Origin of the sequence: Blautia sp. Marseille-P3201T, from assembly GCF_900120295.1 — a bacterium.
Taxonomy (GTDB): domain Bacteria; phylum Bacillota; class Clostridia; order Lachnospirales; family Lachnospiraceae; genus Blautia.
In genome coordinates, this window is the sequence record NZ_LT635464.1 from 1 (window position 1) to 53919 (window position 53919).

Consider the following 53919-nt stretch of genomic DNA (forward strand, 5'->3'; position numbering starts at 1 on the left):
GATGAAGACGGACTATCTTCTTCTTGAATTCTGGTTCATAGTATTGACTCATCTGTAACATACCTCGTTTCCTCCTAAGATTATATCTTATTAGGTCGAGATGTTACAACTATGTTATATCACAACATGGATTTGAAAAAATGGATATCCATGCTCCAGGGAGTCGAGAAATGTGGATGGGACTTATTGGAGCGGCATTGGGTGGTTGGTTTACTATGGCGGGTGTTCTTGTGACCATATATAAGCAAGAAGAGGAAAATAAAGAAGATAAACGCTTAGAATTTATGCCAGTGTTGAAATTTTGTATTATTGATATGCATAACATGGATGAAGAGGAACCAATGTTTGATGCAACGTTATCGCGTTTAAATGGTGAACTATTTACATCGGGATTTGAGTTTATTGAACAAAAGAAGTGTAAAATGATTGAAATTTCTATTCTAAATAATGTATGCGTATTTGATTTTACTATAGAAGGTTGCCTTATAAATGGTAAAGAGATGAAAAAAGGGATTTTTTTCAATCCAGATTTGAGAAGATTGGTAGAGGATGAAAAGTATAGATTGATTTTTGATAATGGTGATTATACAAATACGAATGAGTTTTGTTTAATTCGGTTTTCTTATAAAGATATTTTTGGACATCAATATTATCAAGACTTGCCATTAGTGTATTTTGAAGTAAATAGTAATACTGAACATTGTTTAGAAATAAGAGATGTAAAAGCACCAATACTTGTGAGTGGAAATGAGAGGTCATTGGAACAAGTAGCGAAAGAGTATTGTGATTATGGAATATTGTTTTGACGGATATGCCTTTGAAAGAGGTACAGAAACTATTAACATTCAGATCGAGGATCTGGTGTGAAACGAGCCAAATTTCATAGTAGTGAAGTTTTATGCGTGATTTCAACTGTAAAGAAGCAAAGGACATAATTTCTATTGCATTTGGAAATATCAAGTGCTAAAATTAAAAATTGATTATAGGAACTTGTGTTATTAGTTTAATAGAAAGGACAAGAGATGAAGAAAAAGAGAATACCAGGAATCATAGCTGTGTTGTTAGAGATAATCATATCCGCTGTATTTATGATATTTTTATTTTCAACGAAGATGATCCCAAATAAGTTATTTTTACTGATTGGTGTAGGAATACTTGTACTTACGCTTATTGTATATTTACTTACAATGAATTTTAAGAAAAAGGTTCGTTTTGTAATTGGCGTTGTGGTGATTGTGCTGACGACAATCTGTTATATCGTTGGTGGCAGTTACTTGAAGAAGGGTATCGATACATTATCTGATATTACAAAACCAGCAGTGGAGAAATCTGGAATTGCAGTATATGTTCGTGAGTCAGACAAAGCAGAAACGTTGGAAGATACAAAGGGATATACATACGGTGTATTAGAGGTATTAGATAGAGAGAATACAGATACAGCTATGGAACAGATGAGTGAAGTTGTTGGAAATATTGAGACAAAAAACTATACAGATGTATCTGCGTTAGTAGATGGTTTGGAAAAAGATCAAGAAGTTGATGCTATTATTCTGAACACAGGATTTATGAGCTTGCTTGAGAGTCGAGAAGATTATGAAACTGTGAAGGCTCAGATGAAGCAGATTCATGTGGAAGAAATTGAGAAAAAGGTAGACTCTGTGGAGGAACCAGTGGCAAGCTCAGAAATTCCAAAAACATTTTCTGTTTATATTAGTGGAATTGATTCTCGTGAAGGTCTTGTAGCAAATAGTCGTAGTGATGTTAACATCGTGGCTACAGTGAATACAGAAACACATCAAGTGTTGTTAGTTTCTACTCCACGAGATTATTTTGTACCATTGTCAATTTCTAATGGGGTTCCTGATAAGTTGACACATGCGGGAATTTATGGAATTGATGTCAGCAAAGATACATTGGCAATGTTGTATCAGACAGATATTGATTACTACTTCCGTGTGAATTTTGGAGGATTTGAAAAAATTATTGATTCACTTGGTGGTATTACAATCGTATCAGACTATACCTTTGATTCACAGAATGTAGATGGATATTCATATGTAAAGGGTGAAAATCAGGTAAATGGCGCACAGGCACTGGCATTTGCTCGTGAAAGATATGCGTTTTCAGAAGGTGACAGACAGCGTGGCAAGAACCAGTTACATGTTATCGAAGGGGTAATTAACAAAGCCATGAGCCCAGCTCTTTTAAAGAATTATTCACAGACCATGGAAAGTCTTGTAGGAAGTTTCGAGACAAATGTTCCATACGATGTCATTGCCGGTCTTATACGCCAGCAGTTAAGTGATGGCGGAGACTGGTCTGTAGAAAGCTACAGTGTAGATGGCAGTGGTGCAACGAAAGTGCCATATTCAATGAGTATGGCGGCCTATGTTATGATTCCAGATATGAATACAGTGAATACAGCTATTGAGAAGATGAATCAAGTAAAAGAAGGTATTACAGAAGAATAAAAGTAAGTGCTGAGCAGGTTTATTTACGAACCAGGCAACTCCGGGAAAGCAGTTTATGGTTTCGATTGGAGAGGCCTGGTTGGTATTTTATAGTAATGATTAGATTAACATGAAAATAAAATGTGTATAAGGAAGAGTAAAGATGGCAAGACCAAGAAAAAAACCAGACTACAATGCAAAGATAATTATGGATGATTTTTTAAAGGACATAGTAGAGTATTATGAGGAGTCGCCGGAGGTGTCTCTTCGTGATGTGGCAGCGGAGTTTGATATTACTTTGTTGAAAGCGAGGAAGCTATTGATAACAGCCGGAGTGTATTCTACAGATGCTTCTGTTCAAATTCAGGAGTTAAAAGAGCAGGGAAAGACAATAACGGAGATTGTGGATAAGATGGGACTGAGCAGAGCTTCTGTACATTCGTATCTTCCATATAAAAAAGGAATTTATAATGCCAGGGAACTAAGTCTTGACGCGGAGCGTTCAAGAAGATATAGACAGAGAAAATTAGCTGTTATTAGATTAAGGGAGGCTCCATCTAATCTGGAATTATTATGGGATGCTATAGAAGCTTTTACAGACTATCCTTTTCGGACAGAACACAAGGGTTTGAAGTTTAAATATCAGGTAAAGGGAAATGAAATTTTTATAGATCGGAAAAAGAAGTCTGTTACCAGATCTACAGTGGTGCTGGCATATCAGAAGATGAGAGAAGCAGAGGAAATCAGAAAAGCGAAAGATTTAGGTACTTTTGGGGCATCTTACTTGTATCCGATTTTTATACGCTTAGGTGTGTTAGGGGGATAATTTGCAAATTTCCGGATATACTTTAGGAAATAGAGTGATGGAGGTATTGAAAAAGAATGATTTCATATATTATCACATTCTTTGTCGGAATATATTTTGGAGTAGCTTTTATGTGTTTGTTTCAAATCAATAAAAAATTTAGTGGGAATTCTTCTAATACTAGCAGTACATTAATGGAAGGAAAAACGGAGATGTTATCTATAATTGATGCACGGAAAATATTAGCAAAGCGTGTAAATGAACTGTGTAAAGAAAGAGAGCTTACATATGAAGAATTATCAGCTAAGTCTGATGTACCTCTTGAGGTAGTATTACAAATTGTAGATGGTTCTATAAAAAGTCCAGGTATATTTATAATTGATAAAATTTGCAGAGGACTGGATATTTCATTAAGGAGCTTCTTTGATACAGAAGAATTTAGAAATATTATGATGTGAGTTGAATATGTGATAAATGAGCACTTTGCAGATTTGTTCAATACAATCATATTTCGTGGAGAGCAGGTAATCAAGCTGGAGGATTTGAAAGAGGAGTATGTTGGTAAGATACAAGAAGGAAAAAATACTTCTTGCTTCTTTCCATAAAAGGTGCTATGATACCATTATGTTCATAAAAATAAAAAGGAGAGAGAACATGAACATACAAGAATATGATTTGATGAACTGCATGATGGAACAGGAATATGTGAACCAGAGAATTCTATCAGAGATAACAGGATATTCTTTGGGTAAGGTTAACAGTTCCTTGAAGAAACTGACAGAACTTGGTTATTTAGATGAAAAGATGCAGTGTACCCCAAAGGTATATGAGGAATTAGAAGAAAAGAAGCCGGAAAATGCAATTATTCTTGCAGCGGGATTTGGAATGAGAATGGTACCGATTAATGTGGAAGTTCCAAAGGGAATTTTGGAGATTAAGGGAGAGCCGCTGATTGAAAGACTGATTAAGCAATTACACGAGGCTGGGATTTTTAGAATTGATATTGTTGTAGGGTTTATGAAGGAGCAGTATGAGTATTTAATTGATAAATATGATGTGAATTTGGTGTATAACAAAGATTATATGACAAAGAATAATCTTTTTTCTCTGAAAAAGGTTATGGATAAAATCGGGAATACTTATATTTTGCCTTGTGATTTGTGGTGTTTTGAAAATCCTTTTTCCAGTAAGGAATGGTATTCCTGGTATATGCTAAGCGACAGAGAGGTTGAGGAAAGTAATGTAAGAATTAACCGCAAAAAAGAGATTGTCGAGACGAAGAAAGAGGAACCGGGAAATCAGATGTTTGGTATTTCTTATATTTTGAAGAAAGATGCGGAGATTTTAAAAGAAAATATTCTGCGTCTTTCAAAAGAAAGAGAATATTCCTATGCATTCTGGGAAGAAGCGGCAATGAAGGATGGCAAAATGATTTTGAAGCCTCGTGAGGTTTCTCAAAATCTGGTATATGAAATTAATACTTTGGAAGAATTGAGAGAATTAGACGAAGACTCTAATCAGTTGAATTCTGATATTATTTCCCTGATTTCTGATGTGCTTTCCTGTGATACAAAGGAAATTGTAGAGATAAAGGCTTTGAAAAAGGGCATGACAAACCGTTCCTTTGAATTTAGCTGTCGGGGAGAACGCTATATTATGCGTGTTCCGGGAGAGGGAACAGATAAGATGATTAACCGTAAGAATGAATACAATGTCTATCAGGCATTGGAAGGGCAGAATATTTGTGATCCGGTTTGTTATATGTCTCCTGAAACGGGATATAAAATTACAAGATTTTTAGATAATGCCAGAGTATGCGATCCTTATGCAGAAGAAGATGTACAACAGTGTATGAAAAAACTTCGCAAGTTCCATGAATGCAGACTTCAGGTAGACCATGAATTTGATATATTTGGACAGATAGAATACTATGAAGCCCTGCGAAATGGTGCAAAATCCATGTATCGCGATTATGAAGAAACAAAAAGAAAAGTATATGAGTTAAAGACATATATTGATAAAGCTCCTAAAGATATTGCTCTTACACACATTGATGCAGTTCCGGATAATTTCCTGTTTACCGGTGATGAAATTCGTTTGATTGACTGGGAATATGCAGGGATGCAGGATGTGCATGTGGATATTGCCATGTTTGCAATTTATGCTATGTATGACAGAGAACAGGTAGAAAAGCTGATTGACTATTATTTTGACGGTGCTTGTGACAGAGGGGTTAGGATAAAGATTTATGCCTACATTGCTGTGTGTGGATTTTTGTGGAGCAACTGGTGTGAATACAAGAGTATCTGTGGTGTGGAATTTGGCGAGTATTCTTTAAAACAGTATCGATATGCCAAGGATTATTATAAGATCGTAAAAGAAGAACTTAGCAGGGAAGGAAATGGAAAAAATGTATAAAGTAAAGCGTGCAATTATTATGGCAGCAGGGATTGGAAAGAGGATGCAGCCGGTGACATTAGAAACACCTAAGCCTCTTGTAAGAGTAAATGGAGTGCGAATGATTGATACAGTTATTCAGGGACTTCTGGAAAATGAAATTTCGGAAATTTATGTAGTTGTGGGATATTTAAAAGAGAAATTTGCGGTTTTAGAGCAAGATTATCCACAGGTGAAGCTGATTGAAAATCCTTATTACGATATTTATAATAATATTTCTTCTCTGTATGCGGCAAGAGATTATCTGGAAGATGCGATTATTCTGGATGGAGACCAGATTATTTATAATTCGTCTATTCTGGCACCGGAATTTGAGCGTTCCGGCTATAATGCAGTCTGGACAGATAAGGAAACAGACGAATGGCTGATGACTGTGGAGAATGGAATTGTGAAATCCTGCAGCAGAACCGGAGGAAAAGCAGGCTGGCAGCTTTTCAGCATTTCCCGTTGGAATGCAGAAGACGGAAGGAAGCTGAAAAAGCATCTGGAAGAAGAGTTTGAAGAAAAAGAAAATCGCCAGATATACTGGGATGATGTTGCCATGTTCTGTCATCCGCAGGAATATCAGTTGGGAATTCGAAAAATGCAGGCAGGTGACATCATAGAGGTAGATAATCTGTCAGAGCTTGTTCAATTAGACAGTAGTTATGCGAAATATTTAGGAGGAAACGCAGATGAAGAAAGATAGTAAAAAACAAATTGACTGGATGATTACTCTGGTTCCTCTTGGGATTGTAGTAGCTTTAAGTGTGTTGTTTTTTCTCATGCCAGAACAGTCTAATGCGGTATTGAGTCAAATTCGTTTTTTCTTTGGTGATACATTTGGCACTTATTATTTAATTATTGGTCTTGGCGTATTCTTACTTTCCATTTATATAGCAATGTCTAAGTATGGTGATATTGTACTGGGAGGTCAGGATGAGAAGCCGAAATATTCCTTTTTTGCATGGGGAAGCATGATGTTTACCTGTGGACTTGCAGCAGATATTTTGTTCTATTCTTTTTCTGAATGGGTGATGTATGCATCTGATCCCCACATTGCAGAACTGGGAAGTATGCAGGAGTGGGCAGGAGTGTTCCCGATGTTCCACTGGAGCTTTATTCCATGGGGATTTTACCTTGTTTTGGCAGCGGCATTTGGGTTTATGCTCCACGTAAGGAAAAGAGACCGTCAGAAATATTCGGAAGCATGTCGCCCTTTATTGGGTAAACATACAGACGGATTTGCAGGGAAAATTATTGATTTATTGGCTGTATTTGCTCTTCTGGCAGGAACAGCAACGACTTTCAGTGTTGCAACTCCTTTAATGGCAGAAGTAGTAAGCGAATTGTTTCATGTTGAAATCAGTCGTACCGTAATTACCATTATTATTCTGTTGTTGACCTGCCTTGTTTATACTTATTCTCTTTTACATGGATTTAAGGGAATTAGTTTTCTGGCGAAAGCATGTATTTATCTGTTTTTCGGTTTGCTGCTGTTTGTCCTTTTATTTGGTGGGGAAACAAAATATATTATTGAATCAGGATTTGCTTCTTTCGGAAAGATGATTGGAGAATTTGTGGAGCTGTCTACATTTACAGACCCTCAAAGAACCACTTCTTTCCCACAAAATTGGACCATATATTACTGGGCATATTGGATGGTATGGTGTGTTGCAGCTCCATTTTTTATCGGAAGTATTTCCAGAGGAAGAACCATTCGCCAGACGATTTTGGGAGGATATGGATTTGGAGTTGGCTCTACACTGGTGAGCTTCGTGATTTTAGGGAATTATTCCATGGGATTGCAGACATCAGGGGCAGCAGACTTTGTTGCACAGTATCAGGCTGACGGAGATGTATATGGAATGATTATTTCTGTAATTAAAACACTTCCATGTGCACCGCTGATTTTAGTATTATTGTTAGTTACTATGATTGCATTTTATGCGACTTCTTTTGACTCTATAGCGCTGACAGCTTCCTGCTATAGCTATAGAAAGCTGGGAGAAAATGAAAATCCAAGCAGGATGATACAGTTAATGTGGTGTATTTTATTAATTGTACTTCCTATCGGACTGGTATTTTCGGAAAGTTCCATGAGTAATCTTCAGTCTGTAAGTATTGTAGCGGCATTTCCTATAGGAATTGTAATTGTAATGATTGCAGCTAGTTTTATAAAAGATGCGGGAAAATATTTGAAAGAGAATAAGAGAGAGAAATAGAAAGTATATAAGGAGATAATCCCTTCACTTTGTAAAAAAGTGAGGGGATTTTTTTCGCTTATATGAAATTTTGTGTTGTAAAAATAAAAAATGTATTGACTATATGTATACAAGTTGTATAATATAAATATACAAACGGAAGCAATAAAGAAAAGGGGGAATAAATGATGGCTATTTTGCTGGAGGAAGATTATGAATATCCGCTTCCGAATTTAATTGCGGTTAAGCAAATTTTTGACGATCTGGAAATAAAAGATGTAGAAAACAGTACAAAAGCTGAGTTGAGAAAAGAAGAAATTGTCCAAAAGATACATCCGGGGGATATGGTTGCTATTGCTGTTGGAAGCAGAGGAATTCAGAACTTAAAAGAGATCGTTAGGATTTTGATACAAATGGTGAAGAGCCGTGGGGCGAGTCCTTATATTGTGTCTGCAATGGGAAGTCATGGTGGTGGAAAAGAAGATGGACAAAGAGCAGTGCTTGCGGGATATGGTATTACACAAGAAAGCATGGGAGTTCCGGTAATCACGACTACGGATGTAGAAGAGGCAGGCGAATTACCAGGTGGACAGAAGGTATATTTTGATCGTGCTGCTGCAAAAGCGGATGCAATTATTGTGGTAAATCGGATTAAATTACATACGGATTTTACAGGAGAACTTCAGAGCGGGCTCTGCAAAATGTTAGTAATTGGATTGGGAAATCAAAAAGGTTGTTCTTCTATACATGAGGAAGATCCGGAAAATTTTGCAGAAATTATAGAGGGAGCAGCTAAACTGATTTTGGATAAATATCCGGTAATTTTTGGCTTGGGTATTATAGAAAATGCATATGACAGAACTTTTCATGTGGAAGCGGTTCCTTCTGAAAATCTTATTGAGCGTGAGAAAGAGCTGGTGAAGGTTGCAAAAGGTAAAATGCCAAGACTTATGGTGCCGGATATTGATGTTCTGATTGTAGACGAAATAGGAAAGAATATTTCCGGAGCTGGATATGATCCTAATATATTAGGACGCAGTTCTGTTTTAAAAGAATATTCTCTACCTATACCTAATATTAAGAAAATGGTCTTGCTAAACCTTACCCACGAATCTCATGGAAATGGTATAGGTATGGGGTTATTTGATGTGATTACAAAAGAAGTGTTTAAACAATTGGATTATGAGGCAATGTACGCAAACGCACTTGCCTGTAAGTGTATAGAAGATGCGAAAATTCCTATGATTGCAGTTGACAAAGAGGAGGCCGTCAGAGCTGCCATAAGATGTATAAGAGGTGCAGACAAAGAAAACTTAAAAATTGTAGAAATTAAAAACACGCTTTCGCTGGATAAAATATGGGTTTCAAAAAGAGTACTGGAAGATATTCGGAATAACCCCAAAATAGAAATTGAAGAGGAGGAAATAAAATTATGAAATTGACACAGGAACAGAAAGATATGTTGGATGGAAAATATGGAAAAGGAACAGCATATGCCATGAAAATTCAAGTGGCGATTGGAGAATCTTTTGACGCAGAAAGAATGGTTCCAATTACTCGGGCACATGTAGCACTTTCTAACCAGGAGGCTGATTTATGGTTTTGTGAAAAGTTGTTAAGTGAGGGAGCAAAGTGCAGAGTAACACCAACAGTAAATCCGGGATTTTGTTTGGATTTTTTTAAAAAAAGAGACATGGTAGCTCCGGAATACGCGGATTTAATGCAAAGAACACACAATGCTTATAAGGCCATAGGAGCTCAGCTTACTTATAATTGTACCCCGTATATTGATACAAATGTTCCTAATTTTAAAGAAGTTATTGCTTTTTCTGAATCCAGCGCAACTCCATATGCGAATGCTGTTTGGGGAGCAAGAACAAACCGAGAGGGAGCAAATAGTGCTCTTTGTGCGGCAATTACAGGATATGTGCCGGAATATGGTCTGTTGTTAGATGAAAACAGGAAAGGCGATATTTTGGTAGAAGTTCAGGCAGATGTAAAGACAGCGTATGATTATCATATTATTGGAATGCTTGGAAAGAAAATAGGAGAGGGAATTCCGGTATTTACAGGCTTTCCTAAAGAGACTATTACGAAAGAAGCTTTAAGAAACTTAGGGGCGCAGTTAAATACATCCGGTGCATATGGCATGTACCATATTTTAGGGGTTACTCCGGAAGCACCTGATTTGGAGACCGCTTTTGGAGGAAAAGAACCAAAGAGAAAAGTAGTTCTTACGAATAAAGATAAAGAAGATATTTTGAAAGAAATTTCAGAAGAAGGAAACAGAAAAATTGATTTTGCAATGTTTGGATGTCCTCACTTTACATTAGAAGAAGTAAAATATATTGCTTCAAAAATAGAAGGAAAAAAACTCGAAAAGGAGATGTGGATTTTAGTTTCCAGCCATGTGAAAGAAATGGCTGTTCGTATGGGATTAGATGAAATTATCAGTAATGCGGGAGGATTTGTTATCCCAGACACATGTCCAGACCAGCCTTGTTGGAGACATTTAGAAGGTAAAATTGGAATTACAGAGTCACCAAAATGTGCTTATTATCCGCAGAGAAGAGGAATTCATTTTGTTATTAGAGATTTAGATACTTGTATAGAAGCTGCATTAACAGGGGAGGTAAAATAAATGGGAAAAAAATTTAAATGTCATAAAATATCAGAAGGGTGTATAGAAGCTCAGGCAATTGTATCAAAAGATAATATTATGTTTTATTTAGTAAATCCAGAGACAGGAGTAATTATAGAAAAAGCGCATGATTTAGAAGGAAAGAGTATTGCGAATAAGGTTTTGATTTTCCCGGGAGGAAAGGGAAGCTCAGTGGTACAGGCAGATGGATTATATCAGCTTAAAATGAGAAAAAACATGCCGGCTGCTATGGTAATAGAATATCCGGAAACAGTGTTGGTTTCCAGTGCAATTATCATGGAAGTTCCCATGGTGGATAAAGTGGATCCGGAGTTTTATAAAGAAGTAAAGAACGGAGATATAATTCGCATTGATGCTAATAATCAGGTAATAGAAATATTATAATTCTGTTTGAAAGTCTGTTGGAGGAGGAATGCAGATGAGTCTGAAGAAAATTGGGATTGTAGGATTTGCAGTAATTATAATGTTGACGACTACAGGATGTGGAAGAAATCTGGGTAGCAAAGGAAGCAATGGAAAAGATGTTGTTACTATTAATATAGGGCATGTAGAGGCAGAAGACAGATCTACACATCGGGCATTGGTAGAGCATTTTAAAAAACCGGTTGAAGAAAAGTCAAAGGGATCTATTTCCGTACAAATATATGCAAATAGTGTATTGGGAGGCGATTCGGAGTTGACAGAATCTGTTGCAATGGGAACTTTGGAGGCAGCGCTTCCGTCAACTTCTGTGTTAGTTAGTTACTCAGATGACTTTGGAATTATGGATATGCCGTATTTGTTTAATAGTCCGGAAAAAGCTTTTGAGGCCATGGATGGGGATTTAGGTGATTATTTTAATGAAAAATTAGAAAAAGTAGGAATTCATGGATTAGGATATTCTTATAACGGACTTAGGAGTATGACTAATAGTTCGCATCCAATTGAAACACCGGAAGATTTAAAAGGGCTTAAAATGCGAGTTATGGAAAACGAGGTATTTATAGATTTTTTTGAAACTTTAGGTGCCAGTGCAACGCCGATGAGTTTTAATGAACTTTTTACCGGATTGCAGCAACATACCGTAGATGGACAGGAAAATCCACCGTCCTTAATTTATGCAAGTAAATTTCAGGAGGTACAAAAATACCTTAGTCTCACAGAACACGTGAATAACTTTCTGGGATTTATTATGAATAAAGATTTTTACGACAGCTTGACAAAAGAACAGCAGGAAATCGTTCAGGATGCGGCACAGGAATTTGTGGATTATCAAAGGAAAATGGAATTGGAGGATACAGAGGAATATGTCAAGAAACTAGAAGAAGAAGGAATGCAGGTTAATAAATTGACAGATGAACAAAAAATAAAGTTTAGACAGGAACTGGAACCTATGTATGAAAAGTACGAAGAAAAGTTTGGAGAAGAAATTTTTGAAACTTTGGAAAAATATCAATGACAGGAGGGAGTAAATTGAAAGATAAAGGATTTCTTGGAAAAATAGTGTATGGATATAATCATTTAGAAGAATATCTGCTAGTTGGAAGTTTGGTTTTTAGTGTCCTCCTGGTATTTTTGCAAGTAGTAATGCGTACTGTTTTTAAAAATTCGCTTTCCTGGTCGGAAGAATTAGCCAGATATCTCTTTATTTGGCAGACCTGGCTGGGAGTAAGTATTGCTTTTAAAGAGGATGAACATATTAAAGTTACTTTAATTTACAGCATTATTAAAAACAAAAGGGGTCAGGCAATCATTGATTTTTTAGCAGATAGTATATGGTTTTTGTTTTCATTCTTTTTAATTTTTAATGGTGCAAAATTAGTTTCTTCTATTGTATCTAGAAATGTGACTTCTTCAGGACTTGGACTTCCTATGGCATTTGTATATGTGGTCTTTCCTATATCATCAGCCTTGGTTTGTATCCGACTAATTCCTAAACTGAAGGAAAAAATGAATTTAATTATGAATAAAGAGGCTGGAGGTGATGATTTATGAGTGCCGTAGTATTATTTGGAACTTTTCTTATATTATTATTGTTAAGTGTACCTATTGGCTATGCTATAGGAATATCCAGTCTGGCAGGTATTTATTTCTTTTCAGATATTCCGTTGGAAATTATTGCACAAAAAGTCATTACTGGTATAGACTCTTTTCCGCTTCTGGCAATTCCTTTCTTTATGCTGGCAGGAAATTTAATGAGTGGTGGAGGAATTGCAAAACGACTTGTAAACTTTTTCGATTCGCTGATTGGACATGTGACGGGAGGACTGGGCATTGTAACAGTTGTGGTATGTATGTTTTTTGCTGCTATTTCGGGTTCAGCAGTAGCAACAGTATCCGCTGTCGGTGCATTTATGATCCCTGAAATGGTGGAACACGGATATGATAAGAAGTTTAGCGCTGCATTAACTGCAGCAGCGGGAACAATTGGGGTGGTAATACCGCCGAGTATTCCGTTTGTTATTTATGGCGTTGTTTCTGGCACATCAATTACAGATTTATTTACAGCAGGATTTCTTCCTGGTATTATGATGGGCTTGGCATTAATTGTAGTGTGTTATTTGGTTTCTAAGAAAAATGGTTATAGAGGAAAAGGAAGTCGTTCTTCCTGGAAGGAAATTGGAAAAGCTTTTAAGGATGCTATATGGGCTATTTTATCCCCGGTGATTATTTTAGGTGGGATTTATTCAGGCTTTTTTACTCCTACTGAAGCGGCGGTGGTTTCTGTAGTATATTCTTTTATAATAGGAACATTTGTTTATAAAGAACTGAATTTTAAAGGAGCATATAAAGCCTTTAAAGATGCTGTTGTGGTAAATGGTTCTACGACGTTTATGGTAGGATTTTCAACAGTGTTTGCGGCATTCCTTACCATTGCACAAATTCCTAATATGATTGCAGAAGGAATTACAGGATTAACCAGTAATAAATTCTTGATTTTGCTGATAATTAATTTGTTATTGTTAGTTATTGGAATGTTTGTGGATAATATTCCGGCTACTATTATTTTAACTCCGATTTTATTACCGATATGTACCTCATTTGGTATGAGTCCGGTAACCTTTGGTATTATGTTAACAATGAATTTAGCGATAGGTTTCTGTTCACCGCCATATGGCATTAACTTATTTGTGGCCAGTTCCATATCGAAAGTTTCTATAGAGGATTTGACAAAAAATATAATAAAACCTTTAATTGGACTTTTGATTGTTTTATTGTTAATTACTTACATACCATATTTTACGACCCTCTTTATTTAATATTTATAGAAGTGAATAAATTATTCACTGAGAAAAGGAGGCTGCCGCTTTAAATATTCAGGAAATGTTATGCACTTAATGCGACAGCCCTTTTTTCTTAATATATGTTTGTTTAAATTCATTTCTTTAGTTGCCACTGTAGGATGGTTTGTATTATACTTAAAGTATTATATTAATTGAGGTAATTGAAGTGAAGGAATTTAAAAATTTGAAATTAAAAACTAAGAAAAAAAGCCTCACGGATGTGGCATTTGAAGAAATTAAAGAATTGATTTTAAATGAAGAAATTGAACCAGGGGAAATCGTCAGTGAAAATCAGTTGGCTGAATATCTGAATATGAGTCGTACTCCTATAAGAGAGGCAATTCGTCGGTTAGAAGCAGATGGAATTTTGATATCAAGGCAGGGATATGGGACAATTGTTAAGATGCTTACTTTGAAGGATATCGAAGATGTTTTTGAAGTAAGAGAAGCAATGGAATTAATTGCATCTGAAACAGCAATTTATAATATTTCAGATCAGGAGATACAGGAAGTTAAAGATAATTTTTTAAATTTATTGGAGCGACATCATAGAGGTGAGATAATAGAAAAAGAAGAATTTACAGCTATTGATGGGCAAATTCATGATTTGATTGTAAAGAAATCTGACAATGAATATGTTAAGATGCTTATGGAAAGAATTGATTTCAATGTGGGAAGATATAGAGCCATGTCTTATAAGGTTTCTTTGGATTTAGAAGAGAGTACAAAGCAGCATTTGAAATTATTGAAGTACATGGAGGAACGAAATGTAGAAGTGTTTAAGGAGCATTTGAAAGAGCATCTTTATTGGTCTTTGAATATTATTAAAGAACATGCAAGGTTATAAAGAAAAAATAATAAGAAGAGTAAGAAGACGAAAGTGATGGATGCTTTCGTCTTTTTCTATGAATAAGTTATTCATCGTAAATATTATAAGAAAAAACGGATAAAAAAGAAGGTTTTTTTGTAAGGTATGGAAAAAATGAGAAAATACGCAAGAAAATATTAAAAAATGGAAAGAAATCTGTTATAATTAGACGAAAATGCAAAAAAAGAAAACGATTGTGCAAAAACAGGAGGTATAAAATATGTGTGGAATTGTGGGATATGTGGGAAAAGAAAATGCGGCATCTATTTTGATAGAGGGGCTTTCCAAGCTGGAGTATAGAGGATATGATTCTGCGGGTATTGCAGTGCTGGATAATAGCCGCGACAAAAAAGAAATTGAAATCATCAAGGCGAAAGGTCGTTTACAGGCGCTTCGTGAGATGACAGATAATGGAAAAGCGGTAAAAGGGTATTGTGGAATTGGTCATACCCGCTGGGCTACGCATGGTGAACCATCAGTGATTAATGCGCACCCTCATGTATCAAAGGATAAAAAAATTGCAGTAGTACATAATGGGATTATTGAAAATTACAAGGAGATAAAGGAATATTTGCAGAAAAAGGGTTATGAATTTGTGTCAGAAACAGACACAGAAGTAATTGCTCATCTTTTGGATTATTATTATAAAGGGAATTGCTTGGAGGCAATTACAAAGGTATTAGGAAGAGTGAGAGGTTCCTATGCCCTGGGTATTCTTTTTCAGGAAAATCCGGAAGTTATGTATGCGGTGAGAAAGGATAGTCCTTTAATCGTTGGAAAATCTTCTCAGGGAAATTTTATTGCATCTGATGTTCCTGCGATTTTAAAATATACAAAGACAGTATGTTATATTGATGACAGAGAAATTGCTGAAATTAAGGCAGATGGTATTCGGTTTTATGATATTGACCAGGAAGAACTGCAGAAAGAGTTCAAAACCGTGGAGTGGGATGCAAAGGCGGCGGAAAAAGAGGGATTTGAGCATTTTATGTTGAAGGAAATCTATGAGCAGCCAAAAGCGGTGGCGGATACCATCAGTCCCAGAATTAAGAATGGAAAAATTGTAATTGATGAATTGGAGATGACAGATGAGGATATTAAGAAAGTCAGTCGTATTCAGATGGTAGCCTGTGGTTCTGCATATCATGTATGTGTATGTGCAAAATATGTGTTGGAAAAGCTGGCAAAAATACCGGTAGACGTGGATCTGGCATCAGAGTTTCGATACAGGAACCCTCTTATGACAGAGAATACATTGGTGATTGTGGTGAGTCAGTCAGGTGAAACGGCAGATTCGCTGGCAGCTTTAAGGGAGTCTAAGAAAAAGGGCTATAAAGTGCTGGGGATTGTAAATGTAGTAGGAAGTTCTATTGCACGAGAAGCGGACAGTGTTTTTTATACATGGGCAGGACCGGAAATTTCTGTGGCCACTACAAAAGCGTACAGTACTCAGCTGGCAGCAGTTTATCTCATTGGATTACTTTTTGGAAAAGTAAGGGGCACGATTAAGGATAAAGAGTATAAAGAATATATTCATGAACTGGGAAGACTGCCTGAGAAAATTCAGAAAATTTTAGATGAAAAAGAGAGGATACAGTGGCTGGCTAATAAGTATTCGCATACAAAAGATGTGTTCTTTATTGGAAGAGGTCTGGACTATGCAATTTCTTTAGAAGGTTCTTTGAAGCTAAAAGAAATATCTTATATTCATTCGGAAGCTTATGCGGCAGGGGAATTAAAACATGGCACGATTTCTCTTATTGAAGAAGGAGTTCTGGTAGTTGGCGCAGCGACACAACCAGATTTATTTGAGAAAGAAGTCAGCAATTTAGTTGAAGTACGAAGCCGTGGCGCGTGTGTATTAGGGCTGACGTCTTATGGGAATTATTCCATAGAAGATATTGCAGATTTTACTGTGTATGTGCCTAAAACACAGGATGTTTTTACTACCAGTCTGGCTGTTGTTCCACTGCAGTTGCTGGCATATTATATTTCAGTTGCTAAGGGCTTGGATGTTGATAAACCAAGAAATCTTGCAAAGAGTGTTACGGTAGAATAGAGATGGAAAGTGTACTATCAAATAAGGCAGTAGTGTTATATATGGTAGTAATTGGAAAATAATAAGTAGTACACTGATAGTACCAAAAATGGAGGTACTATTTATGATTCGTTCACGAAAGATATTGGCAGATCGTATTAATAATCTGTGTAAGGAACAAGGGATAACCTATTATGCATTATCCTATAAATCTGCAGTTCCCCTTACTACGTTGCTGCACATTGTAAATGGCTCAACAAAAAATCCGGGAATATTTACTATTCATAAACTTTGTGAGGGGTTTGACATTTCATTAAGAGACTTTTTTGATACAGAGGAATTTAGTGAAATGAGAGGAGACTTTGAAGAAGAAACGCAGATTTAACCAATGGAGGATAAGGATGCCAGAAATAAACAAGAACAACTTTTCCAAGTTTTGCAGGACAAAGGAGGAGTGGCTGAAACAAGAGTTAAGAAAGCAAATATTAGAAGGGGAGTTTATGAGCGAGTCTAAATTCCCAATTATATATGCTTCTGATGTTATTTCCCAATGCAATTCAGAAAAAGCAGATTTAAGTATGAAGGAAAGTATAAAAGGAGTCATTCAGGGGATTTTTTGCTCTCCGGTAGCGGAAGTGAGCGTTGCAGGTATAACTGCGCTTATGGAAAAGCATATAAAGGAATTTGATAATTTGGAACGGCAAGAGGAGAAAACTTTAAAAGGATATGCAATAGCTGTGGATTCTTTTGCTTTCGTACGCATAGATTATCGGATATGGGCTTACAGGCACGAGGAACGTTATGCTTTTGCAGTTGCGGGAGTAAGAGGTGTTTTGAATGTCAGGAGAACAGACTGGAATGAGTTTCTGAATGCTTATACGGAGATTTTGAGACTGGGATTTCCGGAAGATATTTCACAGGAAGAAAAACAGAAGCAAATGATAAAATACGTGGAAAAAGCACAGAGGTTATTTAAGCTTTTTAAAGGAGAGCTGGCAATATGAAATTTCTAAGCTCCCGTTGACGAATATTAATATAATGGTATAATGTTACTAAATATTATTCGTGAAAGGAGAACGAGAAGCTTTTGTGCTTCACACGAAAGAGAATGAAAAGTTTATTGATTTTAGGAGCAGGCGGCTTTGGTCAGATGATTCAGGAAACAGCCAGACTTTTGGGATATGCAAAGGTGGTATTTTTGGACGATGCAGCTAAATGCGACAATGTAGTAGGAAAATGCTGTGATTATCAGGCACTTTTGGGAGAGTATGATACTGCGGTTGCAGCTCTTGGAGATAATGGCATGCGTCTTTATTGGACAGAGAAACTTATGGAAGCAGGATATAAGGTACCGGCAATTATTCATCCGTCAGCAGTAGTCAGCCCCAGCGCGCAGATTGGAAGCGGAAGCTTTATTATGCAGCGTGCAGTTGTCAACACGCATACTGTAATTGAGCATGGTGTTCTTGTAAACAGCGGCGCTGTGGTAGACCACGACTCTCATGTTGCAAAGGGAGCTCATATTGGATTGGGCAGTGTTGTAAAAGCCAATTGTAATATTGATGTTAAGCGTAAGGTAGAAGCCGGGGAAGTTGTATTTTCCACAAGAAGGAAGATTGATGGTGTTACAAGCAGAAATCTGGAAGATGCGTTGTATGCTTTTGGATTTGGTAACCAGTGCAGCTACGTGAAACCTTTTGGTGAAGGTCATATTAATGAAACTTATGCTGTTTATATGCCTACTGAGGCAGGAGATGAATTTGCATATATCCTTCAGAGAGTAAATAATAATGTATTTAAAGATCCTGCCGGTGTTATGGAAAACATCTTTGGAGTCACAGAATATCTTCGAAATGTAATCAGAGAAGAAGGAGGAGATCCGGATAGAGAAACTTTGTCTTGTATTAAGACAAAAGATGGTCGTACCTTCTTTGAGGACAGTGAAGAACAGCCATGGAGATGCTACAATTATATTCCAAATTCTGTTTGTTATCAGCTGGTGGAAGAACCTGAGCAGTTCTATCAGTCAGGAAACAGCTTCGGACATTTTCTGAAACAGCTTGGTAATTATCCGGCTGCCAGTTTAAATGAAACAATTCCTGATTTTCATAATACAGTGAAACGTTTTGCAAACTTCCAGCGCGCAGTAAAGCGTGATATTAAAAACAGAGCGATTACCTGCCGTCAAGAAATTAAATTTGCATTGGACAGAGAAGCGGATTGTGCTGTATTGGTGAAGCAGCAGGAAGAAGGAAAACTTCCTTTACGAGTAACACATAATGATACAAAGTTAAATAATATTTTATTTGATGCAGAGACAGGAAGAGGGCTTTGTATTATTGATTTAGATACGATTATGCCGGGATTAGCAGCGAATGATTTTGGTGATTCTATTCGTTTTGGCGCTGCAACAGCAGAAGAGGATGAAAGAAATCTGGATTTGATGCATTTTGATATTTCTTTATATGAATTGTATGTAAAAGGGTATCTGGAAGCTACAGAGGGCGTGCTTACTCCTGAAGAAATTGAAAGTCTTCCTTGGGGAGCGCGTTTAATGACTTTAGAGTGTGGTATGCGTTTCCTGACAGATTATCTGGAAGGAGATACTTACTTTAAGACAGCTTATCCAGAGCATAATCTGGTACGTGCCCGTACACAGTTCCGTCTGGTTGATGAGATGGAGCAGCAATTTGAGAGAATGCAGGAAATTGTTCGTCAGTACTGCTAAAATATGAATTTCAGATAGAATAGTTATAGGGGATGTCGCATTAAGTACATATTTAAGGATATGTTTAAAGCGACATCCCCTTCTGTGAATGATTATTAAGAAGGAGGAGAAATTCATTGTCAGAAAATACAGATAAAATCATTTTGTTTGAGCAGACACCAATTCCAAAGGCAGTTGCAAAGCTGGCAGTACCCACAATTCTCAGTTCTCTTGTTATGGTGCTTTATAATCTGGCAGATACCTATTTTGTGGGGATGTGCAATGATCCAATTCAAAATGCGGCAGTTACTTTGGCGGCGCCGGTACTTTTGGCATTTAATGCAGTGAATAACCTTTTTGGTGTGGGAAGTTCCAGCATGATGAGCCGGGCGCTGGGGAGAAAAGATTATGAAACAGTGTATAAAAGTTCTGCGCTGGGCTTTTATTGTGCAGTCGTATCAGGAGCGTTGTTTGCGTTGGCGTGTTTTGTCTTTCATGTACCATTGCTCCATATGCTGGGAGCGAATGCGGAAACTATGGCAGCTACAGGCGAATATGTGAAATGGACTTCCATTTATGGTGCAGTACCAGCTATTTTAAATGTGGTCATGGCATATATGGTAAGAGCAGAGGGTGCTGCTTTGCATGCAAGTATTGGGACAATGAGTGGCTGCTTTTTGAATATTATTCTGGATCCGATTTTTATACTTCCATGGGGACTGGATATGGGAGCGGAGGGGGCAGGACTTGCTACGTTTTTGTCTAATTGTATTGCCTGTATGTATTTCTTTGTGTTGATTTATAAAAAGAGAAAAAATACATTTGTGTGTATTAATCCCAAGCGCCTTTCCGCAGACAGAAGTATTATATATGGAATTTGTGCAGTGGGAATTCCGGCTTCAATTCAAAATCTCTTAAATGTTACGGGAATGACGATTTTGAATAATTTTACCTCTTCTTTTGGAGCAGATGCAGTTGCGGCAATGGGAATTACACAGAAAATTAATATGGTTCCAATGAATATTGCAATGGGAATATCACAGGGAATTATGCCTTTAATCAGTTATACATATTCCAGTGGTAATCATAAGAGAATGAAGGGGACACTGGTATTTGCATCAAGGGCAAGCTTAGGATTTATTACAATAGTGGCAGCTCTGTATTACCTGAGTTCTGCACAGCTGACAGAATTGTTTATGTCAAATGAAGTGATTGTTTCTTATGGAACGAAATTTTTGAGAGGATTTTGTCTGGGATTGCCGTTTTTATGTATGGATTTTCTGGCGGTAGGTGTGTTTCAATCAGTGGGAATGGGGAGAGAAGCTCTTATTTTTGCTATTATGAGAAAAATCGTTTTGGAAATTCCGGCGCTGTATATTTTGAATTATCTATTCCCTTTATATGGATTGACTTATGCTCAATTTGTAGCAGAAATAGTATTGGCAGCAGCGGCGGTTGTTGTGTTGGCAAGACTGTTTAAGCGAATAGAGAAACAAAAAGTGATTGTCGGATAAAATAAATTAAGCTATACTGATAATGTTGCCACCCTCTATAAAGGCATAGAAAGGGGGTGTTGCTTGTGGAAGATATACTCATATCGTTTGTTGTTTCTGTTACGGCTGGTGTGGTTTGCCATCTCATCAGCAAATGGTTAGACGGAGACAAATAGCTGGCAGCTAGCCTATGGGGTTAAGCCTTCCCATTGCCAAAATTAGGAATAGAAAAAGCCGAAGGTCTCGCACACCTCCGGCTTTTTTGTTGCTAATGAAAGATAACTCTCATATCGTTTTGCCTACTGGCATTATAGCATATGCAATTTAAGAATACAATATGCAGATTTCCTGAGTTTCATATTTCCGCTGTAAAAAGCAGATGTTTCAATTTGAAGGCAAGACTGTTTAAGCGAATAGAGAAAAGGCTATAAATTTAGGCGGATGTGTCTTTTTCATGAGAAACTATTGTGGTACAATGAATTTACATTGTTTAGTATAATAATTTTAAGAGAAAGAGTAAACGTCAATCAATGAAAAGATCATTTGTTTATATTTTAGGGGGAATATGTCTTATTGCTGTTCTGTTTTTGCTTCCCTCCGGTCAAAAGGAGAAAACTGAACAGAAAAGTGAGAAGGTCCGTCTGGAATTTTATAATAGGAAACGTGAAGTTTATGCGGTTTTAGAAGAAATTATTGAGAAATTTAATGCATCTCAGGATGAGATAGAAGTGTATCAGAATATGAATACTAATGCAGATGCATCTTTGAGGATTTCGGCTGTTGAAGGTGATTTTCCGGATGTTGTAGAACTGGGTGGACTGCAGAGTGTGGAAACTTTTGAATATGTTATGGGAGGTTGTCTTCGCCCCTTGGATAACATGGAGTGTGTCGAGCGTATTAAGGACGAATATCTGCCATATCTTCGCTATAATTCTCATATTTATCAGATGCCTCTGGCTATGAGTTTTGAAGGGATTTATATAAACAAAGATTTGTTTTTGGAAGAGGGACTTACAATTCCGAAAACCTATGAAGAATTATGTCAGGTGTCTCGTGAAATACAGAAGCGGGGGAAAGTGCCGTTTCTTTTTGCAGATAAGGAAAGTTGGACGGTGCATCAGAACTGGGAGAGTATAGAAGGTGCGTACAGGGGGAATTTTGAAAGTTTCTGGACGGAGGTGGCTACAGGTAAGACTTCTTTTACAGAGGATTCCACCAGCAGAGGTTCTCTGGAAAAGCTTATAGAATTACATCAGTATACCACGGAGGAGTGCAGCAATCTGAATTATGATGAGGCTATGACAAAATTTGCATCGGGAGAAAGCTTTATGTTTATGCAGGGAAGCTGGGCTTATGGGAGTATTATGGAGAGAAATCCACAGATGAACGTGGAACTTATTCCTTTTCCTGTGGATAACGGCAGTGAGCAGCTTGTGACCATGTGGATAGACAGCAGTGTGGGGATTTCCAAAGACTGTAAGTATCCGGAAGAGGCGGAGAGGTTTGTGGAATTTTTAATGCAGCCGGAAAATTTGCAGATTTATCTGGATGCAGAGTGTTCTCTTAGCAGTATGGAAGGGAATAGAGATCGGGCAGAGTATGCGCCTAAAGTTCATGAACTTTTACGGGAAGACAGAGCGGTCATGGACGCATCCTGGCTGCCTTTGCAGACCAGTGTTATCAGGGATAAGGATATTTTGGAGCTGATGCCGGATGCAAGTGCAAAAGAGATAGATGCATATCTGGATAAATATACGAAAAGTTTACAAAAGTATAAGGATGTGTATCTGGAAGCAAAGGAGAGAAAACAATGAAGAGCAGATGGCAAAAGAAGTCTTTACAACAGACTATGATGTATGGTTTCGGAGCTCTGTTTGCTGTTTCACTTTTGGCGTTTCTCTTGTTTTTTCTTCGGAGCTATCAGGAAGAACTGCAGACAGAAATTGAACACATGGAGGAATATAACGAGCAGCTTACCATAAATTTGGACAGCACTCTAAATAGTACGGAGTCTTTTCTTTATTTACATTTTTCAGATGATAAAATCCGCAATCTTCTGTGTAGTGATGACAGTGATATTGATGCGGAAAGTCAGAAAGCTACAGAAAATAACTTAGAAGAGTATCTGAAACTGCTGGTGGATATGGAGAATGATGTGTTGCGTGCTGTAATTGTAACGCAGGATGGCAGAATTTATAAAAGTGTAGAAGAAATAGAAGATGATTATATCGAGAGAATGGGTTATCTGATAAAAGATGTTCAGTGGGAAAAAGATACACCAGGTTATTTTAGTCCTGTGCATAAGGAAACAATTAGTTTAGTAGAGCATAAAGTAGTGTCGGTTATTCATCCTGTGTGGAATATTGTAGATGAGGAACCTATAGCGACGATATATTTGGATTTGGATTTTGATAAGCTGTCAAATCAGTGGTATCGCTCTGCAAAAATGAACCAGAGCTTTGAATTTTTCATTTTAGGAGAGGGAGAGCTTTTATTTGACTCTCAAAAAGGAGAACTTTCTCAGACAGAAACTATGGAAGAACTGACACAGAAAAGTAAAATTTTGGTACAAACGCAGGAAAAGCAAGGTTTGTTAAAGCTGCATGGGAAACAATGTGTGGCTTCAGCAGTAAAACATGAAGATACGGGATGGTATTTGGTGCAGTATCTTCCGGTATGGGGGCTGGTTTTACAGATTTTAGATAATATGTCTGTGCTGTTGGTAGTATTAATCGGAGTTGTATTGATTACTGCAGCAGGCAGTTATGCTTTGGCAAAATGGGTTAGTCACCCCGTAAAGGAACTATCTGACTTTATGGGGAATGTGGCAGATATTTCTGAGGAAGGGCAGGAGATTGCTTTTTTTCCTCGGGAACAAGTGGAGGGAACGGAAGAAATTCAGCAGATGATTGAAAGTTATAATGCCATGGCCAAGAGGATTAATGACAATATTATTAAAGACTATATTTATAAATTAAATCAGAAACAGGCAGAGTTGAAAATGCTGCAGTTTCAGATAAATCCCCATTTTCTTTATAATGCGCTGAATACAATCAGTTCCATAGCCCAATTGCAGGATGTGGACTATATACCGGAAATTGCTTCTGGACTATCCGATATGTTCCGGTATAACATTGACGGAAGAGAAATTGTTTCCATACGAGAAGAAATTACGCAGACAGAAAATTATATGTGCATTCAGAAAATTCGTTTTCCGGAGCGTTTTTCTGTGGAAATTTCTATGGAGGAAGAATTATTTGACTGCAAGGTATTGAAGTTTATTTTGCAGCCTATTGTGGAAAATTCTTACAAATATGGATTTACCGAGAAAAAGAAGAAGGACATTTTGAGAATTCGAGGATACCGGGAAGCAGAGGAAACCATTATTCTTATTGTGGAGGACAATGGCGTGGGCATGGAAGAAGAAAAAGTTCAGGCTATAAACGAAGCTCTTGAAAGAGAAGCCGGATTCGAGGCAGCAGCAGGGATTGGACTTCGCAATGTAAATGCCAGAATTAAAAATTATTATGGGGAACCTTGTGGTATCTGGTTGGAAAGCTGTTTGGGAGAATATACCCGAGTGTATCTGCGGGTGAAGAGTATGGATGTTTCACAGGAAAAGAGAGGGTAGAGAAATGCGGATAATTGTTGCTGATGATGAATTTTTTGCCAGAAAGGCGCTGGTGAAAAGGATTGAAGAATTAACAATCGAAATAGAATTCTGCAAAGAGGCAGAAAACGGCAGAGAAGTTCTGGAACTTCTGGAAGAAGAGGGGGCAGATTTAGTAGTGACAGATATTCGAATGCCGGATATGGATGGACTGGAGGTAGCCAGACAGCTGTGGGAAAAATTTCCGGAAACTAGTGTAATTATTGAAAGTGGATATGCAGATTTTGATTATGCGGCTACAGCTATTCGCTATGGAGTGAAAGATTATCTTACAAAACCGGTAAAAAAAGAAGAGCTTGAAAAAGCGATAAAAAGAGTAGGAGAAGAGCAAAAGAAGCTGCGACAGAAAATAGAGAAACAGCTGGCAATCCAAAGGGGAGAGTTTATGGATTTTTCCCACATACTGGAGAATGAAGTGACAGCAGAGGAAATTTTGGGGAATTTATTTCAGAAAACAGCAGCAGACAGCTGGTATCTGGCAACGGTGCAGAGCAGAAAACAGCAATTAAATAAAGAAAAAATTCAAAATATATTAGAGATTTTCAGGGGAGAGGACATTCGTGTAGGTTATTTTTGCCCTAAACAGGAATTTATTCTGGTGTTGAAAGCTGATGGCGGGAAAGAGTTTCCAGAAATATTTTTCCGAAAAAAACTAGTGTCCTGTTGGAATAAAACAGGGGTAGAATTACAGGTGGGTATTAGTCAGTGCCATGAAAAAACAGAAAATGGTGTAAAAGAGGGAGCAGGTGCTTACAGGGAAGCAGTGTATGCTATAAATCAGAGACTTTTGCAGCCTGAGCAGCAGATTTATCGTTATGAAGCAGAGGTAAATGTGGTGCAGTTGTTTTCTCAGGCAGAGGAAATAGAGTTGGAGAGATGTCTGACAGAAAATCGGACTGAGGATGCGATAAATATGGCACGAAAGCTGTTTCAACAATGTGAAAATCGAGAGGAAATCAGTATTTATTCTCTTTTTACTTCTTTAATTCAGATTATGAATGTAATTAATAAGGTGTATACCATTCGAAAAGGTCAGGAGAGTGAGGAAACGGACAAAAGCTCTTATTTGTTATTTAATTTTAAGACGGATTTGTATGCCTTTCATTCTATGGAGGAACTGCAGCGTTATATTTTTGATTTGATTTCCGATATGTCAGAGGAAGAAGGGCAGAAAGCTTCTATTATAGAGGATTTACTTAAATATTTAGAGTGGAATTATCAGCATGACATTACGGTTAACGAATTGGCGGCCCATAAGTATTTTGTTAATCCCAGTTATTTGAGCCGCCTGTTTAAGGCGGAGACAGGTAAGACATTTTCTAAATATCTGACAGAACTGCGTATGCAGAAGGCTGCGGAGCTTTTAAAGGAGAGCGGGCTGAAAATCAGCGATGTAGCACTTTGCGTGGGATATAATGATGTATCTTACTTTATACAGACTTTTAAAAAGTATTATCTTATGACTCCTGAGCAATACAGAAATCAGTAAGAAAATTCTTATTGGTTATATCAGATAATTTATACTGAAAAAAGGATATTCTCCTTATAATAAATTCCAGAAAGAGGGTAAGACCCCAAAAAGGAATGTTATAAGGAGGATTTTTTTATGAAAGGAAAAAAATTAACAGCACTTGGACTTGCTGCAATGATGGGTATGAGTTTGCTTACCGGCTGCAGTGGCGGAAGTGCAGAGACAGGAAAAGAAACAAAGAAAACTTCTGATGGAAAGACAGAATTGGAACTGTTTGGTACAAAGCCGGAAAATAAAGAAACTTTACAGAAATTAGTAGATACTTACAATAAATCTCAGGATAAAGTAACTGTAAAATTGACACAGCCTGCAGATGCTGGTACAGTTTTGAAAACTCGTATGACAAAAAATGACCTTCCTGATATGGTAGCTATGGGTGGTGATTTCAACTATGCGGAATTACAGTCTGCAGGAGTGCTGACAGACTTATCCGGGGAAGAATTTTTGGATGATATTAATGAGTCTTACATTAATATGCTTTATGCCTTGAATAAAGATCAGGAAGAAAAATCTTACGGTGTCCCTTATGCAACAAATTCTTCCGGAATTATTTATAACAAAGATATTTTCGCAGAAAATGAGATTGAAATTCCGACTACTTTTTCTGAATTAATGGCAGTATGTGAAAAGTTAGAAGCAGCAGGAGTCACACCATTTGAACTGACTTTCAAAGATGCATGGACTATTCTTCCGGCATGGAATGCGATGGCGCCGGTTATGCAGCCGGAAAACTTCTACAACGATAAGAAAGCCGGAAAAGCTACTTTTGAAGGTACTCACGAAGCAATTTTGGAAAATTATCTGAAACTGGTAGAGTATGCACAGAAAGACTACATGGGTACTTCTTATGATGACGGAAATAAGAAATTTGCGGCAGGGGAAGCAGCTATGATGATAAATGGAAGTTGGGCGATTACAGAAATCAAAAAAGCAAATCCGGATGTTAATATTGACCAGTTTAAATTCCCGGCTACTGATGAGGCAGATGCAAATAAAGTAACCTCCGGTGTGGACGTACTTCTGGGTATTACTACAAATTGCGGTGATCCAGACGGTGCAAAAGATTTCATTAGCTTTATGGTGCAGAAAGAAAATGCACAGCTTTATGCAGATGAGCAGTTTGCTTTCTCCGCAGTAAAAGGTGTTGAACAGAACGACCCAAGTGTTGCAGGTGCAAAACCGGATATTGAAGCCGGAAATGTGGTAGACTTCCCAGACCACTACTATCCAAGCGGATTTGATATAAGCGCAGCTCTTTCCAACTTCTTCCTGGAAAAAGGAAACGGAAAAGATGATGCGGCAAATATTGCAGATACTTTAAAGAAATTGGATACAGATTATGATACATTAAATGTGAACTAAGAGGTAGAAGAATGAAGAAGAAACACGGAAAGAAATCCACTGTCAACAAATCGTTTTATTTTATGGTGGTTCCGTTTATAATTCTGTTCTTTATTTTCCATACTATACCGTTTTTCCAGGGTATCTTTTATAGTTTTACTGACTGGAAAGGGTATGGTATCTGGAATACCGTAGGATTTCGGAACTACATTCAGTTTTTTAAAGACCCGGCTATGGGACAGACTTATGCCTTTACAATTAAATTTGCACTGTGTGCCACAATTTTAGTAAATGCTCTCAGTCTTGCTCTTGCCTGTGGTTTAAATGCAAAAATAAAATTTAAAAATACTATTAAGGCAATTTATTTTCTTCCTTATATGTTGGGTACTTTGATTATTGGTTTTGTATTTAACTTTATTTTCGGTAATGTCATTCCTATTTGGGGACAGAAGCTGGGAATTGAGGCGCTGAGTACAAATATTCTGGGAACCAATCATGCGTGGCTGGGAATTTTGTTTGTAACGGTATGGCAGGCTATGGCATTTAACACTTTGATTTACCTGTCAGGACTGCAGACGGTGGACCGTGACGTATATGAAGCAGCAGACCTGGACGGTGCAACTGGATTTAAGAGATTTACTAAGATTACTTTCCCTTTAATTGCCCCATTCTTTACCATTAATATGGTTTTGAGTGTGAAAAACTTCCTTATGGCATTCGACCAGATTATGGCAATGACAGGCGGTGGTCCCGGTACATCCACAACAAGTATCTCTGTATTAATTTACAAACGAGGTTTTGACGGTGGACAGTTTGCATACCAATCAGCCAATGCGGTAATTCTGTTTCTGATTATTGCGGGAATTTCTATATTCCAGCTGAAAGTACTTGAGAAGAGGGAGGCGAAGATGAACTAATGGGAAAAAGCAAATGTAAAGTAAAAGAAAAATATAACTGGCCCATGACTATACTGCTGCTTGTGCTGGCAGTGGTGTTTATCCTCGGACCTTTATATATAGCAGTACTGATTGCAGTAAAAGACCCGTCAGAAATGGCGAATGTATTGTCTTTTCCAAAAAAACTCAGATTGCAGAATTTTGTAGATGCATGGGTAATGACGGATTATCCGAGAAAGTTTATGAATACTTTGTTCATTACGGTTATTAATCTGGTATTTACCATTCTTTCAAATTCTATGGTAGCTTATGCTATTACAAGGAATAAAGACAAGAGTAAATTTTTTAACTTCGCGTATTACTACTTTGTCAGTGCTATGTTCATTCCGTTTAATGTTATTATGCTGCCATTGGTAAAACAGGCTTCTGCCTTCCATATGGACAATATTTTTGGAATTACGTTCCTGTATATTATTTTCGGTCTTCCGATGAATATTTTCCTGTATACGGGTTTTGTAAAATCCATACCTCCGGTTCTGGATGAAGCGGCCTATATTGACGGTGCAACTCCGTTTCAGACCTTTTATAAAATTATTTTTCCTTTGATGAAGCCTATGAGCGCGACTGTGGCTATTCTGTCCTTTATGTGGACCTGGAATGACTTCTCCATGCCTCTGGTACTTTTAAGCGAGGAGAAATATCAGACCTTACAGCTGGCACAGTATGTGTTTAAGGGGCAATTTAATACAGAATATAATCTGGCATTTGCATCTTATGTGCTGGTACTGATCCCAATTCTTCTAGTGTATATTTTCTGTCAGAAGTGGATTATTGCGGGAGTTACCAACGGGGCAGTAAAGGCATAAAATTTTGAACAGACCTTGATTTTTCAGCACTGCCATGCTATACTACCAATCGTTGTAAAGCCCATAAAAACAAGGTCTTATAAGGGCTTCGCCGATTTCCGGCATAATGGGATGTTATAAAAGACATCCGCCGGATATCTTTTATAACCGCTTAGGCGCGAGTGTTCGTGACCTTCCACTCGTAAAACAAAACTAAAGGAGAAAACAGAATATGAAAAACAAAAATGTGTCGTACTTAACACAGGCTGCAATGATTGCGGCAATCTACGTGGTGCTTACTATTGTCTTTGCGCCTATCAGCTTTGGAGAAATACAGGTTCGTATTGCCGAAATGCTGACAATTTTACCTATTTTTACACCGGCGGCAATTCCGGGATTGTTTGTAGGATGTCTGATTGGAAATATTACAGGCGGAGCAATCTTACCTGACATTATTTGCGGCAGCATCGCAACACTTATAGGAGCGGCAGGGACATACGCATTGAGAAATCACCACAGAGCATTGGCAGTTTTACCGCCTATTTTGGTAAATGCCTTGGTTGTTCCGTTTGTACTTCGCTATGCTTACGGTGTGGTACTTCCAATTCCATTTTTGGCTTTAACCGTAGGAATTGGGGAAATTATTTCCTGTGGAATACTGGGAAATGTTTTAGCGGCAGTTTTGAAAAAATATAGCGGAAAGATTTTCGCATCACAAAGAGCATAAGATAAAAAATAAGGGGGTTCTGCAGACGCAGGATCTTCTTTTTTGGTTCTATGTCAATAGTTGGGGCGGGATTTTCTGAATTCCGCTCCATAGTTGTATTTAGAGGTATTTTTTGTTTGCATGGAAAAAATCAAATTTATGACATGGCAAACAAACCTTCAAGCACCCACCTTGTTTTTAATTGTCTGTTACAAGAAAAATACGAGTTCTGAGACGTTCAAATTTTCGAATTCCATAGGAAATACGTTTCAGAACTTTTATCTTATTGTTAAATCCTTCTGTTGGTCCATTGGTGATATGTGGATATTTAAAAGCATGAAGGATTTCTTTTGCCCAGTTCCGGTAGGTTCTGGCACATTTTTCAAATTCCGCCAGACCGGAAGTTTCAGCTGCTTTTATCCAGTCAAAGAAATTTTTTCTCTGCCGGGAATATTTGTGGTCCTGACAGATATCATAAAATTTTTCTTTCAGGAAATGTGCCTTGTGCAGGTCGTCGTTATAAAGCAGCATAAGGTCACAGGCTTTTTTGTTTTCCTCATTTAACTTCTGGTATCTGGTAAGGATGAGACGTTTACTCTTTTTGTAATACTTCCGCAGGGAAGAAGGCATGGAACGTTGCAGTCTTTTGCGGACACCTTCAATTGCCCATGTAACCTGCCGGATAAAATGATATTTGTCAATGATAATCTTCTTGAGTTTCCGCAGTTCTGTCCACAGAACTCCCAATCAGTCTTACTGATTATACACAATTTTTTAAAAATGCCCAAAATATAAGGAATTCTCTCTCTTTTTGATGTAAAATAAAATCACCACAAAATTATCCCACTAAACAAAAAAAGAAAGGATCCCTTATGGCTAATTTTACATCAAAAACCTACCAAATGAAACGGGAAATTTTAACTTTTTCAAATAAATTTTCCGGAAAGCTTCCCAAACCGGAACGAAAGTTTATGGCTGACATGAATTATGGTATGCTTGCTTCCAACAGTTGTCTGCTTACAGACATTGTTGACCGGTTACATGAGCATTCCAAAAAGATTAATAGCGTCGACCGCCTTTCCAGACATTTATCAAAAGGCACACCAAAAGACGCTTTAAATGCTTACCTGACCAACATAAAAAAATGGTGTCCGGTTCATCCTGTCATTCATATCGATGACAGTGACGTTGTAAAACCGGATGGTTATAAATTTGAGTCTCTCGGCTTGGTACGCGATGGTTCTGAGAGTACCTCTGCAAAAAATGTCTATAAGAAAGGGTATCATGTCACAGAAGCCACTGTACTTACCAACAACAATCATCCAGTCAGTCTTTTTTCAGAAATTCATTCTTCAAAGGAAAAAAGCTTCACATCCACCAATGACATTACTTTTTCTGCTATGGAACGTGCAGCTGCATTATTTGAAAAAGCAACCTTTGTCATGGACCGGGGCTACGATGATAACAAGATGTTTCTCAAACTGGACTCCATGGACCAGGAATATGTCATCCGCCTGACTGCAAAACGGAAGCTCCTATACCATAATAAATGGGTATTTGCCACGGAACTGCGTAACAGAAGGAAAGGCAAAGTAAAACTTCCCCTGTTCTACAAAGGGAAAAAGCACGAGGCTTATCTTTCCCATGTAAAAGTACAAATCACTGCATCCAGAAAAGATATTTATTTAGTCCTTGTTTATGGCATTACGGATCACCCTATGATGCTTGCAACCAATAAAGAGATCAAATCGAAAAACGATGTGATAAAGGTTGCAAAGCTTTATTTTTCCAGATGGCGCATTGAAGAATATTTCCGCTGTAAAAAACAGATATTCCAATTTGAAAACTTCCGGGTACGGAAGCTCAAAGCAATCAATGCCTTAAATTTCTATATCACTTTATGCATGGCATTCCTGGCTCATCTTTCCATGAAGCCGGAAACAAATATCCTTAAAGCTGCTATTATAAAGACAGCGGATCCAATAACAGAAAGATATTTTCACTTTTATTGGCTCTGCTGTTTTTGCAATAGCAACTTCTATAAACATTTTTGTAGAGGTACTCTCAGACCATTACGTATCCAGCCAAAAGACTCAAATTTATAATCATCGGGTTTTTCAGCGACCTGGTCATCGATATGAATGACAGGGGAAGCCGAGTATCATTTCTTTACGTGGGTTAGATAAGCGTTCAAAGCACTTTTGGGTGCTTTTGGAAAGTTGTGTATAATCAGCAGGGATGAGTAGAAGTTCTGTGGATAGAACTGCGGAAACTCAAGCAAGTTTTACTTGACTCTCTTTTTCTATCTATATATAATAATTTAGGAATTTTAATTTAAGAAAAAGGGGGGATAAGATTGATGAGAGTAATAGCATTAGTTGGAGCAATTTTGGGATATTACTTTTATTATAATATGCGCTGGAAAAAGAAAAATGCATATTTTCCAATAATAGTTGTTTCGTGGATTACGTTTGTAATGTATATTGCAGGAGTTTTGGAATGCTTAAAGTGGGGAACTTTTAGTATTGTATTTATTGGTTGGTTTCTTCTTTTTGGAATATTTGTTATGACAGTGAAGAAGAAAAAACTGGATTTTTACATAAAAGCAGTTTTTAATTCTACTATTATATGTATGCTAATAGGTCTAATTTGGCTATGGGTAATAACAAGAGGAGTGGGACTTTCTCATTATGATGATTTTTCACATTGGTATCGTATTTGCAAAATGATGCATGTAGAAAATGCATATCCATCACAGCCAGATATGTATTTTCCATCTTATGTACCAGGAACAGCTACATGGATATATTTTATTACTCGATTTATAAGTTTTTCAGCAGAAAACTGTTTATTTGCACAGGCAATTTTAATACTTTCTTGCTGTGCTGTTTTTTTAGGGGTAATTGGTGAAAAAATTGAAAAAAAATGTAAAGCATTAAGTTTTATTTATGTTTTTGTGGTATCAACTATTTTGTGCGCAATGAATGTAAGCATTTATTCCTTACTGGTAGATACTGTTTTAGCACTTATTCCGTTAGCAGTTGTTGTTCTCATTTTTAATGAAAGAGACAGAATGGATATTAAGTTATATTTCGGTGTCATGTTAGGAGCTTGTTTTACAGCATTGGTGAAAACATCGGGACTTCTTTTAGTATTTTTTATTGCATTGGCATGGTTTATGAACGTTAATCAGAATAATGAGAGAAAAAATGTAAAAAAGAATATTATTATAAGTTTTTTATTAACTATTATTCCATTTTTATGTACAAGGCTATATATAAATCGCTCAGTAGTGATTTATGGAAATATTTCAGATACTTATCAAGGTGTGTCATTGAATAGATATTTAGGAATATTTTCAGGAAAAACGTTTCAGGACATAGTTGGAATATTTGGGAAATACATGTCTGAAATATTTAAAGGCAGTGGAATGATTTCGCAGGTAAAAGTAATTTGGATATGTTTAGCGTTTATGCTAATTTTTTATTATGCTTTGAAATATTTTCATAGAAAAGAAACTGTATGGGTAAAGAATATTTTTCTATATGTTATAAGCTTTTTCGTTCTTTATAATATAGGATTATTATTTACTTATATGTTTTCTATGGGAGAGAATGAGGCAAATTCTACTTATTTGGCATCGTTTTATAGATATATGGGAACTGCATCAATTTTTATTACAGGAATAGTTGCATTCGTCATTCTGTATATAATTATGAATATTTCTGTTGTAAAGCAAAAAGTAATGTTAGCGGTTAGTTGTATTATGTTTGGAATTTTAGGAATGTTTTATTTTGACACAGGATATGTTTGGGGACGTGATTTTGAATATCAGAAAGAAAATTATACAACAGACGCATGGGAGCTATGTCAGAAATATGTTCCAGAAAGCTGGGAATATAACGATTATAGTTATCTGGTTTTATGGAACTCAGATGATTTTCAAGATTCGGGTAAAATTTGGTGGCTCATGTCAGCATATTTAAGAAGTGTGCATATTGAAACATATAATTTGGAGGATTTGAAACAGAGTAATATTACAGAAGATCAAAAATCTAAGATGAAACAATGCGAGTATTTGGTAACATTAGGAGATTTTTCGAGCTCCATTGATGTGATTAATGAATACGTATCAGTTAGAAATTATAAGCCAGGAATATCAGAGATAAATTAAATACAGGAGAAGTTTTTAAATATGAAAGAAATACCAATTATTATTCCGGCATATGAACCGGATGAAAGACTGATAAAATTATTAAAAGAATTTAGAGAAAAAAATGTTCGAGATGTTATTCTTGTAGATGATGGTAGTAGTGTAGAATATAAAGAAATTTTTCAACAAGCAAAACAGATATTGAGAGAGATTGATGGAATATTGCTAATTCATGAATGTAATCAAGGTAAGGGAAGAGCTTTAAAAACAGCGTTTTCATATATTTTAGATAATTGTCCAGAGGCTATTGGAACAGTTACCGCTGATTCTGATGGACAGCATACAATAGAATGTATTTCTTCTGTTTCAGATGAATTGTTGAAAAATCCGAATAAATTAATTTTAGGTGTTCGGAATTTTGAAGAAGAAAATATTCCATGGAAAAGTGAGTTTGGAAATAAAATAACAATGAAAGTACTCGGGTATGTATCAGGTATACATGTCAGTGATACGCAAACAGGATTAAGGGGAATACCTCGCGGCTTTATGAAGGAACTTATAAATGTTGCAGGGGAGCGTTTTGAATTTGAAACAAGAATGCTCTTGGAAAGTGTTGGAAAATATTCCATTAAAGAAGTTCCAATTAAAACAATATATGATTCAAAAGAAAATCATCAAACACATTTTAGACCAATAAAAGATTCCTTAAAGATATATAAAATATTGGGAGCTAAATTTTTTAAATATATTTTTACATCGTTGTCTGCAAGTGTTCTGGATATTCTTATTTTTACAATCTGTTGTTATTTATTAAAAGAGGGCAATAGTGCATCACAAATTGTAATTGCTACAATTACTGCAAGGTTTTTTTCTGCAACGTATAATTGTGCGATGAATTATAAAGTTGTTTTTAACAGCAATGAGAAAGTTTTAAGAGCAGTTTTAAAGTATATTTTTCTTGCAGTGATACAAATGAGTTTAAGTGCGGTTTTAGTGATTTTTGGTGTGAAAATTTTAGCTCCTATTTCTGAAGTTATCGTAAAAATTGTTGTAGATACAGTTTTATTTTTTATTAGTTTTTATATACAGCGAAAGTATGTTTTTAAAAAGCAGTAATGGGATTTGAAGCAGAAAAAATAACTACTTTTATGCTATAATCTCATCTTTGACAGTTAAGAAAATGGGTGCTACAATCCTTGAAAACACTCAATGTCATTAACTTAAGGAAAAGAAAAAGATAGTTGTTTCATTTCTTGGTTTTAGAAATAACGAGAGTATGAAACTTTTTCTGTAAATAATGTTTTAGAAGGTCTTCTATGATAAAATGTTTTGGTTCTATGTCAATAGTTGGGGCGGGATTTCCTGAATTCGCTCCATAGCTGTATTTGGAGGTGTTTTTTTTGCTTGCATGGAAAAAATCAAATTTATGGCATGGCAAACAAACCTTCAAGCACGTTTCAGAACTTTTATCTTATTGTTAAATCCTTCTGTTGGTTCATTGGTGATATGTGGATATTTAAAAGCATGAAGGATTTCTTCTGCCCAGTTCCGGTAGGTTCTGGCACATTTTTCAAATTCCGCCAGACCGGAAGTCTCAGCTGCTTTTATCCAGTCAAAGAAATCTTTTCTCTGCCGGGAATATTTGTGGTCCTGACAGATATCATAAAATTTTTCTTTCAGGAAATGTGCCTTGCGCAGGTCGTCGTTATAAAGCAGCATAAGGTCACAGGTTTTTTTGTTTTCCTCATTTAACTTCTGGTATCTGGTAAGGATGAGACGTTTACTCTTTTTGTAATACTTCTGCAGGGAAGAAGGCATGGAACGCTGCAGTCTTTTGCGGACACCTTCAATTGCCCATGTAACCTGCCGGATAAAATGATATTTGTCAATGATAATCTTGGCATGGGGAAAATAAATTTTTGCCAGTTCCGTATAAGGAGTCCACATGTCGCATACAAAATATTTTACACGATACCGTTCTGTTTTTGGGACAGAAGAAAAATAAACAGCCAGATGCCCCTGTGTCCGGTTGGGGAGGATATCCAAAATGCGGTGTTTTATGGGATCTGTCAAAATACACTGGTATTTACCGGTATCCGCATTTCCTTTGAATTCATCAATAGAAAGGACTTCGGGAAACCTCCTGCGGGAATAGGAAACCGTATCCAAAATCCGGTGAACGGTAGAAGGGGAAACATTGGCAGAGAGAGAAAACTCCTTAATACTTTGATTTTTATGCAGGGAGTCTGCAAGAAAAGCAGTCAGCCTGGAGGTACGCTGGAAATAGCGTGGTAAAAAAGAATACTTCTCATAAAAATGTTTCCCACAGCTGCAGGTATATCTTCTTTTTCTGAGCACAAGATAGCAATGTTTCAATTGGAGGGGAAGATCCTTGATTGTCTGGGAACGGTAATCATGGATTTTTTTTGTGGAAGCACCACAGTGGGGACAAATTTGTTGTGAGGGTTTGGTTTCGAGATAAATTTTAACAAAAGAGTCCGCATGAATAATTTTTTTTACAATTACCCCTTCCAAATTTAGTAATTGATTGATACAATGATTATGAATGGTTCATACCTCCTAGTGTCTGATAGTAATGTGTGGGTGCTGGGAGGTTTTTCTTTTATTTTAGCGCAAAAAATAAATGATGGGAATATGGAAATAAACCATACCCCAACATTTATTATAGAATCTCTTTTTTTCGCTTCTTCCAATCATTTACTTTGACATACAATAGTCTGTATGCTAGAATTAAATCAATTATGGAGTCTTATACCCTCAGCAAGAATTACAGATAAGAATACATATTTGAAACTATATACAAATCAATAAATGTACAGAGGTGAATAAATTGGATAAAAACGAGTACAGGGCAAAGTTGGAAGAAATCAGTCAGCTGGTTGATAAACAGGATTACAAGGGTGCCCTAAAAATTGTAGATACCATTGATTGGCGTAGAGTGCGCAGTGCCAGAACTTTATGTATGGTAGGCGAGATATACGAAGCTAATAAAAGGTATGAAGATAGTCGAAAACTTCTGCTCCTTGCACATCAGAGAGCTCCTATTGGTAAAACTGTTATTTATAGATTAGTTGAGCTTTCTATTAAAATGGGTGAATTTGATGAGGCACTGAATTATTACAAGAAATTTGTGGAGATTTCTCCTAATGATAATAGTCGATATATTTTGAAGTATAAAATTTACAGGGCAAGACGTTCACCTATTGAGGAACAGATTGAAATTCTTCAGGATTATAAGAGCAGAGAGTATACAGAAAGATGGGCTTATGAATTAGCTCGCCTTTATGCAAAAGCCGGTATGAAGGAAGCTTGTATAGAAGAATGTGATGATTTGATTTTGTGGTTTAGTGAAGGGAAATATGTTACAAAAGCCATGGAATTGAAGATGAAATTTGTACCGTTAACTGCCTCACAGCAGGAAAGCTACAATAAGGCCAAAGGCATTCCAGTAAGAACATCTGTAGTGTCCAAACCAGCAGAACCACAGGTAAAAGAACCTGCAAATCAGCAGGATAAAGAGATAGAAGAGATTTTAAACAGTATTAAATTAGGTGATTTTGCACCGGAAACTCCATCTGAAACAGTGGTACAGCAGCCGGAGGATCTTCCGGAGCGAGTGGCTCAGGGATTAAGAGATGTGTTCCAGCCTAAAATGACGGCTGCCGAGGAGATGGAAACAGCAGCAACAAGAGAGCCATCCCAGGCCAGCGAAGAGCAGGGATATGTAATTAAGGATTTAGAGCCGGAAGATATGACAAAAGGCAGCGGATTTAAGCCGTTCCATATTGGAAATGCCATGACTATGGAAGTAAAAGCCGAGGCGCCAAAGTCAGAAATGCTTTCTTCTGATGGGGCGAAAGCGGAAGCTTTTAAGACAGATACAAAAGGTGTGGAATTTGATTTAGAAGCACTTTTGGCAGAAACAGCAAATGAGCTTGCACAGGCAGTTGCTGAAGAAACAACAGGAGAAGCAGTAGAGGAAGTTGTTGAAGAAGCAACAGAAGAAGCGGTAGAGGAAGCCGTTGAAGAAACAACAGAAGAAGTCGTTGAAGAGGCAACAGAAGAAGTTGCAGAGGAAGCTGCTGAAGAGACAGTAGAGGAAGCAGCAGAAAATATTTTGCCTGCACCGGCAGCGGCAAGAGCAGCTATGATTGCAGAAAATTTAAGCGCTGTTTTTGAAGAAAAGGCAAGTGAAATTGAAGCTCTAGCAGCAGAGAATACAGAAGAAGAGCCTGAACAGGTTTCTGCGGAAGCAGAAGAAGTGATGGAAGAAGTTCCGGAGGGAGTTTTTGGAGCAGACGTAGAAGTATCTGAAGAGGCAACCAGAGAAATACCTGTGGAAGAAGTGAAAGAAGCTGCATTGGAATCACAGAAGGAAGAAAGTCATATAAAACGTGTGGCAGCTTCTGCGGTAGATGAAACGCAGAAATCTTCTGCATTTCAGACGGCAGTAGAAAGTTTGATGCGCCATCATCTTACAGAAGAAGAACACAGAAGATTGTTTACATATTTCGCACCTATTCCAGGGATGACACAGCAGATTAATGAAGCATTAGACACTGCGCAGGAGTCAGCGTGTGCTAAGACATCTCAGGCTGGAAATATTATTGTTACAGGACGAGAGGGTTCTGGAAAAACAAGACTTTCTGAAGGCCTTATTAAAGCCCTTTGCAAGGAACGTCAGATGGAAGGGGCAAAAGTTGCTTTTATCACAGCTCAGGAATTGAATAAAAAAGACCCTATAGCAGTTGTAGGAAAATTATCAGGAGGATTTCTGGTAGTGGAAAATGCAGGGGAATTAGATGGTGATGTAGTTGAAGATATGTCAAAGGCTATGGAATTTAAGACAAATCGTTTGACTGTAATTTTAGAGGATTTAAAGCCGGGCATTCGCAGCTTAGAAGAAAAATATCCGGAATTTATTAAAAAATTTGACTCTCGTATTGTAATACCTGTTTTTACCAATGATGAATTAGTATCCTTTGCAAAGACTTATGCCAAAGAATTAGGATATAAAATTGATGATATGGCAGTTCTTGCGCTGTATACTCTTATCGGAGATAATCAGAACGAAGAAAACCCGGTTGCAATTGGCATGGTAAGAGAGATGATGGACGAAGCTATCAAAAGAGCTTCTAAAAAAGGGCGCAGGGTAGGAAAGAAAGTAGGAAAACGCCATTTGGATGATGAAAGCGGCAGAATTATGCTGTATGAAAAAGATTTTGATATTTAGTCAGGAGGAAAAAAGATGACAGCCCCTTATCTGGGAAATCCGAAAAGAACCATAGAAGTTCTACAAAAATATGATTTTGTTTTTCAGAAAAAATTTGGGCAGAATTTCCTGATTGATACCCATGTATTAGATAAAATCGTGAGTGCTGCAGAAATTACAAAAGATGACTTTGTACTGGAAATTGGTCCCGGAATTGGGACCATGACTCAGTATCTGGCATGTGCAGCCAGAGAGGTCGTTGCGGTCGAAATTGATAAAGCACTGATACCAATTCTTGAGGATACGTTGCAGGAGTATTCCAATGTAACGGTTCTTAATGAGGATATTTTAAAGGTAGATATCAAAAAACTGGCAGATGAGCGCAATAATGGAAAACCCATTAAGGTTGTGGCAAATCTGCCATATTATATTACAACACCGATTATCATGGGATTATTTGAAGGAGAAGTGCCGATTGAATCCATTACAGTAATGGTACAAAAAGAAGTGGCAGACAGAATGCAGGTAGGACCAGGGACAAAGGAGTATGGCGCTTTGTCATTGGCAGTCCAGTATTATGCAGAGCCATATATCGTGGCGAATGTACCGCCTAACTGCTTTATGCCAAGACCTAAGGTGGGAAGTGCGGTAATACGTTTGACGCGGCATGCAGCTCCACCGGTGGAAGTTGTTGATGCAAAGCTGATGTTCCGTATTATTCGGGCGTCTTTTAATCAGAGAAGAAAAACGCTTGCTAACGGATTAAATAATTCACCGGAGCTTTCCTTTGGGAAGGATGAAATTCAAAGGGCGATAAAGGCCTGTGGATTTCCTGAAGGAGTACGGGGAGAAGCTTTGACTTTGGAAGAGTTTGCAGCATTAGCAAATGAATTTCGAAAATAATAAATGAGAAACAGAAAAGCATCGCAGAGAAGTGAGTCTGCGATGCTTTTTTTTCTATAAATATTAAAGGAAGGAGAGTCGGCAGTAACGCCGACTTATGAAAAAGAAAATATAAAAATAATTTGCTCTGTATTATTTTTATGATATTAGTATATCCTGGAAATATGTTCAAAACATGATGAACTTGTGAAGAAATCATGAACGAATTTAAAAACTTTTATGAATGCTCCGTATTAACGCTCTAAAACCGTAGAAACAGATGAAATCTGTAAGTGATGAATACCCAAAAAGTTTTCGACAGATATTCGCGCACCTCCTAGAAGACAGGAAAAATCCCTTAATTTAGAAGGAATAATTTTACAATCCCGGTTTTGGTGTTTTGCTAAGTATTCTAAAATTTTCTTGTTTACGTGGGGAATGTGATTGGAAAAAGCGCTGTTTAATACAATCACATCTGTATTGAAGGTATTGATGATATTATTAATGCCAATGGAAATGTATTTTACAAATAAATCCATCATTTCACCTGCAAGAGGCAGGCCTTTATCATAATCTTCTAAAAATTCTGTAATGGTAACGGAGTTTTTCCCCTGGCGTTGAGCGTAATTTTCAAGGATAGCTTTTTGAGAAGCATAAAGTTCAAAACATCCATGATTTCCACAGGGACATGGTTTTCCGTCAGGAAATAGTATGGTGTGACCGAATTCGCCGGCATAGCCATCCCGTCCTTTGTATAAGCGGCCGTTTACAAGAATTCCCATACCAATTCCGTCATGTACATTAATATGTATCATGTTTTTGTATTTGTGGTGAAAGGCGGCTTCTCCTAAAACTGAGAGATTTGCTTCGTTTTCCACAAAAACCGGAATTTGAAACAGTTCCTGTAAACGAATTCCCAGTCCTTTATCCGGGAGAGGATAATAAGGAGTAAATAAGATTTCATTTTTTTGTACGACACCATAAATACCGATAGAAACACCTATAATTTTATTTTTAAAAGAGGTATTTTCTTTTGTGTAAAAGTTTAAAATCTGCTCCAAATGATGTAAAAGGTTATTTTTAGAAAGAAAAGGTACTTTTTTGATTTCCTGTACTTCTCCTTTTAAATTGGTTATAAGAGCGATGATTTGCTGCGGTTGTACTTCTAAGGATAAGGTAAAACCATATGATTTATTAAATTCCAGTAAAATAGGTTTTCTGCCCATGGAAGTCTGGGCGCTGCCGATTTCCTGTATGAAATGTTGATCCAGTAATTCCTGTACAATAGTTGAAATGGTTGCTTTTGTAAGGGAAAGCTGTTTGGCCAGAGCAGCTCTGGAAACAGGAGGATTATTGATAATAAATTCCAATACCAGACGGCGGTTATTGGCACGTATCATTTCCTGATTGGCGATGGACATAATAAAAGGCTCCTTCGTATCTATTAAACTTTTTGTTCTTATCATACACTTTTATGGGGAATGGGGCAAGAGATACACGGTAACTACAGTTCTTCTTTTGAGAACCTTTAGAGAAACTTTAGAAGTATATGAGGAGAAGTGTGGTATAATAATTGCACGATGTGCAATTCAAGCCAATAAAATTGGCTTGCCGCCACAAGAGTGGCGGATTATACCGGCAAGCCACAACTTGCCGAGAAAATGCTCTGGCGAGCGCTTCCTCGCCTGCGTATGTGGTATAATAATTGGACAACGTGTAATTTAAGCCAATTTTATCGGCATGTCGCCATAAAGTGGCGGATTATACCGGCAAGCCACAACTTGCCGAGAAAATGCTCTGGCGAGCGCTTCCTCGCCTGCGTATGTGGTATAATAATTGGACGATGTGCAATTTAAGCCAAAGGAATTGGCTTGCCGCCACAATAATAAAATATATAGAGTTTAAGGAGATTGAGGATATGAAGAAAAAAGGAATTGCGTTGTTACTTGCAGGTGTTGTTATGGCATCTTGTTCTATGCCTGTTTATGCTGACAGGGAGGATGCGAAACTGGATGTTCCTTATATTTCTCTGGGAGCAGATTTAAATGCACAGGAGAAGGCTTCTGTTTTGGAGCTTTTAGGTGTTTCTGAAAAGGATTTGGAGAATTATACTGTTGCTACCGTTACCAACAAAGATGAGCATAATTATTTGGACTCTTATCTGGATAAAAGCGTTATCGGTTCAAGAGCTCTTTCTTCTGTTTTGGTAGAAGGGAAGGAAGATGGGAATGGTATTCATGTAACAACAAAAAATATTACATATTGTACACCGGGTATGTATGAAAATGCTCTTGCCACAGCAGGAATTAAAGATGCGGACATTGTGGTGGCAGGTCCTTTTAAAATTTCCGGAACAGCAGCTTTAGTAGGCGCTATTAAATCTTATGAAAATATGACTGGTGAGAAAGTCAAAGAGGAAAATGTAGAAACGGCTACTAATGAGCTGGTGATTACCGGTCAGGTCGCAGAAGAAGTGGGAAGTCAGGAAAAGGCAGAACAACTCATTGGGGCGATAAAAGGGCAGGTGGTCAGCGGAGAAGCATCTACACCGGAAGAAATAGGAGAGATTGTAGATCAGGCTGCAAAAGAAATGGAAGTGAAGCTTTCTGAGGAAGACAGGCAGGCAATTGTAAAACTGATGGAAAAAATTGAAAACCTGGATTTGGATATTAACAGTTTAAAAGAGCAGGCTAAAAATCTTTATGACAAAATAGAAGATTTAGGCTTAAAGCTGGATATTAATGAAGAGCAGGTTAAAGGATTTTTTGATAAAATTGTAGAGTTTTTTAAAAATTTGTTCTCCGGTAATTAAGAATAAAAAAATCTGCCCTCAAATGTGGATATATGTACATTTGAGGGCGAATTATAAAAGATATGAATTGTTCCAGATTATTTCTTTCCGGAAAATTCCTGTATTTTTTCATTCAGGGAAAGCATGCGGCGGTCTAAATTTGAGACAATGTTTGCACATTCCTGAAGTTCACGGCGAATATAATCCGGTGCATTTCCTTCAAATTTGTAATAGATTTTATGCTCCAGACTTGCCCAGAAATCCTGTGCAATAGTACGGATTTGTATTTCTACAATCGTATCTACAATCCCCTGTGTTAAATGAATAGGAACTGTCACCAGAATGTGATAGCTTTGGTATCCGCTTACTTTGGGGTGCGTGATATAATCTTTTACAGAAACTACCTTTAAATCGCTTTGCTTTGTAATCATATCTGCAATCAAATAAATATCAGAAGTAAAAGAACATATAATGCGGATACCTGCAATGTCATTTACATATTTGACCATGTTTTCCACACTGGTTTCGTATCCGTTCTTTTTCAGCTTATTTACAATACTGGCAGGGGTTTTGATGCGGGATTTAATGTGTTCGATAGGGGTATAATGATAAATATGCTGAAACTCATCATTGAGAATGTCAATTTTTGTATTAATTTCTTTTAGAGCAGCGTTATAGAGGAACATGAGCGTTTCCCAGCCATCTGCATCTTCTTGTTTTATCAGGTCTATAAGTTTTTCCATTTTTGTGTCCTCGTTAAAGAAAATAAAAGTCTGTCACTTTTTCTTAGTATAGCAAAAAAGTAACAGACAGTCAAAAAAGATTTCTACATTGTATGAAGAAGCATGTCCTGAGATTTAATCAGATTTAATTTTCGCATGCCATTTGCTATAAATAATGTAAGGACACCGGGCAGGATAAAATGAAGCAGAAGGATTTTAAGAAATACCATTTGAGGGGCTTCTCCTGTTATCATAGTTTTCCAGGTGGTAATCTGTCCGGCAATCCCCATAGTACCAAGACCGGAGCCTATAGGGGAATTCTGCATTTTTCCTATAAGAACACCCACAGGACCTAAAACAGCGCTGGAAATTACGGAAGGAAGCAGCAGTAAGGGGTTTTTCAGAATATTGGGGAGCAACAGCACAGGTGTGCCTGCTCCAATAGAAAGAAGTCCTGAAAAACCATTTTCCCGATAACTTGCAATAGCCATTCCCACCATGCTGCAGCAGCATCCAATGGTTGCTGCTCCGGCAGCGAGTCCTGATAATCCAAGCATAGTACCCAGGGCTATGGTATTTATAGGGAAAATAACAGCAATTCCCATAAGTACAGAAACGGTTATTCCCATAAGAATGGGCTGCTGCTGTGCACCCCAGTTTATCCAGTTTCCAAATTCTCCTATGAGATGATTAAGCGGTGTGCTTATCCAAAGTCCCACAAGTCCTCCACATAAAATTCCGGTAAGAGGACACAAAAGCAAATCAAAGCGGGTTTTTCCGGCTAAAAGCCTGGAGAGTTCAATCGCTGCAAAGGCAGCTAAAAAAGCTCCCAGAAATTGCCCGGGGCCGGGTGTTCCTCCTGCCATACCTGCAATGCCTGCGCACAATGCGATGAGAGGTTCTTCCCGAAGGCGGCAGGCAATACCGACTCCGATGCCGGCGCCGGTAAAAGAGGCGGCGATACCGCCCAGATGGGTAAGTGCATTTCCCAGATTGCCCGGAAAAAATCCGGAAATCTGTTGGAAAATTGTTCCCATAACCCATGTGGCAAAGATGCCGCAGGCCATTCCGTGAACCCCTTCTATGAAAAATCGTTCAAACAGCTTTCTCATAATTTCAGATTTTTAAATAAAGAGCCTAAAGAAGTGGAAATTTCTTCGCTTTCCGGTAATTCGTAATCTGGTTCTTCTTCTTTTTCTTCAACAATTTCATTGAGGGCTTTAATGCTCAGACTGATTTTTCCGTCTTCATTTTTAATTACTTTTGCTTTTACAGTATCACCGATATTTAGAACAGCTTTTGGTGATTTAATTCTTTTTTCGGAAATCTGGGAAATGTGTACAAGGCCGGATATTTCGTTACCCAAATCAATAAAAGCGCCATAAGTCTGTAAAGACTCTACTGTACCTTCTACAATACTTCCTACTTTAATGTCATCGATTTTACTGCGCTTTTCTGCTTCTTCTTTTTCTTTTAAGATTTCTTTTGCAGAAAGAACAAGTCGGTTTTCCTGTTCATCTACTTCGAATACTCTTACTGTAATTGTCTTTTTTAAGAAATCTTCCGGGTTTTCTACATAGTTTAAAGCCAGTTTGGAAACTGGAATAAAAGCGCGGATACCTTCTACATAAGCAATAGCGCCGCCTTTTACAATTCCCTCTACAGATACGTCAAATTCTGTTTTGTCTTCTTTCATCTGCTCTAGTTTGTCCCATATAAGCATATCATCATCGCGGAAGTCAGAGAAAGAAGCATCGATTTCTTTCATGTAGTCTTCCATAGTTTCCTGTTTTTTTAATTCTTCTGACATTGAAATACCTCCATGTTTTAAAATTTGGATTAAGTATATCATAATTGCCATTGATTTAGAAGTATGTTACTATAAAAACAGATAGAACTGCAGTAAAGGCAGAAAGGAAAGAAGAATGGGAAAGCAAGGAAAAATATACATTATCGGACATAAAAATCCAGACACAGACTCTATTTGTTCAGCGATTGCTTATGCTGATATTAAGAACAGAATGAGTAATGGAAATCGTTATGTGGCAAAGAGAGCAGGACAGATAAATGAAGAAACAGAATATGTGTTAAAAAGATTTGGCGTGGAAGCGCCGGGATACCTGTCAGACGTTGGGACGCAAGTAAAAGATATGGATATTCGGGAAACGCCGGGAGTTCCTAACAGCATTTCCATTAAAGATGCGTGGGCAATTATGAAGGAAAACAGTGCGGTAACGCTTCCTATTACGAAAGAAGATGGACAGCTGGAAGGTTTAATTACTACAGGGGATATTGCAAAATCTTATATGGATGCGCATAATAATTATTTTCTTTCCAATGCCAGAACCCAGTACAGAAGTATTGCCAATACAGTGGAAGGTGTTATTGTAACAGGTAATTCCCACGGGTATTTTGTAAAAGGGAAGGTTGTAATTGGTGCAGCAAACCCGGATAAATTAGGAGATTTTTTAGAAGAAGATGATCTGGTTATCTTGGGAGATCGACATGAAGACCATTTATGTGCAATCCGGGAGAATGTAAGCTGCATAATCGTATGCAATCATGCTCAGGTGTCAGCGGATATTATTGAAGCGGCAGATAAAAATCAATGCGTTATTATTCAGTCTGCACTTGATACTTTTACAGTAGCAAGGCTTATTAATCAGAGTATTCCTGTAAAACATATTATGAAAAAGGAAAATCTGATTACTTTTCAGACGGATGATTTTACAGACGATGTAAAGGATATCATGGTAAAAAACAGACACAGAGCATTTCCAGTAGTAAATAAGCATGGAAAGTATATTGGTACGGTTTCCCGCCGTAATTTGCTGGGAATGAAAAAGAAACAGCTGATTTTAGTTGACCATAATGAGAAGACACAGGCAGTGGACAATATTGATGCGGCAGAAATATTGGAAATTATCGACCATCACAGATTGGGCTCACTGGAAACTTTACAGCCGGTGATGTTCCGCAATCAGCCGGTAGGGTGTACAGCGACAATTATGTATCAGATTTATGTGGAAAAGGCGTTGGAAATCAGTCCGTCTATTGCGGGGCTTTTATGTTCTGCGATTATTTCAGATACTTTGATGTTTCGTTCGCCTACCTGTACCTCTGCGGATAAAATGGCGGCAGGCGCTTTGGCTTTGATTGCGGGAATTAATATAGAAGAACATGCAAAAGAAATGTTTACTGCGGGAAGTAATTTGAGAGGAAAGACTACGGAAGTTATTTTCTATCAGGATTTCAAGCGATTTACGGCAGATACCGTGAATTTTGGCGTAGGGCAGATTAGCTCCATGAATGAAGATGAGCTGAAAGATTTAAAGAAAAGGCTTATTCCATTTATGGAGCATGAGTGTGGAAAGAATGGAATTTCCATGGTATTTTTCATGCTGACAAATATTCTGAATGAGTCTTCTGAGATTATATGTTATGGTGAGGGCAGCGGAAAGCTGGTGCAAGAAGCTTTTGAAGTGCAGGAGTCTGACGGAGGGTATGTATTGCCGGGTGTGGTATCCAGAAAAAAACAGCTGATACCTGCATTTATAGGAACTTTACAGCAAAATGGGAATTGATTTTGAGAGGAAATAGAAATGAGTAAAATAGAATGGAAACCGGGAAATATGCTTTACCCACTTCCGGTGGTAATGGTAAGTGTGGCAGATGAGGACGGAAAGGATAACATTATAACAGTTGCATGGGCTGGGACTGTTTGTACAAATCCACCTATGGTGTCTATTTCTGTAAGACCGGAGAGATATTCTTATCATATGATAAAAGAAACAGGAGAGTTTGTAATCAACCTCACTACAGAAAAACTGGCTTATGCAACGGATTATTGTGGAGTGAAGTCCGGTCGGGATGTAGATAAGTTTAAAGAGGTACATTTGACAAGAGAAGCGGCTTCTCACGTGGGAGCGCCTATGATAAAAGAAGCTCCGGTTTCTATTGAATGTCGTGTAAGGGAAGTGCAGGAGTATGGAAGTCACAGTGTGTTTACGGCAGACGTATTGGCTGTACATGTAGATGACCAATACATGGATGAAAAAGGCAAATTTGATTTGGCTATGTCAAATCCGATTGTTTATTCTCATGGGGAATATTATGGATTGGGAAAGAAATTGGGAACTTTCGGGTATAGTATTAAGAAGAAAAGAAAAAAGAAACAGAAAAAACAGGGGAAATGAGTATGGAAAATATTACACTGATTGGTATGCCTGGTGTAGGAAAGAGTACGGTGGGTGTTATCCTGGCTAAGGTGCTGGGATATGAATTTGTAGATTCGGACCTGTTAATTCAAAAGTCTGAAAATATGCTTTTGCGTGAAATTATTGCAAGAGATGGACAAGATGGTTTTCTGAAAATAGAAAATCGGGTAAATGCTTCTATTGAGACGGAAAAATCTGTAATTGCTACAGGGGGAAGTGTAGTGTATTGTGCAGAGGCTATGGAGCATTTAAAAAAAATAGGTAAAGTTGTATATTTGAAACTGGAGTATGAAGAATTAAAGAAACGTCTGGGAAATTTGAAAGGCAGAGGTGTGGTTCTGCGAGAAGGACAGACTTTGAAGGATTTGTATGACGAGAGGACACCTCTTTATGAGAAGTATGCAGATATAACAGTTGATGAGAAAAAATTGGATGTGGAAGGAACTTTACAGAAAATTCTTGAAAATATTGCCAAATAAGTGTTAATAATCTCTGGAAAAAGCACGGAACAACAGGAAAATAAGGATTTTTATTTACAAATGCATATATCTGTTATAATATAATGGATAAGCCATAAAATAGTATTGAGAAAGTATTGAGAAAAACCTAAATTCGAGAGTGGCTTTTTACATTATAGATAAACAGATAAAACCTGCATAGACAGGCAGACATAGATTTAGACAGGTAATTGTACCTGGGAAAACAAGAGGTGTGTATATGGAACAGTATATCATTAAGGGTGGAAACCCATTGGTCGGTGAAGTGGAAATTGGCGGTGCCAAGAACGCTGCTCTGGCTATACTGGCAGCAGCAATCATGACAGATGAAACAGTACACATTGAAAACTTACCAGATGTTCGTGATATTAATGTGTTGTTAGAGGCAATTAAAGAAATTGGTGCAACAGTTGATCGTATTGGCCCTACAGAAGTGAAGATTGCAGGGGCAACTATTGGAAATATTACTGTTGAGTATGAATATATTAAGAAAATCAGAGCGTCCTATTATTTATTGGGGGCTCTTTTAGGCAAATATAAAAATGCAGAAGTACCCCTTCCGGGAGGATGTAATATAGGAAGTCGTCCCATTGACCAGCATTTAAAAGGCTTTCGGGCTCTTGGTGCGTCTGTGGATATTATTCACGGTGCCGTTGTAGCAAAGGCAGAGCATCTTACAGGGAAACATATTTTTATGGACATGGTATCCGTAGGTGCGACAATTAACGTTATGATGGCAGCGGCAATGGCGCAGGGAAATACAATTATTGAAAATGCGGCGAGAGAACCTCATGTTGTAGATGTCGCAAACTTCTTGAACAGCATGGGTGCAAATATTAAAGGTGCCGGTACAGATGTTATTCGTATTCAGGGAGTGGACAAGCTTCATGGTACGACTTATTCCATTATTCCGGATCAGATTGAAGCAGGAACCTTCATGTGTGCAGCAGCAGCAACCATGGGGGATATTATGGTGAAAAATGTTATTCCAAAACACTTGGAAGCTACTACGGCAAAATTGGAGGAAATCGGATGTCAGGTAGAGGAGTTTGACGATGCGGTGCGTGTTGTGGCAAACAAACGTTTAAAACGCACGAATGTAAAAACTATGCCGTATCCGGGTTATCCCACAGATATGCAGCCTCAGTTTGCAGTGACATTAGCACTGGCAGAAGGGACAAGCATTGTGACAGAAAGTATTTTTGAAAATCGTTTTAAATATGCTGATGAGCTTACCAGAATGGGTGCAAATATTAAGGTAGAGGGTAATACAGCTATTATTGACGGTGTACAGAAGCTCACAGGTGCGAGAGTTAGTGCGCCGGATTTAAGAGCGGGTGCAGCTCTTGTTATTGCAGGTTTAGCATCTGAAGGTATTACAATTGTAGATGATATTGTTTATATCCAGAGGGGATATGAACGTTTTGAGGAAAAACTCAGAAGTCTTGGAGCTGAAATTGAGAAGGTTTCCAGTGAAAAGGAAATTAAGAAATTCCAGCTGAGAGTAGGCTGACAGAGTTTTTGTGAAAAAACACTTGACGGATAGCGGGAAAAGCGTTATCGTAATAGTGCTAAATGAAAACTAAAAATGTTATATTTTCTCTTATTCAGAGTGATGGAGATACATAGGATCTGTGAAGTCACGGCAACCCCGCATGGCGGAAGGTGCCAACCTGAGCGAATAATCGAACAATAAGAGGATTCATTTTATGGAAAGTATATGAGTCCGCTTTGTCGGACTCTTTTTATTGTATAGGAAAGTGCGTTCTATACAATAAAAATCTCCGCAGGGATGCGTAGCTCGCGGAAATGAAATTATCAGATTGTACTGCGGTAAAAATGGAAGAGAAAATATAAACTTAAGAAAAGGAGAAAAACATGGAAAAAAGATTATTTACTTCTGAATCTGTAACTGAAGGCCATCCAGATAAAATGTGCGATGCGATTTCTGATGCAATTTTAGATGCACTTATGGAAAAAGATCCAATGAGCCGTGTTGCCTGTGAAACAGCTACAACAACAGGTGTTGTTATGGTTATGGGTGAAATTACAACAAATGCTTATGTGGATATTCCTAAAATTGTAAGAGATACTGTACGCGAAATTGGTTATACAAGAGCAAAATATGGTTTTGATGCAGATACTTGTGGTGTTATTACTACAATTGATGAACAGTCTGCAGATATTGCGCTGGGTGTTGATAAAGCTTTAGAAGCAAAAGAAAATAAAATGTCTGAAGAAGAAATCGATGCAATCGGTGCCGGGGATCAGGGTATGATGTTCGGATTTGCAACAGACGAGACAGAAGAATTTATGCCATATCCAATTGCACTTGCTCATAAACTGGCATTACAGCTTACAAAAGTACGTAAAGATGGTACATTAACTTATTTGAGACCGGACGGAAAAACACAGGTTACAGTAGAGTATGATGAAAATGATAAACCAATGCGTTTAGATGCAGTTGTATTGTCTACACAGCATGATCCGGAAGTGACACAAGAACAAATTCATGCGGACATTAAAAAGTATGTATTTGATCCAATTCTTCCGGCAGACATGGTAGATGATGAAACAAAATTCTTTATTAATCCAACAGGACGTTTTGTAATTGGCGGTCCTCACGGGGATAGTGGATTGACGGGACGTAAAATTATTGTAGATACTTATGGTGGATATGCGCGTCATGGCGGTGGTGCTTTCTCTGGTAAGGATTGTACAAAAGTGGACCGTTCTGCAGCTTATGCGGCGCGTTATGTGGCAAAAAATATTGTGGCGGCAGGTCTTGCAAAGAAATGTGAAATTCAGTTATCTTACGCAATCGGTGTAGCGCATCCGACTTCTATTATGGTTGATACTTTTGGAACAGGAAAGCTTTCTGATACACGTTTGGTGGAAATTATTCGTGAGAACTTTGATTTAAGACCGGCAGGAATTATTAAAATGTTGGATTTACGCCGTCCAATCTATAAACAGACAGCAGCTTACGGACATTTTGGAAGAAATGACTTGAACCTGCCTTGGGAAAAATTAGACAGAGTAGAAGATTTAAAGAAATATTTATAAGATATTTATAAGAATAGGAATTTTATATGTCGGACTGTTTCGTGAACGGTCCGACTTTTTCTATTTTGTACCGAAAGTATTACATTTGTGTGTATATTCAGAAATAAGGTTGAAATTATCAGGAGATTGTAATAGGATAAAAATATAGAAAATAAAGTAGTAGGAGGGAAAGGAATGAAGAAAAAAACATTACAGGCTGTAATAGTTGCTTTGGGTATTTTGGGCAGCAGTTTTACGGTATCTGCTATGGGGAAAACAAATGTAGAAAATGCTGTGCTGCCGGAAATAACGGAAGAAAGTGTACAAGATCAAGATATTGAAACAGAGGAAACTGTAGACCAGGTAGAACCAGATGTGCCACAAACAAATCCAGATACTCTACCAATAGAACCGGAAGCTCCGGAAACAGTACCGGATAATCCGCAGCCAGAAGTGCCGGATGAAGGAGAAGATAGTAAGCCGGAGAGTGGATGGATTGAAGATGAGAAGGGCTGGCAGTACAAAGATGAGAATGGAAATCTGTTGAAAGATGGCTGGTGGGAGATTGACGGAGAAAAATATTATTTTGATAAGGATGGATATAGAGCTACTGACTGGCTGAAAACAGAAAATAAATGGTATTACTTAGGAACAGATGGTATTATGCGGACAGGCTGGCAGGAAGTCAGAGGTAAAAAGTATTACCTTGGAACAGATGGAGTAATGCAGACAGGCTGGCAGGAACTTGGAGGTAAGTGGTATTATTTAGGTGGTGCAGATGATGGTATTATGCGAATAGGCTGGCAGGAACTTGGGAGTAAATGGTATTACTTAGGAACAGATGGTATTATGCGGACAGGCTGGCAGGAACTTGGAGGCAAGTGGTATTATTTAGGTAGTGCAGATGATGGAGCAATGCGAACAGGCTGGCAGGAACTTTGGGGTACGTGGTATTACTTAGGCGGTGCAGATGATGGAGCAATGCGAACAGGCTGGCAGGAACTTTGGGGTACGTGGTATTACTTAGGCGGTGCAGATGATGGAGCAATGCGAACAGGCTGGCAGGAACTTTGGGGTACGTGGTATTACTTAGGCGGTGCAGATGATGGAGCAATGCGAACAGGCTGGCAGAAGCTTTGGGGTACATGGTACTATTTAGGTGGTGCTAATGATGGGGCGATGCAGACTGGATGGATTTATCCAGGCGATGGAAAATGGTATTATGCATATGCAGATGGAGCGATGCAAACTGGCTGGGTTTTAACGGGAACAGATGATTGGTATTATGCCTATGGAAATGGTGCGATAGCAATTAATACCTGGGAAAAAATAAGTGGACAGTGGTATTGGTTTGATGAAAGCGGTCTAATGGCACAAGGATGGAAGTATATAGGAAGATATAAATATTATTTTGATAAATCGGGATATATGCTTCAAGATTTAGATGGAATTCTGGGAAGACAGTCTTCCTATGAAATTACAGTAAACCGTAAAAGATGTCAGGTGATGGTTTATGCGAAAGATGGAAGTAATGGATATATTATTCCAGTGAAAACATTTACTTGCTCTGTAGGACTTCCTTCTACACCTACACCAACAGGAACATTCTATACACCGAATAAATATCGCTGGCATACATTGATGGGACCTTCTTATGGTCAATACTGCACCAGAATTAATGGAGGAATTTTATTCCATTCAGTAGCTGGTTATAATAAGACAAGTTATAATATTCATGCAAGGGATTACAATAAATTGGGTTCACCGGCTTCTCATGGCTGTGTACGTTTAAATGTACGTGATGCCAAGTGGATATATGATAACTGCAGTCTCGGAACAAAAGTTACAATTTCCGATTCTGTAGCAACACCATTTGATAAGCCTGCAACAATTAAAATTCCTGCCAGTCAGAACTGGGATCCAACAGACCCTAATATTTAAAGTGAAATAAAAATGTAGATTGTACATAAAGTGAAAAGAGATCGTTTCATAAATATATAGAGAGATTATGGGACGATCTCTTTGCTTATATGTGAAACTGTGTTTAGGATACTGTTTTTCAAATTATATAAATAAAATATAAAAATTAAACAAAAACAGCTTGACATAGCAAATAGAAGGTGATATTATATCAAAGTTGCTGTTAAACAAACAAAAACAAAAAAATTAAAAAACAAAAAAGTATTGACAAATATTAAAACAAATGATATTATAGTCGAGCTGTCGCAAAACGACAACGAAGCAGTCGAAAAAGACTGAAAAAAGTTTAAAAAAAGTTCTTGACAGAAAGATGCAGATGTGATAATCTAGTGTGGCTGTCGCAAAAGAGCAGAGATGCCGAAAGGCAGCAAAAAAACTTTTTAAAAAAGTACTTGACAAGCTGAAAGCGATATGATAAAATATCGGAGCTGTCAAATGACAGGAACCTTGATAATTAAACAGTGAAACACATGAAAACGAAAAT

Annotated in this window: 43 protein-coding genes, 1 pseudogene and 1 riboswitch; of the genes and pseudogenes, 38 read left to right on the forward strand and 6 right to left on the reverse strand. The window is 37.6% G+C overall.

Annotated features, from left to right (window positions below):
- Positions 1–170: 170 nt before the first annotated feature.
- From BQ7352_RS00350 to BQ7352_RS00475, 26 genes are all read left to right on the forward strand, one after another.
- Positions 171–806, forward strand: coding sequence for a hypothetical protein (locus BQ7352_RS00350; protein ID WP_072445934.1), 636 nt, complete (start codon positions 171–173; stop codon positions 804–806).
- A 216-nt stretch (positions 807–1022) separates the two neighbouring features.
- Positions 1023–2471 carry an LCP family protein gene (locus BQ7352_RS00355; RefSeq protein WP_072445936.1) on the forward strand — a complete coding sequence of 483 codons (1449 nt, stop codon included), beginning with the start codon at positions 1023–1025 and terminating at the stop codon, positions 2469–2471.
- 142 nt (positions 2472–2613) lie between these two features.
- Positions 2614–3276 (forward strand): hypothetical protein, encoded by a 663-nt coding sequence (locus tag BQ7352_RS00360; RefSeq protein ID WP_072445938.1) that lies wholly within the window; start codon positions 2614–2616, stop codon positions 3274–3276.
- Positions 3277–3332: 56 nt separating this feature from the next.
- Positions 3333–3713, forward strand: coding sequence for a helix-turn-helix transcriptional regulator (locus tag BQ7352_RS14695; RefSeq protein WP_242948488.1), 381 nt, complete (start codon positions 3333–3335; stop codon positions 3711–3713).
- A 196-nt stretch (positions 3714–3909) separates the two neighbouring features.
- Positions 3910–5673, forward strand: a complete 1764-nt coding sequence (locus BQ7352_RS00370) for a phosphotransferase (protein ID WP_072445940.1) — start codon at positions 3910–3912, stop codon at positions 5671–5673.
- Positions 5666–6400: an NTP transferase domain-containing protein gene (locus tag BQ7352_RS00375; RefSeq protein ID WP_072446006.1), complete on the forward strand. Its 735-nt coding sequence runs from the start codon at positions 5666–5668 to the stop codon at positions 6398–6400. Before BQ7352_RS00370 ends, BQ7352_RS00375 begins: the two co-directional genes overlap by 8 nt.
- Positions 6387–7916 (forward strand): BCCT family transporter, encoded by a 1530-nt coding sequence (locus tag BQ7352_RS00380; RefSeq protein ID WP_072445942.1) that lies wholly within the window; start codon positions 6387–6389, stop codon positions 7914–7916. Before BQ7352_RS00375 ends, BQ7352_RS00380 begins: the two co-directional genes overlap by 14 nt.
- A 164-nt stretch (positions 7917–8080) precedes the next feature.
- Positions 8081–9331, forward strand: a complete 1251-nt coding sequence (locus tag BQ7352_RS00385; protein ID WP_242948489.1) for a nickel pincer cofactor-dependent isomerase, group 22 — start codon at positions 8081–8083, stop codon at positions 9329–9331.
- Positions 9328–10536, forward strand: a complete 1209-nt coding sequence (locus BQ7352_RS00390; protein WP_072445944.1) for an aconitase X catalytic domain-containing protein — start codon at positions 9328–9330, stop codon at positions 10534–10536. Before BQ7352_RS00385 ends, BQ7352_RS00390 begins: the two co-directional genes overlap by 4 nt.
- Entirely contained in the window at positions 10537–10941 is a 405-nt protein-coding gene (locus BQ7352_RS00395) for an aconitase X swivel domain-containing protein (protein ID WP_072445946.1), read from the forward strand.
- Between the two features lie 34 nt (positions 10942–10975).
- Complete coding sequence (locus BQ7352_RS00400; RefSeq protein WP_072445948.1) at positions 10976–11995, forward strand: TRAP transporter substrate-binding protein; 1020 nt, start codon at positions 10976–10978, stop codon at positions 11993–11995.
- Between the two features lie 14 nt (positions 11996–12009).
- A complete protein-coding gene (locus tag BQ7352_RS00405) occupies positions 12010–12531 on the forward strand; it encodes a TRAP transporter small permease (RefSeq protein WP_072445950.1) in 522 nt (173 codons plus the stop codon).
- Positions 12528–13796: a TRAP transporter large permease gene (locus BQ7352_RS00410; protein WP_072445952.1), complete on the forward strand. Its 1269-nt coding sequence runs from the start codon at positions 12528–12530 to the stop codon at positions 13794–13796. Before BQ7352_RS00405 ends, BQ7352_RS00410 begins: the two co-directional genes overlap by 4 nt.
- A gap of 190 nt (positions 13797–13986) precedes the next feature.
- Positions 13987–14667 (forward strand): GntR family transcriptional regulator, encoded by a 681-nt coding sequence (locus BQ7352_RS00415; RefSeq protein WP_072445954.1) that lies wholly within the window; start codon positions 13987–13989, stop codon positions 14665–14667.
- Positions 14668–14908: 241 nt separating this feature from the next.
- Positions 14909–16747 (forward strand): glutamine--fructose-6-phosphate transaminase (isomerizing), encoded by a 1839-nt coding sequence (gene glmS / locus BQ7352_RS00420; RefSeq protein WP_072445956.1) that lies wholly within the window; start codon positions 14909–14911, stop codon positions 16745–16747.
- A 103-nt stretch (positions 16748–16850) separates the two neighbouring features.
- Positions 16851–17111, forward strand: a complete 261-nt coding sequence (locus BQ7352_RS00425) for a helix-turn-helix domain-containing protein (protein ID WP_072445958.1) — start codon at positions 16851–16853, stop codon at positions 17109–17111.
- A 16-nt stretch (positions 17112–17127) separates the two neighbouring features.
- On the forward strand, positions 17128–17730 hold the full coding sequence (locus BQ7352_RS00430) for a hypothetical protein (protein WP_072445960.1): 603 nt from the start codon (positions 17128–17130) through the stop codon (positions 17728–17730).
- A gap of 104 nt (positions 17731–17834) precedes the next feature.
- On the forward strand, positions 17835–19454 hold the full coding sequence (locus BQ7352_RS00435) for a phosphotransferase (RefSeq protein ID WP_072445962.1): 1620 nt from the start codon (positions 17835–17837) through the stop codon (positions 19452–19454).
- 116 nt (positions 19455–19570) lie between these two features.
- Positions 19571–20947, forward strand: a complete 1377-nt coding sequence (locus BQ7352_RS00440) for an MATE family efflux transporter (RefSeq protein WP_072445964.1) — start codon at positions 19571–19573, stop codon at positions 20945–20947.
- 509 nt (positions 20948–21456) lie between these two features.
- The gene (locus BQ7352_RS00445; protein ID WP_072445966.1) at positions 21457–22740 is read left to right on the forward strand and encodes an ABC transporter substrate-binding protein; all 1284 of its coding nucleotides are present in this window, start codon (positions 21457–21459) and stop codon (positions 22738–22740) included.
- Entirely contained in the window at positions 22737–24557 is a 1821-nt protein-coding gene (locus BQ7352_RS00450; protein WP_072445968.1) for a cache domain-containing sensor histidine kinase, read from the forward strand. Before BQ7352_RS00445 ends, BQ7352_RS00450 begins: the two co-directional genes overlap by 4 nt.
- A 4-nt stretch (positions 24558–24561) precedes the next feature.
- Positions 24562–26085 carry a response regulator transcription factor gene (locus BQ7352_RS00455; RefSeq protein ID WP_072445970.1) on the forward strand — a complete coding sequence of 508 codons (1524 nt, stop codon included), beginning with the start codon at positions 24562–24564 and terminating at the stop codon, positions 26083–26085.
- Between the two features lie 117 nt (positions 26086–26202).
- The gene (locus tag BQ7352_RS00460) at positions 26203–27489 is read left to right on the forward strand and encodes an ABC transporter substrate-binding protein (RefSeq protein WP_072445972.1); all 1287 of its coding nucleotides are present in this window, start codon (positions 26203–26205) and stop codon (positions 27487–27489) included.
- A gap of 11 nt (positions 27490–27500) precedes the next feature.
- Positions 27501–28385 carry a carbohydrate ABC transporter permease gene (locus BQ7352_RS00465; RefSeq protein WP_072445974.1) on the forward strand — a complete coding sequence of 295 codons (885 nt, stop codon included), beginning with the start codon at positions 27501–27503 and terminating at the stop codon, positions 28383–28385.
- Positions 28385–29230 carry a carbohydrate ABC transporter permease gene (locus BQ7352_RS00470; protein WP_072445976.1) on the forward strand — a complete coding sequence of 282 codons (846 nt, stop codon included), beginning with the start codon at positions 28385–28387 and terminating at the stop codon, positions 29228–29230. Before BQ7352_RS00465 ends, BQ7352_RS00470 begins: the two co-directional genes overlap by 1 nt.
- Positions 29231–29441: 211 nt before the next feature.
- Positions 29442–29936 carry a QueT transporter family protein gene (locus BQ7352_RS00475; protein ID WP_072445978.1) on the forward strand — a complete coding sequence of 165 codons (495 nt, stop codon included), beginning with the start codon at positions 29442–29444 and terminating at the stop codon, positions 29934–29936.
- 177 nt (positions 29937–30113) lie between these two features.
- On the opposite strand, the pseudogene BQ7352_RS00480 reads toward BQ7352_RS00475, so the two are convergent.
- Positions 30114–30623 (reverse strand): annotated as a pseudogene (locus BQ7352_RS00480) (transposase); the annotation flags it as partial.
- 164 nt (positions 30624–30787) lie between these two features.
- On the opposite strand from BQ7352_RS00480, the gene BQ7352_RS00485 reads away from it, so the two are divergent.
- The 3 genes from BQ7352_RS00485 (at position 30788) to BQ7352_RS00495 (ending at position 35184) form a co-directional block, all read left to right on the forward strand.
- Positions 30788–32020 (forward strand): transposase, encoded by a 1233-nt coding sequence (locus BQ7352_RS00485; RefSeq protein ID WP_242948491.1) that lies wholly within the window; start codon positions 30788–30790, stop codon positions 32018–32020.
- A 254-nt stretch (positions 32021–32274) separates the two neighbouring features.
- Positions 32275–34089: a hypothetical protein gene (locus tag BQ7352_RS00490; RefSeq protein ID WP_072445980.1), complete on the forward strand. Its 1815-nt coding sequence runs from the start codon at positions 32275–32277 to the stop codon at positions 34087–34089.
- 21 nt (positions 34090–34110) lie between these two features.
- Positions 34111–35184 (forward strand): glycosyltransferase, encoded by a 1074-nt coding sequence (locus BQ7352_RS00495; protein WP_072445981.1) that lies wholly within the window; start codon positions 34111–34113, stop codon positions 35182–35184.
- Between the two features lie 330 nt (positions 35185–35514).
- On the opposite strand, the gene BQ7352_RS00500 is transcribed toward BQ7352_RS00495, so the two are convergent.
- Positions 35515–36636 (reverse strand): ISL3 family transposase, encoded by a 1122-nt coding sequence (locus tag BQ7352_RS00500; protein ID WP_072445983.1) that lies wholly within the window; start codon positions 36634–36636, stop codon positions 35515–35517.
- Between the two features lie 274 nt (positions 36637–36910).
- Here BQ7352_RS00500 and BQ7352_RS00505 point away from each other — a divergent pair, with 274 nt between their 5' ends.
- Positions 36911–39322: a hypothetical protein gene (locus tag BQ7352_RS00505; RefSeq protein ID WP_072445984.1), complete on the forward strand. Its 2412-nt coding sequence runs from the start codon at positions 36911–36913 to the stop codon at positions 39320–39322.
- A 15-nt stretch (positions 39323–39337) separates the two neighbouring features.
- Positions 39338–40204: a 16S rRNA (adenine(1518)-N(6)/adenine(1519)-N(6))-dimethyltransferase RsmA gene (rsmA, locus tag BQ7352_RS00510; protein WP_072445985.1), complete on the forward strand. Its 867-nt coding sequence runs from the start codon at positions 39338–39340 to the stop codon at positions 40202–40204.
- A 233-nt stretch (positions 40205–40437) separates the two neighbouring features.
- On the opposite strand, the gene BQ7352_RS00515 is transcribed toward rsmA, so the two are convergent.
- The gene (locus BQ7352_RS00515) at positions 40438–41604 is read right to left on the reverse strand and encodes an ROK family transcriptional regulator (protein ID WP_072445986.1); all 1167 of its coding nucleotides are present in this window, start codon (positions 41602–41604) and stop codon (positions 40438–40440) included.
- Between the two features lie 497 nt (positions 41605–42101).
- Between BQ7352_RS00515 and BQ7352_RS00520 the strand changes: the two genes are divergently transcribed.
- Positions 42102–42995 (forward strand): DUF1002 domain-containing protein, encoded by an 894-nt coding sequence (locus tag BQ7352_RS00520; RefSeq protein WP_072445988.1) that lies wholly within the window; start codon positions 42102–42104, stop codon positions 42993–42995.
- A gap of 77 nt (positions 42996–43072) precedes the next feature.
- Here the strand turns inward: BQ7352_RS00520 and BQ7352_RS00525 are convergent, their stop codons facing one another.
- The 3 genes from BQ7352_RS00525 to BQ7352_RS00535 all read right to left on the reverse strand — a co-directional run bounded on the left by BQ7352_RS00525 (position 43073) and on the right by BQ7352_RS00535 (position 45506).
- On the reverse strand, positions 43073–43717 hold the full coding sequence (locus BQ7352_RS00525; protein ID WP_072445990.1) for a GTP pyrophosphokinase: 645 nt from the start codon (positions 43715–43717) through the stop codon (positions 43073–43075).
- An 83-nt stretch (positions 43718–43800) separates the two neighbouring features.
- Positions 43801–44763, reverse strand: a complete 963-nt coding sequence (locus BQ7352_RS00530; RefSeq protein WP_242948493.1) for a PTS sugar transporter subunit IIC — start codon at positions 44761–44763, stop codon at positions 43801–43803.
- Between the two features lie 41 nt (positions 44764–44804).
- On the reverse strand, positions 44805–45506 hold the full coding sequence (locus BQ7352_RS00535; protein ID WP_072445994.1) for a S1 RNA-binding domain-containing protein: 702 nt from the start codon (positions 45504–45506) through the stop codon (positions 44805–44807).
- A gap of 115 nt (positions 45507–45621) precedes the next feature.
- Between BQ7352_RS00535 and BQ7352_RS00540 the strand changes: the two genes are divergently transcribed.
- The 6 genes from BQ7352_RS00540 (at position 45622) to BQ7352_RS00565 (ending at position 53396) form a co-directional block, all read left to right on the forward strand.
- The gene (locus BQ7352_RS00540) at positions 45622–47280 is read left to right on the forward strand and encodes a putative manganese-dependent inorganic diphosphatase (protein WP_072445996.1); all 1659 of its coding nucleotides are present in this window, start codon (positions 45622–45624) and stop codon (positions 47278–47280) included.
- An 18-nt stretch (positions 47281–47298) separates the two neighbouring features.
- Entirely contained in the window at positions 47299–47892 is a 594-nt protein-coding gene (locus tag BQ7352_RS00545) for a flavin reductase family protein (RefSeq protein WP_072445998.1), read from the forward strand.
- A 2-nt stretch (positions 47893–47894) separates the two neighbouring features.
- Entirely contained in the window at positions 47895–48392 is a 498-nt protein-coding gene (locus BQ7352_RS00550) for a shikimate kinase (protein WP_200791349.1), read from the forward strand.
- Between the two features lie 238 nt (positions 48393–48630).
- A complete protein-coding gene (locus tag BQ7352_RS00555) occupies positions 48631–49923 on the forward strand; it encodes a UDP-N-acetylglucosamine 1-carboxyvinyltransferase (RefSeq protein WP_072446002.1) in 1293 nt (430 codons plus the stop codon).
- An 87-nt stretch (positions 49924–50010) separates the two neighbouring features.
- Positions 50011–50109, forward strand: a riboswitch (SAM riboswitch).
- Positions 50110–50288: 179 nt separating this feature from the next.
- Complete coding sequence (gene metK / locus BQ7352_RS00560) at positions 50289–51476, forward strand: methionine adenosyltransferase (protein WP_072446003.1); 1188 nt, start codon at positions 50289–50291, stop codon at positions 51474–51476.
- A gap of 174 nt (positions 51477–51650) precedes the next feature.
- On the forward strand, positions 51651–53396 hold the full coding sequence (locus tag BQ7352_RS00565) for a L,D-transpeptidase family protein (RefSeq protein ID WP_072446004.1): 1746 nt from the start codon (positions 51651–51653) through the stop codon (positions 53394–53396).
- The last annotated feature ends 523 nt before the right edge of the window (positions 53397–53919 follow it).

Excerpts from the sequence above, each read along its gene's own strand:
- BQ7352_RS00350 (WP_072445934.1), top strand. The coding sequence starts at position 171 with ATGTGGATGGGACTTATTGGAGCGGCATTGGGTGGTTGGTTTACTATG.
- BQ7352_RS00355 (WP_072445936.1), top strand. The coding sequence starts at position 1,023 with ATGAAGAAAAAGAGAATACCAGGAATCATAGCTGTGTTGTTAGAGATA.
- BQ7352_RS00360 (WP_072445938.1), top strand. The coding sequence starts at position 2,614 with ATGGCAAGACCAAGAAAAAAACCAGACTACAATGCAAAGATAATTATG.
- BQ7352_RS14695 (WP_242948488.1), top strand. The coding sequence starts at position 3,333 with ATGATTTCATATATTATCACATTCTTTGTCGGAATATATTTTGGAGTA.
- BQ7352_RS00370 (WP_072445940.1), top strand. The coding sequence starts at position 3,910 with ATGAACATACAAGAATATGATTTGATGAACTGCATGATGGAACAGGAA.
- BQ7352_RS00375 (WP_072446006.1), top strand. The coding sequence starts at position 5,666 with ATGTATAAAGTAAAGCGTGCAATTATTATGGCAGCAGGGATTGGAAAG.
- BQ7352_RS00380 (WP_072445942.1), top strand. The coding sequence starts at position 6,387 with ATGAAGAAAGATAGTAAAAAACAAATTGACTGGATGATTACTCTGGTT.
- BQ7352_RS00385 (WP_242948489.1), top strand. The coding sequence starts at position 8,081 with ATGATGGCTATTTTGCTGGAGGAAGATTATGAATATCCGCTTCCGAAT.
- BQ7352_RS00390 (WP_072445944.1), top strand. The coding sequence starts at position 9,328 with ATGAAATTGACACAGGAACAGAAAGATATGTTGGATGGAAAATATGGA.
- BQ7352_RS00395 (WP_072445946.1), top strand. The coding sequence starts at position 10,537 with ATGGGAAAAAAATTTAAATGTCATAAAATATCAGAAGGGTGTATAGAA.
- BQ7352_RS00400 (WP_072445948.1), top strand. The coding sequence starts at position 10,976 with ATGAGTCTGAAGAAAATTGGGATTGTAGGATTTGCAGTAATTATAATG.
- BQ7352_RS00410 (WP_072445952.1), top strand. The coding sequence starts at position 12,528 with ATGAGTGCCGTAGTATTATTTGGAACTTTTCTTATATTATTATTGTTA.
- glmS (WP_072445956.1), top strand. The coding sequence starts at position 14,909 with ATGTGTGGAATTGTGGGATATGTGGGAAAAGAAAATGCGGCATCTATT.
- BQ7352_RS00425 (WP_072445958.1), top strand. The coding sequence starts at position 16,851 with ATGATTCGTTCACGAAAGATATTGGCAGATCGTATTAATAATCTGTGT.
- BQ7352_RS00430 (WP_072445960.1), top strand. The coding sequence starts at position 17,128 with ATGCCAGAAATAAACAAGAACAACTTTTCCAAGTTTTGCAGGACAAAG.
- BQ7352_RS00435 (WP_072445962.1), top strand. The coding sequence starts at position 17,835 with ATGAAAAGTTTATTGATTTTAGGAGCAGGCGGCTTTGGTCAGATGATT.
- BQ7352_RS00445 (WP_072445966.1), top strand. The coding sequence starts at position 21,457 with ATGAAAAGATCATTTGTTTATATTTTAGGGGGAATATGTCTTATTGCT.
- BQ7352_RS00450 (WP_072445968.1), top strand. The coding sequence starts at position 22,737 with ATGAAGAGCAGATGGCAAAAGAAGTCTTTACAACAGACTATGATGTAT.
- BQ7352_RS00455 (WP_072445970.1), top strand. The coding sequence starts at position 24,562 with ATGCGGATAATTGTTGCTGATGATGAATTTTTTGCCAGAAAGGCGCTG.
- BQ7352_RS00460 (WP_072445972.1), top strand. The coding sequence starts at position 26,203 with ATGAAAGGAAAAAAATTAACAGCACTTGGACTTGCTGCAATGATGGGT.
- BQ7352_RS00465 (WP_072445974.1), top strand. The coding sequence starts at position 27,501 with ATGAAGAAGAAACACGGAAAGAAATCCACTGTCAACAAATCGTTTTAT.
- BQ7352_RS00470 (WP_072445976.1), top strand. The coding sequence starts at position 28,385 with ATGGGAAAAAGCAAATGTAAAGTAAAAGAAAAATATAACTGGCCCATG.
- BQ7352_RS00475 (WP_072445978.1), top strand. The coding sequence starts at position 29,442 with ATGAAAAACAAAAATGTGTCGTACTTAACACAGGCTGCAATGATTGCG.
- BQ7352_RS00485 (WP_242948491.1), top strand. The coding sequence starts at position 30,788 with ATGGCTAATTTTACATCAAAAACCTACCAAATGAAACGGGAAATTTTA.
- BQ7352_RS00490 (WP_072445980.1), top strand. The coding sequence starts at position 32,275 with ATGAGAGTAATAGCATTAGTTGGAGCAATTTTGGGATATTACTTTTAT.
- BQ7352_RS00495 (WP_072445981.1), top strand. The coding sequence starts at position 34,111 with ATGAAAGAAATACCAATTATTATTCCGGCATATGAACCGGATGAAAGA.
- rsmA (WP_072445985.1), top strand. The coding sequence starts at position 39,338 with ATGACAGCCCCTTATCTGGGAAATCCGAAAAGAACCATAGAAGTTCTA.
- BQ7352_RS00515 (WP_072445986.1), bottom strand. The coding sequence starts at position 41,604 with ATGTCCATCGCCAATCAGGAAATGATACGTGCCAATAACCGCCGTCTG.
- BQ7352_RS00520 (WP_072445988.1), top strand. The coding sequence starts at position 42,102 with ATGAAGAAAAAAGGAATTGCGTTGTTACTTGCAGGTGTTGTTATGGCA.
- BQ7352_RS00525 (WP_072445990.1), bottom strand. The coding sequence starts at position 43,717 with ATGGAAAAACTTATAGACCTGATAAAACAAGAAGATGCAGATGGCTGG.
- BQ7352_RS00530 (WP_242948493.1), bottom strand. The coding sequence starts at position 44,763 with ATGGCCTGCGGCATCTTTGCCACATGGGTTATGGGAACAATTTTCCAA.
- BQ7352_RS00535 (WP_072445994.1), bottom strand. The coding sequence starts at position 45,506 with ATGTCAGAAGAATTAAAAAAACAGGAAACTATGGAAGACTACATGAAA.
- BQ7352_RS00540 (WP_072445996.1), top strand. The coding sequence starts at position 45,622 with ATGGGAAAGCAAGGAAAAATATACATTATCGGACATAAAAATCCAGAC.
- BQ7352_RS00545 (WP_072445998.1), top strand. The coding sequence starts at position 47,299 with ATGAGTAAAATAGAATGGAAACCGGGAAATATGCTTTACCCACTTCCG.
- BQ7352_RS00550 (WP_200791349.1), top strand. The coding sequence starts at position 47,895 with ATGGAAAATATTACACTGATTGGTATGCCTGGTGTAGGAAAGAGTACG.
- BQ7352_RS00555 (WP_072446002.1), top strand. The coding sequence starts at position 48,631 with ATGGAACAGTATATCATTAAGGGTGGAAACCCATTGGTCGGTGAAGTG.
- metK (WP_072446003.1), top strand. The coding sequence starts at position 50,289 with ATGGAAAAAAGATTATTTACTTCTGAATCTGTAACTGAAGGCCATCCA.
- BQ7352_RS00565 (WP_072446004.1), top strand. The coding sequence starts at position 51,651 with ATGAAGAAAAAAACATTACAGGCTGTAATAGTTGCTTTGGGTATTTTG.